The sequence below is a fragment of the Pseudocitrobacter faecalis genome, from assembly GCF_965231525.1.
Classification (GTDB): Bacteria; Pseudomonadota; Gammaproteobacteria; order Enterobacterales; family Enterobacteriaceae; genus Pseudocitrobacter; species Pseudocitrobacter faecalis.
Genome location: NZ_CBDDNJ010000002.1, coordinates 2,010,734 through 2,068,404, shown reverse-complemented (window position 1 = coordinate 2,068,404; position 57,671 = coordinate 2,010,734). Strand labels below are relative to the sequence as shown.

Annotated in this window: 54 protein-coding genes, 1 pseudogene and 1 riboswitch (1 of these 56 cut by a window edge); of the genes and pseudogenes, 28 read left to right on the top strand and 27 right to left on the bottom strand. The window is 51.4% G+C overall.

The features are described from left to right. The 3 genes from ACOXYR_RS10545 to ACOXYR_RS10535 all read left to right on the top strand — a co-directional run. A protein-coding gene (locus tag ACOXYR_RS10545; RefSeq protein WP_045295918.1) for a Rha family transcriptional regulator crosses the window boundary here: on the top strand, positions 1–623 show its 3' portion. 136 nt of this gene lie to the left of the window's left edge; the window shows 623 of its 759 coding nt (coding positions 137–759); the start codon falls outside the window, past its left edge; its stop codon occupies positions 621–623. A 329-nt stretch (positions 624–952) separates the two neighbouring features. Beyond that, positions 953–1,444 carry a hypothetical protein gene (locus tag ACOXYR_RS10540; protein WP_016239248.1) on the top strand — a complete coding sequence of 164 codons (492 nt, stop codon included), beginning with the start codon at positions 953–955 and terminating at the stop codon, positions 1,442–1,444. Positions 1,445–1,513: 69 nt separating this feature from the next. Next, the gene (locus ACOXYR_RS10535) at positions 1,514–2,503 is read left to right on the top strand and encodes a hypothetical protein (RefSeq protein ID WP_016239247.1); all 990 of its coding nucleotides are present in this window, start codon (positions 1,514–1,516) and stop codon (positions 2,501–2,503) included. A gap of 658 nt (positions 2,504–3,161) precedes the next feature. Here ACOXYR_RS10535 and ACOXYR_RS10530 read toward each other — a convergent pair. Next, positions 3,162–4,556 (bottom strand): annotated as a pseudogene (locus ACOXYR_RS10530) (molybdopterin-dependent oxidoreductase); the annotation flags it as partial. 170 nt (positions 4,557–4,726) lie between these two features. Beyond that, positions 4,727–4,996 carry a DUF1161 domain-containing protein gene (locus ACOXYR_RS10525; RefSeq protein ID WP_113856857.1) on the bottom strand — a complete coding sequence of 90 codons (270 nt, stop codon included), beginning with the start codon at positions 4,994–4,996 and terminating at the stop codon, positions 4,727–4,729. A 101-nt stretch (positions 4,997–5,097) separates the two neighbouring features. Here ACOXYR_RS10525 and ACOXYR_RS10520 point away from each other — a divergent pair, with 101 nt between their 5' ends. Further along, positions 5,098–5,808 (top strand): YnfC family lipoprotein, encoded by a 711-nt coding sequence (locus ACOXYR_RS10520; RefSeq protein ID WP_108474222.1) that lies wholly within the window; start codon positions 5,098–5,100, stop codon positions 5,806–5,808. On the opposite strand, the gene speG is transcribed toward ACOXYR_RS10520, so the two are convergent. Further along, entirely contained in the window at positions 5,802–6,362 is a 561-nt protein-coding gene (gene speG, locus ACOXYR_RS10515; protein ID WP_108474223.1) for a spermidine N1-acetyltransferase, read from the bottom strand. The two genes, ACOXYR_RS10520 and speG, sit on opposite strands and share 7 nt — an antisense overlap. Before the next feature lie 77 nt (positions 6,363–6,439). Beyond that, a complete protein-coding gene (locus ACOXYR_RS10510) occupies positions 6,440–6,781 on the bottom strand; it encodes a DUF1283 family protein (RefSeq protein ID WP_108474224.1) in 342 nt (113 codons plus the stop codon). Between the two features lie 139 nt (positions 6,782–6,920). Here ACOXYR_RS10510 and ACOXYR_RS10505 point away from each other — a divergent pair, with 139 nt between their 5' ends. The 5 genes from ACOXYR_RS10505 to ACOXYR_RS10485 all read left to right on the top strand — a co-directional run bounded on the left by ACOXYR_RS10505 (position 6,921) and on the right by ACOXYR_RS10485 (position 12,754). Further along, positions 6,921–7,247: a YnfA family protein gene (locus tag ACOXYR_RS10505; protein ID WP_113856858.1), complete on the top strand. Its 327-nt coding sequence runs from the start codon at positions 6,921–6,923 to the stop codon at positions 7,245–7,247. Positions 7,248–7,440: 193 nt separating this feature from the next. Further along, the gene (gene rspA / locus ACOXYR_RS10500; protein WP_421356165.1) at positions 7,441–8,655 is read left to right on the top strand and encodes a starvation-sensing protein RspA; all 1,215 of its coding nucleotides are present in this window, start codon (positions 7,441–7,443) and stop codon (positions 8,653–8,655) included. A gap of 14 nt (positions 8,656–8,669) precedes the next feature. Next, entirely contained in the window at positions 8,670–9,689 is a 1,020-nt protein-coding gene (locus ACOXYR_RS10495; protein WP_421356164.1) for a Zn-dependent oxidoreductase, read from the top strand. A 55-nt stretch (positions 9,690–9,744) separates the two neighbouring features. Then, complete coding sequence (locus tag ACOXYR_RS10490) at positions 9,745–11,121, top strand: MFS transporter (RefSeq protein ID WP_421356163.1); 1,377 nt, start codon at positions 9,745–9,747, stop codon at positions 11,119–11,121. Positions 11,122–11,293: 172 nt separating this feature from the next. Then, entirely contained in the window at positions 11,294–12,754 is a 1,461-nt protein-coding gene (locus tag ACOXYR_RS10485; RefSeq protein WP_350436301.1) for a mannitol dehydrogenase family protein, read from the top strand. Positions 12,755–12,940: 186 nt separating this feature from the next. Here ACOXYR_RS10485 and ydfZ read toward each other — a convergent pair whose 3' ends face one another. After that, a complete protein-coding gene (gene ydfZ / locus ACOXYR_RS10480) occupies positions 12,941–13,144 on the bottom strand; it encodes a putative selenium delivery protein YdfZ (protein ID WP_108474230.1) in 204 nt (67 codons plus the stop codon). A gap of 295 nt (positions 13,145–13,439) precedes the next feature. Here ydfZ and ACOXYR_RS10475 point away from each other — a divergent pair, with 295 nt between their 5' ends. Then, positions 13,440–13,874, top strand: a complete 435-nt coding sequence (locus ACOXYR_RS10475) for a universal stress protein (RefSeq protein WP_108474231.1) — start codon at positions 13,440–13,442, stop codon at positions 13,872–13,874. A gap of 39 nt (positions 13,875–13,913) precedes the next feature. On the opposite strand, the gene ACOXYR_RS10470 is transcribed toward ACOXYR_RS10475, so the two are convergent. Then, positions 13,914–14,600 carry a GntR family transcriptional regulator gene (locus tag ACOXYR_RS10470; protein ID WP_108474232.1) on the bottom strand — a complete coding sequence of 229 codons (687 nt, stop codon included), beginning with the start codon at positions 14,598–14,600 and terminating at the stop codon, positions 13,914–13,916. Between the two features lie 93 nt (positions 14,601–14,693). Next, positions 14,694–15,443 carry a bifunctional NADP-dependent 3-hydroxy acid dehydrogenase/3-hydroxypropionate dehydrogenase YdfG gene (gene ydfG, locus ACOXYR_RS10465; RefSeq protein ID WP_421356162.1) on the bottom strand — a complete coding sequence of 250 codons (750 nt, stop codon included), beginning with the start codon at positions 15,441–15,443 and terminating at the stop codon, positions 14,694–14,696. A 123-nt stretch (positions 15,444–15,566) separates the two neighbouring features. On the opposite strand from ydfG, the gene dcp reads away from it, so the two are divergent. Then, positions 15,567–17,612 (top strand): peptidyl-dipeptidase Dcp, encoded by a 2,046-nt coding sequence (dcp, locus tag ACOXYR_RS10460; RefSeq protein WP_113856864.1) that lies wholly within the window; start codon positions 15,567–15,569, stop codon positions 17,610–17,612. A 121-nt stretch (positions 17,613–17,733) separates the two neighbouring features. Here dcp and nqrE read toward each other — a convergent pair whose 3' ends face one another. Continuing rightward, on the bottom strand, positions 17,734–18,333 hold the full coding sequence (gene nqrE, locus ACOXYR_RS10455; RefSeq protein ID WP_421356161.1) for an NADH:ubiquinone reductase (Na(+)-transporting) subunit E: 600 nt from the start codon (positions 18,331–18,333) through the stop codon (positions 17,734–17,736). A 395-nt stretch (positions 18,334–18,728) separates the two neighbouring features. On the opposite strand from nqrE, the gene ACOXYR_RS10450 reads away from it, so the two are divergent. Next, positions 18,729–18,899 (top strand): hypothetical protein, encoded by a 171-nt coding sequence (locus ACOXYR_RS10450; protein ID WP_167405849.1) that lies wholly within the window; start codon positions 18,729–18,731, stop codon positions 18,897–18,899. A 154-nt stretch (positions 18,900–19,053) separates the two neighbouring features. On the opposite strand, the gene ftrA is transcribed toward ACOXYR_RS10450, so the two are convergent. Then, entirely contained in the window at positions 19,054–20,025 is a 972-nt protein-coding gene (gene ftrA, locus ACOXYR_RS10445) for a transcriptional regulator FtrA (RefSeq protein ID WP_229837643.1), read from the bottom strand. Between the two features lie 124 nt (positions 20,026–20,149). Here ftrA and ACOXYR_RS10440 point away from each other — a divergent pair, with 124 nt between their 5' ends. After that, entirely contained in the window at positions 20,150–20,569 is a 420-nt protein-coding gene (locus ACOXYR_RS10440) for a rhodanese-like domain-containing protein (RefSeq protein WP_415727930.1), read from the top strand. 9 nt (positions 20,570–20,578) lie between these two features. Here the strand turns inward: ACOXYR_RS10440 and ydeE are convergent, their stop codons facing one another. Then, positions 20,579–21,769 carry an efflux MFS transporter YdeE gene (ydeE, locus tag ACOXYR_RS10435; protein WP_421356160.1) on the bottom strand — a complete coding sequence of 397 codons (1,191 nt, stop codon included), beginning with the start codon at positions 21,767–21,769 and terminating at the stop codon, positions 20,579–20,581. A 196-nt stretch (positions 21,770–21,965) separates the two neighbouring features. On the opposite strand from ydeE, the gene eamA reads away from it, so the two are divergent. After that, positions 21,966–22,865, top strand: a complete 900-nt coding sequence (eamA, locus tag ACOXYR_RS10430) for an O-acetylserine/cysteine exporter (RefSeq protein ID WP_421356159.1) — start codon at positions 21,966–21,968, stop codon at positions 22,863–22,865. A gap of 33 nt (positions 22,866–22,898) precedes the next feature. Here the strand turns inward: eamA and marB are convergent, their stop codons facing one another. From marB to marR, 3 genes are read right to left on the bottom strand one after another with little or no spacing between them, the layout of a single operon-like run. Next, positions 22,899–23,117, bottom strand: a complete 219-nt coding sequence (gene marB / locus ACOXYR_RS10425) for a multiple antibiotic resistance protein MarB (protein WP_108474240.1) — start codon at positions 23,115–23,117, stop codon at positions 22,899–22,901. A 30-nt stretch (positions 23,118–23,147) separates the two neighbouring features. Then, complete coding sequence (marA, locus tag ACOXYR_RS10420) at positions 23,148–23,531, bottom strand: MDR efflux pump AcrAB transcriptional activator MarA (protein WP_108474241.1); 384 nt, start codon at positions 23,529–23,531, stop codon at positions 23,148–23,150. An 18-nt stretch (positions 23,532–23,549) separates the two neighbouring features. Beyond that, the gene (marR, locus tag ACOXYR_RS10415) at positions 23,550–23,984 is read right to left on the bottom strand and encodes a multiple antibiotic resistance transcriptional regulator MarR (RefSeq protein ID WP_108474242.1); all 435 of its coding nucleotides are present in this window, start codon (positions 23,982–23,984) and stop codon (positions 23,550–23,552) included. A gap of 240 nt (positions 23,985–24,224) precedes the next feature. Here marR and ACOXYR_RS10410 point away from each other — a divergent pair, with 240 nt between their 5' ends. Then, the gene (locus tag ACOXYR_RS10410; protein ID WP_108474243.1) at positions 24,225–24,896 is read left to right on the top strand and encodes a MarC family NAAT transporter; all 672 of its coding nucleotides are present in this window, start codon (positions 24,225–24,227) and stop codon (positions 24,894–24,896) included. A gap of 38 nt (positions 24,897–24,934) precedes the next feature. Here the strand turns inward: ACOXYR_RS10410 and ACOXYR_RS10405 are convergent, their stop codons facing one another. After that, complete coding sequence (locus tag ACOXYR_RS10405; RefSeq protein ID WP_113856870.1) at positions 24,935–26,134, bottom strand: sugar transporter; 1,200 nt, start codon at positions 26,132–26,134, stop codon at positions 24,935–24,937. 197 nt (positions 26,135–26,331) lie between these two features. Between ACOXYR_RS10405 and ACOXYR_RS10400 the strand changes: the two genes are divergently transcribed. Then, positions 26,332–27,132 carry a PhzF family phenazine biosynthesis protein gene (locus ACOXYR_RS10400; RefSeq protein ID WP_350436307.1) on the top strand — a complete coding sequence of 267 codons (801 nt, stop codon included), beginning with the start codon at positions 26,332–26,334 and terminating at the stop codon, positions 27,130–27,132. Here the strand turns inward: ACOXYR_RS10400 and ptrR are convergent. Continuing rightward, a complete protein-coding gene (gene ptrR / locus ACOXYR_RS10395; RefSeq protein WP_421356158.1) occupies positions 27,122–27,994 on the bottom strand; it encodes a putrescine utilization regulator PtrR in 873 nt (290 codons plus the stop codon). The genes ACOXYR_RS10400 and ptrR overlap by 11 nt on opposite strands. Before the next feature lie 104 nt (positions 27,995–28,098). Here ptrR and sad point away from each other — a divergent pair, with 104 nt between their 5' ends. From sad to mqo, 8 genes are all read left to right on the top strand, one after another. Further along, entirely contained in the window at positions 28,099–29,484 is a 1,386-nt protein-coding gene (gene sad / locus ACOXYR_RS10390; RefSeq protein ID WP_421356157.1) for a succinate-semialdehyde dehydrogenase, read from the top strand. A gap of 208 nt (positions 29,485–29,692) precedes the next feature. Beyond that, the gene (locus ACOXYR_RS10385) at positions 29,693–29,845 is read left to right on the top strand and encodes a Hok/Gef family protein (protein WP_146745430.1); all 153 of its coding nucleotides are present in this window, start codon (positions 29,693–29,695) and stop codon (positions 29,843–29,845) included. 162 nt (positions 29,846–30,007) lie between these two features. Beyond that, positions 30,008–30,934, top strand: coding sequence for a glutaminase B (gene glsB / locus ACOXYR_RS10380; RefSeq protein ID WP_108474249.1), 927 nt, complete (start codon positions 30,008–30,010; stop codon positions 30,932–30,934). Next, complete coding sequence (locus ACOXYR_RS10375; protein WP_189623153.1) at positions 30,934–31,299, top strand: DUF4186 domain-containing protein; 366 nt, start codon at positions 30,934–30,936, stop codon at positions 31,297–31,299. Before glsB ends, ACOXYR_RS10375 begins: the two co-directional genes overlap by 1 nt. 78 nt (positions 31,300–31,377) lie before the next feature. Then, positions 31,378–31,905 (top strand): GNAT family N-acetyltransferase, encoded by a 528-nt coding sequence (locus ACOXYR_RS10370; RefSeq protein ID WP_421356172.1) that lies wholly within the window; start codon positions 31,378–31,380, stop codon positions 31,903–31,905. Between the two features lie 113 nt (positions 31,906–32,018). Continuing rightward, positions 32,019–33,470 (top strand): tagaturonate reductase, encoded by a 1,452-nt coding sequence (locus ACOXYR_RS10365; RefSeq protein WP_108474252.1) that lies wholly within the window; start codon positions 32,019–32,021, stop codon positions 33,468–33,470. A gap of 220 nt (positions 33,471–33,690) precedes the next feature. Next, positions 33,691–34,605, top strand: a complete 915-nt coding sequence (locus ACOXYR_RS10360) for a bestrophin family protein (RefSeq protein ID WP_189623152.1) — start codon at positions 33,691–33,693, stop codon at positions 34,603–34,605. 455 nt (positions 34,606–35,060) lie between these two features. After that, on the top strand, positions 35,061–36,737 hold the full coding sequence (gene mqo, locus ACOXYR_RS10355) for a malate dehydrogenase (quinone) (protein WP_421356156.1): 1,677 nt from the start codon (positions 35,061–35,063) through the stop codon (positions 36,735–36,737). Positions 36,738–36,867: 130 nt separating this feature from the next. On the opposite strand, the gene ACOXYR_RS10350 is transcribed toward mqo, so the two are convergent. The 8 genes from ACOXYR_RS10350 to lysC all read right to left on the bottom strand — a co-directional run bounded on the left by ACOXYR_RS10350 (position 36,868) and on the right by lysC (position 43,902). Next, on the bottom strand, positions 36,868–37,815 hold the full coding sequence (locus ACOXYR_RS10350) for an ABC transporter substrate-binding protein (protein WP_421356155.1): 948 nt from the start codon (positions 37,813–37,815) through the stop codon (positions 36,868–36,870). A gap of 10 nt (positions 37,816–37,825) precedes the next feature. After that, entirely contained in the window at positions 37,826–38,527 is a 702-nt protein-coding gene (locus ACOXYR_RS10345) for an ABC transporter permease (RefSeq protein WP_421356171.1), read from the bottom strand. 47 nt (positions 38,528–38,574) lie between these two features. Next, on the bottom strand, positions 38,575–39,315 hold the full coding sequence (locus ACOXYR_RS10340; RefSeq protein ID WP_421356154.1) for an ABC transporter ATP-binding protein: 741 nt from the start codon (positions 39,313–39,315) through the stop codon (positions 38,575–38,577). Beyond that, on the bottom strand, positions 39,312–39,995 hold the full coding sequence (gene tenA / locus ACOXYR_RS10335) for a thiaminase II (protein WP_421356153.1): 684 nt from the start codon (positions 39,993–39,995) through the stop codon (positions 39,312–39,314). Before tenA ends, ACOXYR_RS10340 begins: the two co-directional genes overlap by 4 nt. A gap of 63 nt (positions 39,996–40,058) precedes the next feature. Further along, a riboswitch (TPP riboswitch) is annotated at positions 40,059–40,161 on the bottom strand. A gap of 78 nt (positions 40,162–40,239) precedes the next feature. Further along, positions 40,240–40,683 (bottom strand): peptidoglycan-binding protein LysM, encoded by a 444-nt coding sequence (lysM, locus tag ACOXYR_RS10330; protein WP_108474258.1) that lies wholly within the window; start codon positions 40,681–40,683, stop codon positions 40,240–40,242. An 85-nt stretch (positions 40,684–40,768) separates the two neighbouring features. Then, complete coding sequence (locus ACOXYR_RS10325) at positions 40,769–42,097, bottom strand: glycoside hydrolase family 10-like protein (RefSeq protein ID WP_421356152.1); 1,329 nt, start codon at positions 42,095–42,097, stop codon at positions 40,769–40,771. A gap of 65 nt (positions 42,098–42,162) precedes the next feature. Continuing rightward, positions 42,163–42,441 carry a VF530 family protein gene (locus ACOXYR_RS10320; protein WP_113856884.1) on the bottom strand — a complete coding sequence of 93 codons (279 nt, stop codon included), beginning with the start codon at positions 42,439–42,441 and terminating at the stop codon, positions 42,163–42,165. 99 nt (positions 42,442–42,540) lie between these two features. Continuing rightward, a complete protein-coding gene (gene lysC / locus ACOXYR_RS10315; protein WP_421356151.1) occupies positions 42,541–43,902 on the bottom strand; it encodes a lysine-sensitive aspartokinase 3 in 1,362 nt (453 codons plus the stop codon). A 616-nt stretch (positions 43,903–44,518) separates the two neighbouring features. On the opposite strand from lysC, the gene ACOXYR_RS10310 reads away from it, so the two are divergent. From ACOXYR_RS10310 to ACOXYR_RS10295, 4 genes are all read left to right on the top strand, one after another. Beyond that, positions 44,519–45,904 carry a diaminobutyrate--2-oxoglutarate transaminase gene (locus tag ACOXYR_RS10310; RefSeq protein ID WP_421356150.1) on the top strand — a complete coding sequence of 462 codons (1,386 nt, stop codon included), beginning with the start codon at positions 44,519–44,521 and terminating at the stop codon, positions 45,902–45,904. A 15-nt stretch (positions 45,905–45,919) separates the two neighbouring features. Beyond that, on the top strand, positions 45,920–47,383 hold the full coding sequence (locus ACOXYR_RS10305) for a pyridoxal phosphate-dependent decarboxylase family protein (RefSeq protein ID WP_113857307.1): 1,464 nt from the start codon (positions 45,920–45,922) through the stop codon (positions 47,381–47,383). Positions 47,384–47,639: 256 nt separating this feature from the next. After that, positions 47,640–48,629, top strand: a complete 990-nt coding sequence (locus ACOXYR_RS10300) for a hypothetical protein (protein ID WP_421356149.1) — start codon at positions 47,640–47,642, stop codon at positions 48,627–48,629. Between the two features lie 92 nt (positions 48,630–48,721). Further along, positions 48,722–49,513: an MBL fold metallo-hydrolase gene (locus tag ACOXYR_RS10295; RefSeq protein WP_421356170.1), complete on the top strand. Its 792-nt coding sequence runs from the start codon at positions 48,722–48,724 to the stop codon at positions 49,511–49,513. 256 nt (positions 49,514–49,769) lie between these two features. On the opposite strand, the gene ACOXYR_RS10290 is transcribed toward ACOXYR_RS10295, so the two are convergent. The 4 genes from ACOXYR_RS10290 to ACOXYR_RS10275 all read right to left on the bottom strand — a co-directional run bounded on the left by ACOXYR_RS10290 (position 49,770) and on the right by ACOXYR_RS10275 (position 57,316). Beyond that, positions 49,770–51,089 (bottom strand): type II toxin-antitoxin system HipA family toxin, encoded by a 1,320-nt coding sequence (locus ACOXYR_RS10290; protein ID WP_421356148.1) that lies wholly within the window; start codon positions 51,087–51,089, stop codon positions 49,770–49,772. Continuing rightward, positions 51,089–51,352 (bottom strand): type II toxin-antitoxin system antitoxin HipB, encoded by a 264-nt coding sequence (gene hipB / locus ACOXYR_RS10285; protein ID WP_421356169.1) that lies wholly within the window; start codon positions 51,350–51,352, stop codon positions 51,089–51,091. The genes ACOXYR_RS10290 and hipB overlap by 1 nt, the downstream gene beginning before the upstream one ends. Positions 51,353–51,535: 183 nt before the next feature. After that, positions 51,536–51,694 carry a YqaE/Pmp3 family membrane protein gene (locus tag ACOXYR_RS10280; RefSeq protein ID WP_113856888.1) on the bottom strand — a complete coding sequence of 53 codons (159 nt, stop codon included), beginning with the start codon at positions 51,692–51,694 and terminating at the stop codon, positions 51,536–51,538. 201 nt (positions 51,695–51,895) lie between these two features. Beyond that, a complete protein-coding gene (locus ACOXYR_RS10275; protein ID WP_421356147.1) occupies positions 51,896–57,316 on the bottom strand; it encodes an ECSE_1600 family autotransporter in 5,421 nt (1,806 codons plus the stop codon). Positions 57,317–57,671 lie beyond the last annotated feature (355 nt).

Here is a 57,671-nt window from a genome sequence, read left to right as displayed (position 1 = left end):
GGTCCAAAACTGAGCAGCGAGATTCTGGCAGCTCAACTTTGAGCAGCGAGCTTAACGGGTCCAAATTTGGGCGCGTTGGCGAGGAAGTATACAAGGACGCGAAAGGTGAGAGCCGAACAATGTATCGTCTCGACCGTAAGCATACTTTTATTCTGGTCGCTGGCTATTCCGTTCACCTCCGCGCCAAGTGTTACGACCATATTCAGACGTTAGAGCGTCGAGTCCTTCAACTGGAAGAGCAGAAGACCCGAGCCGCCGCTCAGTCCGCTAACCGTCGAGGCGTGACTTGGGGTGACTACTGCAAAACCTATGGTCTACCCGCTCAGAAGCTAATGACCGCACTTCTTCAGCATCGTGGTCTCTTTCGTAAGAACCCAATCAGCAACGAGTGGTCTGTAAATCCGAAGTATTCCGACTGCTTTCGTATCATTAAGCCGTCAGACCAGAAGTTCTCAGCAGGTGGTTATAACTTCCGGTTCAATGCTAAGGGGCTGGAGGTCTTCGGTAAGCCTGCGACAGTCGATAGGCTGAGAGGCATCCTTATTGCCTTCACTGGCACCGACCAGCAGAAGCAAGAGCACCTCCTGAAGCAGGCCCAATCCGGCAAGCTGGAGGGACTCTAAGATGATTGACCCTCGCACACCTATCGGCAAAGCGACCCTCCGTTACCGTGGTCTTCCTACACGTCATCTGCTGTCTCTGCTGAGACTTGGTGTCGAAGACCCCGAGCGCCCTTACTACAGTCGAGACGAGCTGATATCCATGCTGGTGGACCGTGATTTGAATAATCAGTTACGCCGAGCCTTTGCGAAACTGGAGTCTTGACCGCTCCGGAAATCTCCGGACCGTAAACCTTAATTTAAACCTTTTGAGATGACCGATGCGGGGAGACCCGTAGGCGCTACTGCGTCTGCGATACCGATAGTCTCAACTCTCAAGAGGAGAATTACCTATGATGTTCAACAACAACAACTGGAAGCTGTCAGTCACCGACATCAACCTTTATGAAAACACTGTGAGTCTGGACGGTCAGCCCTATCCGCTGTCATTCGCTATTAAGACCCTGATTCCGGGCTATCTGTCAGGACTGCCGTCCACCAGCCGCGAGGCAATGGAAATGCTGGAAGCGCTGGCTGAAGCTGGCGTGACCATCGGCAACTTCTTCAGTAATGAACTGATGACAGCCTACCAGCGTCGCCAGCTTAACAAACGAGCTGAGGCCGAGCGTATCGCCAAAGAGCAGAGACTTCAGGCAGACCGTATGCGTGAAGAGAACATGACAGACGCAGAGTGGCAGAAAGAGCTACAGCGCCGCGAACAGGTCAAAGCTGAGCGTCGTGCTTATGGAGAGAACCTCCGCAACGCTACCCATTCTGCTGGTCGTTCCCGTGCTGCTGTCATCGCTGATATTGATTCCGGTAGCAACTGGATGGACTCCATCTAAGAACACACACACACCTTCTGTCCCTGACCTGTGGCTGGGGACATCAAGATTTCATTAAGGAGAGAGATTATGAACATGATTAAAGACGCGTATCAGTTTGGTATTGAGCCAGTACGCATCACCGACACTGACAACATTCAGATTAATGAAGGTCTGCCGACTAACGCTGACCCGCAGGTCTATGCCTTTGAGCTGGCTAAGCTGGTTAAGACCATGCTGAATGGTGTTCTTAAGTCCGCTCAGGAGAACATCCCGTTCCCTGTAGAAGTCCTGCCTACCCGCAATAGCCTGCCTACCCCAATCATTGCTCACACTCTGGCTGACCGCTCTGTGGTCGTTCCTGTCCGTGGTGGTAAGCGACCTGAAGTCGTGACCGTTCCGTCTGGTCAGGAGATTGTCGTCGAGCCTATCGAACAAGCTATCCTCATCTCGGAGCAGACTAAACTGTGGGACGCGAAGGCATCCACCGGTTTCACTCAGGGCACACTCCAGCAGGACGCTATGAACATCTGTGAGAATGTGGTCCGTACCATCAACGCTCGCATGGTTGACGTTCTGGAGTCCTCCAAGCTGCTGAAGACCGTAGAGCTGCCAGTCCTGACTGGTAGCCTGACCGCTAAGGCAGACACTATCATGGACGCTCTGTACGAGAGCACCGAGTCATCCTTTGGCGCTGAAGTGTCTGATTACGGCATCATCGCCCATGAGTCCCAACTGAAAGCACTGTCACGTCTGGCTGCTAAACAGGGCTTCTCTGGTGAAGACGCTATCGTTGATATGCTGGGTACCGACATCGCGTATTACAACGGTGAAGACAAAGGCGTGTTCATGCTGGCTAAGCGCTTCACGGCCTTGAGCTTCGGCTGCTTCCGTCACGACGGTGAAAATATTACGGTCGTCCTATCTCGTGATGGTGACACCCAGTCTCACTCTCTGGAAATCCTCGGTAAGGTCTTCGTTGTCGCTGAAGCTGCTACGACAGTTAAGCTGGACACTGGCGCTGCAACCGCAGTCCTGCCTGTAGTCAAACGCCTGAAGTTCACCAAGACCGAAGCGTAACAGCAATGGGTAAGAGCATTAGTAAAGGCCTCCGGTCCATCGCTAAGGGCTTCTCCGCTGGTGGTGGTACATCCGTATCACCTCCGGTCCCTGCGCCTGCTGTGGAGCTTCCTGTAGAGCCTGATGCGGCACCAGTGGTGGAGACACAGAACGACACCCCGGTTAAGACTCCTAGCATGGGTAAGGCTGGACTGAATGTTGGCAGGACTTCAGGTGGTGGATTATCAATGTGATTAATTAACTATGGTCTGGGCCTTCGGTCTGGACTTTATTTTGTACTAGTTATCTAGTGCAGTGGTGCAATAGACACAGGAGGACGCATGGACCTGCATAAAGTCTATCTTGTCGTCTTCCTGCTGAAGCTGGTGCTGGTGGTCGTGCTTACAGTTCGGGTTCGGCTGTGAGCTGGCGAGCAGCTAACGATGAGTTTTGGACCAAAAGTTAGAGACCTCATTCAATACAATTAAGACACCAATGTTCCCCGGTGCCACCCTGAGTCCTGACAAAGAGGCCACCGGGGGTCCTGACCAGCCGTCTAGACATCCCGTCTAATGACACAAGTCTGGCACAAAGAATGACACAAGGTCTTGACTCAATGCAGGACCTCAGGCCTACTAAGGTCTCTCGTGACTCTAACGAGTAACCGCTTCAAGTCCTTGTAGTTCCAGATGAACTTAATCGGCACATCGAGCTTCTCTTTTCCGCGCACGCCATCCCGCAGGGCGGTCATTTCCGGGCCGTGGTCAATGGCATCCGTCCAGCTAAAGCAGGAGATCTGCGTTTTCACCGGATTTTCTGGTAAAGGCATACGTTCGATAGTGATAGTGTAGGTCGATTCACGCGCGCCGCTGTTGCCACCGTTAATCCCTACGTTACCGGTGAGGATAGGCAGCATGGCGATTGCCCGGGCAGTCAGTTCACCGTTCGCCTGACGCTGTGGCCCCCAGCCCTGGCAAATATAAGCGGGTTTGGCGGTGCCAATTTCGCGGGCGAGCTTAATGATGCGATCCGCCGGAATGCCGGTAATATGCGAGGCCCACTGCGGGGTTTTGGCGATGCCATCCTCGCCCTGGCCGAGAATATACGCCTTGTAATGCCCGTTAGCGGGGGCTCCTTCCGGCAGGGTTTTCTCATCGTAGCCGACGCAATATTGATCAAGGAAAGGCTGATCAACCAGGTTTTCGTTAATCAACACCCAGGCGATACCCGCCACCAGCGCAGCGTCCGTGCCGGGGCGGATGGGGATCCACTCATCCTCACGCCCTGCTGCGGTATCCGTATAGCGAGGATCGATAACGATCATGCGCGCATTTGAGCGTTCACGCGCTTGCTCAAGGAAATAGGTAATCCCTCCGCCGCTCATCCGCGTTTCCGCAGGATTATTGCCGAACATCACCACCAGTTTGGTGTTTTCGATATCGGAGGTACTGTTGCCTTCGTTTGACCCGTAGGTATACGGCATCGCGGCGGCGATTTGCGCGGTACTGTAGGTACCATAGTGGCTGAGAAAACCGCCGTAGCAGTTCATCAAACGGGCGACTAAAGAGGCGTAGGGTGAAGAGCGGGTGATATTACCGCCGACGATCCCGGAGGTGTAGTTAATATACACCGCTTCGTTACCGTATTCCTGCACCACTTTTTTCAGGCTGTTGCTGATGGTATCGAGCGCTTCATCCCAACTGATGCGTTCAAACTTGCCTTCGCCGCGTTTACCTACACGCTTCATGGGGTAATTGAGGCGATCCGGATGGTTTATCCGGCGGCGAATCGAGCGCCCACGCAGGCAGGCGCGGACCTGGTGATCGCCGTAGATATCGTCACCGGTGTTATCGGTTTCAACCCAAGTCACTTCGTCATCGTGCACGTGCAGACGTAACGCGCAGCGGCTGCCGCAGTTGACGGAGCAGGCACCCCAGACGACTTTGTCCTCGGGTGAGTTAGCGGATGACACCGCCGCGGCGGCAGGGCGTAGGGCAAAAGGAAGAGATAATCCCCCAGCAACCAGGGCCAGTGAGCCTGCTGCTGAGGATTTGATAAGCGTCCGTCGGCTTATCCCGGCGGGAGATTACGTTGTTGACATCGCTCACTCCATTATTATTTTGACTAATTAATTTCAATGCGAAATTAAATACCGGCTAATGGTGAGCGGATCATACATATTAAGAGGTAGGAAATAATTATCCCTGGTCAAACCAGGGATAATATTTGATGAAGAATACGACGTTACTGTGCGTCGCTGGAAGGGGCGTTATCGCTGCGGGTATAGATTATTTTAAAGGTGTCATTGGCGCAGTGGCCAACAACCTGAGCGCCTGACTGATCGGCCTGATCGTTAGGCACGATATCCAGTGAAAACGCGCTTTCGGCAACGCCGTTGTTGATGATTTTTTGTTGAATTTCACTCCTGACACGTTCACATGAGTCAGGGGCTGCCAGCGCGGGCGCTGCGGCTCCGGCCAACAGTAACGCGAGTAACCAGCGTGAAGATCTCATGGCAATCTCCTTTTTGAAATGTAAATCAAGTATAGCAAAGCTAGTGTAAATAACTGTATTTGCTAATATGATTGAGAAAATTCCCCAAAAAGGATCCCGGCGTGAAGAGACTTCTGTTGCTGACCCCATTGATAGCGCTACTTGCAGCCTGCGATAAAAATGACTCACCTGAGGCGTTTTCCCCTGAAATGGCGAGCTTTTCTAATGAGTTCGATTTCGATCCGCTGCGTGGGCCTGTTAAAGACTTTAGCCAAACCCTCATGAATGAGAAGGGCGAGGTGGCAAAGCGGGTGAGCGGACAGATGTCTGAAGAGGGCTGTTTCGACGTGCTGGAGTTTCACGATCTGGAAAACAACACCGGCGCGACGCTGGTGCTGGATGCCAACTACTACGTCGATGGCATGACTCAGGAAAAACGCGTGCGGTTGCAGGGAAAATGTCAGCTGGCGGAATTGCCGTCCGCAGGCGTTGCGTGGGAAACAAACGACGACGGCTTTGTGGTGAAATCACTCAGCAAAGAGCGTGAAGTAAATTATCAATATGACAGCGAGGGGTATCCGCTGGGTAAAACGTCGCTGACGAAAGGAAATACGCTGGCGATATTATCTACACCGTCAGACGATCCGCGTAAAAAGCTCGATTACACCTCGGTCAGCTTGCTGAATAAACAGCCGGTTGGCAACGTAAAACAGAGTTGTGATTATGACCGACATGATAACCCGGTTAGCTGTGACCTTGAAGTCATCGATATGAGCGTGAACCCGGCGGTCACGCTCCGTTATACGATTAAAAATGTGATTGAGTATTACTGAGCCGTCGGTTTCAGCAACCCGGGAGCCGGTGTTTTGTGCATGGTCATATATTGATGCTGGAACAGACACATACGGATGGTATTACGGTACTCGCCGTTGATAAAGAATTCGTGGATGAGTTCGCCTTCCACCATAAAACCGAGTTTGCGGTAGATGTGAATCGCTTTTTCGTTTTCTTTATCGACAATCAGGTAAAGCTTATAGAGGTTAAGCACCGTAAAGCCGTAGTCCATTGCCAGTTTTGCGGCTTTCGAGGCTAACCCTTTACCCTGATGTTCTGGCGAAATAATGATCTGAAATTCCGCACGACGGTGTACGTGATTAATTTCGACTAATTCGACCAGGCCCGCTTTCTCACCGTTGCACTCCACCACAAAACGACGTTCGCTTTGATCGTGAATATGCTTGTCATAAAGATCGGAGAGTTCAACAAACGCCTCATAGGGCTCTTCAAACCAGTAGCGCATGACGCTGGCGTTGTTATCGAGCTGGTGGACAAAGCGGAGGTCTTCGCGTTCGAGCGGGCGAAGTCTGACGTTACAGGCGTCACTCATGTGAAATCCTTTCAGGCTGACAATGGGATAAAAAGGGGAAAAGGGCGCAAACGCGCCCAACAACTCCAGGTTAACAACTAGGGGTTAACGACGCGGCCCGTGCGACGGTCAAGGCAGCGGAGGGTATTCGGTTCCCAGTATACGTTTACGTTAGCGCTTTGCTGGCACTTATCACGTGCATCGAAAGCGGCATCTTCTTTATCCCACTCTTTCTCGACGCGGTTATTGACCTTGTTACGCAGCGAACGCGTATCGTTCCACTGCTCTTTATCCATCGCGGCATCCTGACGCGTCTGGGCATTATCACCCGATTCAATAATCAGTTTGCTGGTATTAGCAGAAGAGGACGCGGTATACATAACGGCGCTCAGTGCCAGCATCGCCGTCAGGCACAGGCGTTTGCCAGATGTCATATTCATTGCAGGTTCCTTTGGCGTAACGAAAACTGATAACAGTTTACTACAACTCGTTTCGGCGGCATACCCACGGGAAATATAGGGTCGCCTACAGCGGATTATCCCGTATCATCGTTCAACTCATCTTAACGCTGCGACAATAATGTTAAAAACATCCTTACTTTTCTTTTCGACGGCACTGTGTGAAATCCTTGGCTGCTATCTGCCCTGGTTATGGCTAAAACGTGGTGCGACGCCGTTGCTGCTTATTCCTGCCGCACTGGCACTGGCGATGTTTGTCTGGTTGTTGACCCTGCATCCTGCCGCCAGCGGGCGAGTCTATGCGGCGTATGGTGGTGTGTATATTCTTACTGCACTGATCTGGCTGCGGGTGGTGGATGGCGTCAAACTCTCAATGTATGACTGGGCAGGCGCAGGCGTGGCGTTTTGCGGCATGCTGATTATTGTGGCGGGATGGGGCCGGGGATGATTCCTGAACCGGAGGCCGGATAAGGCGTAATGCCGCATCCGGCATGAAGTTCTGCCCTTTGCCAACAAACCCAACCGTACCGGGTACTAATTTTTTGTGATCGTGATAGTCATTTTTTGATCATTATACTTGTATGGTAGTAGCTCAGTTGTGTAACTTAGCGTCATTAACCGATGAGATGTAAGGATTAGAGATGAAGATCACAGGAGCTGAAGTTTTTGTTACCTGCCCGGGGCGAAATTTTGTCACGTTGAAAATCACCACGTCTGAGGGGCTTGTGGGTTACGGCGATGCCACGCTGAACGGACGAGAACTTTCCGTTGCCTCATATTTGAAAGATCACCTGTGCCCACAGTTGATTGGCCGCGATGCACACCGCATCGAAGACATCTGGCAGTTCTTTTATAAAGGCGCTTACTGGCGTCGTGGCCCGGTGACCATGTCGGCGATTTCCGCTGTGGATATGGCGCTATGGGATATCAAAGCAAAAGCCGCAAATATGCCGCTTTATCAGTTGCTCGGTGGCGCGTCGCGTGAAGGCGTGATGGTTTATTGCCATACCACGGGCCACACGATTGATGACGTGCTGGAAGATTACGCACGCCACAAAGAGATGGGCTTTAAAGCTATCCGCGTACAGTGCGGCGTGCCGGGCATGAAAACGACCTACGGTATGTCAAAAGGAAAAGGGCTGGCATACGAACCAGCAACCAAAGGGCAATGGCCGGAAGAGCAGCTATGGTCGACCGAAAAATATCTCGATTTCACGCCGAAGCTGTTCGATGCCGTGCGCAGCAAGTTCGGTTTTGACGAACACCTGCTGCATGACATGCATCATCGCCTGACGCCTATAGAAGCCGCGCGTTTCGGTAAAAACGTGGAAGACTACCGACTGTTCTGGATGGAAGATCCGACTCCGGCGGAGAATCAGGAATGTTTCCGCCTGATTCGTCAGCATACGGTAACGCCTATTGCAGTTGGCGAAGTTTTCAACAGCATCTGGGATTGTAAGCAACTGATTGAAGAGCAGTTAATCGATTATATCCGCACCACAATCACCCACGCTGGCGGTATCACGGGGATGCGTCGTATCGCTGATTTTGCGTCACTTTATCAGGTACGCACGGGCTCTCATGGGCCATCCGACCTGTCGCCTGTCTGCATGGCTGCGGCACTACATTTCGACCTGTGGGTGCCTAACTTTGGCGTGCAGGAATATATGGGTTATTCCGAGCAAATGCTGGAAGTCTTCCCGCATAACTGGACTTTTGATAACGGCTACATGCATCCGGGTGAGAAGCCAGGACTGGGTATTGAGTTCGATGAAAAGCTGGCGGCGAAATACCCGTATGACCCGGCGTATTTGCCGGTAGCACGTCTGGAAGATGGCACGTTGTGGAATTGGTGAGTAAGGAATAAAAAATGAAAAGTATTGTTGTCCAGCGACCCAATGAACTTGTGATTGAAGAACGTCCACTGCCTGTTCCTGGTGTGGGGGAAGTGCGTGTCAAAATAAGTCTGGCAGGTATTTGCGGTTCAGATAGCCATATTTACCGTGGGCATAATCCTTTCGCGAAATACCCACGCGTCATTGGCCATGAGTTTTTTGGGGTCATTGATGCTATAGGTGAAGGGGTAACGGATAAATCTCACGGGCAACGTGTATGTGTCGATCCGGTTATCAGTTGTGGTCATTGTTATCCCTGCTCAGTGGGCAAGCCTAATGTCTGTACATCACTGGTTGTTCTCGGCGTGCATCGTGATGGTGGATTCAGTGAATATGCTGTCGTGCCAGCGAAAAATGCCTGGGCTGTTGCCCCGACGATTGCCGATCACCATGCGGTTATGGTCGAGCCATTCACTATTGCGGCGAATGTCACCGGCCAGGTGGAACCCCGTAAAGAGGATATCGCGCTCATTTATGGCGCTGGCCCGATGGGGTTGACGACCTTGCAGGCGTTAAAAAATGTCTACCAGGTCAAGCAGGTTATTGTGGTTGATCGCATTGATGAACGATTAGTTATGGCGGAAAAGAATGGTGCGGACTGGGTAATTAATAACAGTACGCTGTCATTGCCGTCGTTACTTGAGGAAAAGGGGATCAAGCCGACATTGATCGTTGATGCTGCCTGCCATCCATCAATATTACAGGAGGCCATTACGCTGGCATCACCCGCAGCACGGGTCGTATTGATGGGATTTTCCAGCGAGCCATCAACCGTAGTTCAGCAGGGCATGACCGGGAAGGAGATCTCTATTTATACCTCAAGACTTAATGCTAATAAATTTCCTGTGGTATTGAATTGGTTGGAAAATGGACTTATTGACCCTGATAAATTAATCACTCATCGCTTTAATTACACCCACGTCATTGAGGCCATAGAGTTATTCGAGAAAGATCAAAAATCGTGCTGCAAGGTTCTTTTAACCTTCAATAAATAAAAATAATTAACATGCGATTAAGTTGTACGCATCCTAACGTTTAGAGATGAACGCTATGACTCAAATAAAACATGAAAGAACAACCTCTGACCTCGTAAGAGCTGCTCTGTCCGGTTGGCTCGGAACTGCCCTGGAGTTTATGGATTTCCAGCTTTACTCATTGGGTGCGGCACTCGTATTTCATGAGATCTTTTTCCCGGAACAATCGGCGGCAATGGCGTTGATTCTGGCAATGGGTACCTATGGTGCAGGATATATCGCACGCATAGCGGGTGCTTTTATCTTTGGGAAAATGGGTGACAGAGTAGGCAGAAAGAAAGTTCTGTTTATTACTATCACCATGATGGGCATCTGTACGACGCTTATTGGCGTGCTGCCGACTTACGCGCAAATTGGTATTTTTGCACCCGTCTTATTGGTCACACTGCGTATTATTCAGGGGCTGGGAGCGGGAGCCGAGATTTCTGGCGCAGGAACGATGCTTGCCGAATATGCGCCAAAAGGCAGACGTGGCATTATCTCGTCGCTGGTGGCGATGGGGACAAACTGTGGCACCTTAAGCGCGACGGCAATTTGGGCGTTTATGTTCTTTGTCCTGGATCGTGAAGAATTGGTGGCATGGGGCTGGCGTATTCCGTTCCTCGCTAGTGTGGTTGTCATGATCTTTGCTATCTGGCTGAGGCTCAATCTTAAAGAAAGCCCGGTATTCGAAAAGGTTAATGATGCAGAACTCGCACCCAATAAAGCCGTTACGACTGAAAATTCCGTGGGGGCAATGTTCCGCAGTAAATCATTTTGGCTGGCGACAGGGCTGCGTTTCGGTCAAGCGGGAAATTCAGGTCTGATTCAGACCTTCCTTGCAGGATATCTTGTACAAACTCTGTTATTTGATAAAGCCATTCCTACCGATGCGTTAATGATAAGTTCGATTCTGGGCTTTTTGACAATACCATTGTTAGGCTGGTTATCGGATAAATATGGTCGACGGATCCCATATATGCTCTTGAGTTTCTCCGCGATGATTCTGGCTTATCCTATGCTGGCAATCATTGTCGATAAAAGCTATAGCGTGAGTATGATTATGGCCTCCATCATCATTATTCATAATTTTGCCGTGTTGGGATTATTCGCACTTGAAAACATCACGATGGCAGAGATGTTCGGTTCGAAGAACCGGTTTACGAGAATGGCGATTTCAAAAGAGTTAGGAGGGCTGGTTGCTGTTGGATTCGGCCCACTTCTGGCAGGGATTTTCTGTAATATGACAGGATCATGGATGCCGATTGTGGTTATGATTATTTGCTATTCACTCATCGGTTTTATCTCCGCGCTACTCATGCCAGAAGTTCGCGACCGTGATTTGAGCCTGCTACATGATGCTGCGGATGTCACTCTAAACAAGAAGCAGAGAGCCGCTGGGCAAATGATCTGACAACAAAAGCACGCTGCTCACGCGGCGTGCTTATCTCAAAACTATAATCCTGTCACACAACTTAAAAATCATGTCATACCAATCGCCAATAAGTTAACTCAAATCAAAAACACACCCATTGAACTCGTTAATCTAGTATGGCAATCAACGTTCTCTACAGTGAGTCAAAAAGATGCAAAATAAGCTATTAACCGCTAAGGCAACACTCCCGACTTTTGATCGCAGCAAACTGGTGCCGCGCATTGTTCATCTTGGCTTTGGCGCTTTTCACCGCGCTCATCAGGCTATCTATGCAGATATCCTTGCCACGGAGCACGGCAGTGATTGGGGTTACACCGAAGTTAACCTGATTGGCGGCGAGCAGCAGATTGCCGATCTGAAGAACCAGGACAATTTATACACCGTGGCAGAGATGTCTGCCGACGCATGGACTGCGCGCGTAGTTGGCGTGGTCAAAGAAGCCTTGCACGCGCAGGTCGATGGTCTGGAAACCGTGCTTGCGAAAATGTGTGAGCCGCAGGTGGCGATTGTTTCCCTGACAATCACCGAAAAAGGCTACTGCCACTCTCCGGCGACCGGGCAACTGATGCTCGATCATCCATTTATCGCTGCAGATATCGAAAACCCCCATCAGCCGAAATCTGCGCCGGGTGTGATTGTTGAAGCACTGGCACGCCGCAAAGCGGCAGGGCTGCCGGCATTCAGCGTCATGTCCTGCGACAACATGCCGGAAAACGGTCACGTGATGCGTAATGTTGTTACTGCTTACGCGCGCGCAGTGGACGCAGATCTGGCGGCGTGGATTGAACAGAACGTGACGTTCCCGTCTACCATGGTTGACCGAATTGTTCCGGCGGTCACTGCCGATACGCTGGATAAAATTGAACAATTGACCGGCGTGCGCGATCCGGCAGGCGTGGCTTGCGAACCGTTCCGCCAGTGGGTAATTGAAGATAACTTCGTTGCTGGCCGCCCCGAGTGGGAAAAAGCGGGGGCGGAACTGGTTTGCGACGTGATTCCGTTTGAAGAGATGAAGTTGCGTATGCTTAACGGCAGCCACTCATTCCTTGCCTATCTCGGCTACCTTGCAGGCTATCAGCATATTAATGACTGCATGGGTGACGAGAACTATCGCCGTGCCGCGCACGACCTGATGCTGAAAGAGCAGGCGCCAACGCTGAAAGTACAGGGCGTGGATCTCTCCCGTTATGCCGATCTGCTGATCGAGCGTTACACTAACCCCGCGCTGCGTCACCGTACCTGGCAAATTGCGATGGACGGTAGCCAGAAGTTACCGCAGCGTATGCTGGATTCCGTTCGCTGGCACCTGGTTCATAACAGCAGTTTCAATCTGTTGGCGCTGGGTGTTGCGGGCTGGATGCGCTACGTTGGCGGCGTGGACGAGCAGGGCGAAGCGATCGAAGTGTGCGACCCGCTGCTGTCGGTGATTCAGACGACCGTTGCGCAAAGCGCAGAGGGAGAAGCCCGCGTGAAAGCTCTGCTGGGGATTGAAGCTATTTTCGGTAAAGAACTGCCGCATGAAGCGAAATTTGTTCAGCAGGTGACGAAGGCTTATCTGTCGCTACTGGCGAAAGGTGCGAAGGCGACGGTTGCAGAATTTGCCAACGCCTGATGCGATAGGTTGCCCGGTGGCGCGTTGCTTACCGGGCCTACGGATACGCACTTTCTTCGTAGGCCGGATAAGCGTAGCGCCATCCGGCAAAATGCAGGCACAACATTTACATCGGGGAATAGAACGCAGACTGGAAAATTATTTTCGGGCGACCCTGGAATAAGGCCACCCGAATGACACCACTAATTAGTGCATGCCGAGACGAATAAGCTCAATCGGCTCGAATTGTCCGTCACAACCTTCAATCTCAACTGTTTTGCTGCGGCGCACCTGGTCAGGTGTCATGCCGTCTGCTTTAATCGCCTTGATAGTGCCGGTTTTCCCGGTACCATTAATCATTACACGGCTGCCAGTAGTAATTGCATTGCGGTTACGATCGTAAGTCATCATGGTGTTCTCCTTTCTTTCACATCGAAGCCGGTTACAAAATAGGATGTGGCAACGACGGGGTATATAAATACGCCTATCCCTAAAAAATTAAATTGTTTTTGATCAATTACACGATTTTTTTAAGCGAGTGAGGGCGTATACATAACTACACGCTAGATAAGAGTAGTTGAAATAATGGACGAACCTTTGCAAAGGTAAATTATTTAGCGTTGTGATTATTGTTGTTTTGTTTAGTTTGATTATGGCATTGTTACCTTGCTGCAATACAGTTCCTCTGGAATAAGGAGATCGGGCCATGTACAAAAAAATATTGATGCCTGTAGATGTATTTGAAATGGATTTAAGTGACAAAGCATTGCGCCACGCAGCCTGGTTGGCGGGTGACGAGGGGGAAATCACGTTGGTTAATGTACTGCCCAACAGCAGTCGTTCGTTATTACGCGGTTTTGCCTCCGACATCAAAAAGTTCAATTCGTTTATGTCGAACGAGTCGGAAATTAAAATGAAGCGGCTGATGAAGATGCTGGATATTCCCGCCTCGCGGCTGCGCACCGAAGTGCGGTTTGGCAACATCCGCGATGAGATAATCGCGATGAGTAAAACAGAGGGTTACGATGCCATTGTTATCGGCTCTCGCAGCCCCGGTCGCACAACGCATTTGCTGGGTTCTAATGCCGAGTCGATTCTGCGTCACGCCGCAATACCAACCATGGTTGTCAGAGGATCCTGAAAAACGTAAAAGCCTTCACTCGTGAGTGAAGGCTTTTTGTTACTCTTCGCTAAACCAGTCGCGTTTTTCCTGGCGAATTAACTGCACAGATTCGCTAATTTCCTGTAAATGCAGCGTCATCGCTTTTTCCACTAAATCAGGATCGCGTTTTTCCAGCGCATGGAATATATCGTGATGCTGAGCCAGCAGCATATCCGGGGAAGATACATGGTCAAGGCTCATATATCGTACCCGGTCGATCGCCGCTTTAATATTCTCGATGGTATCCCATGCCAGCTGACAATCGGCAATCAGGGATAACAACTGATGAAATTCATCATCAAGCTGAAAAAAATCATTGTGCTGGAGACGATCGATGGCAATACGCTGCTGGTGAAGATTTTGTTCCAGCTGATAAAGCTGTTTATCGGTGATCATAGTCGCCGCCCGGCGCGCCACCGCACACTCAATCGCCTGACGCACAAAACAGCCGTTGCGTACCTGAGACAACGATATTTTGTTCACATAGCTGCCACGTTGAGGACGAATCTGGATCAGACCATTTTCCGCCAGTTTAATAAACGCCTCGCGAACCGGCTGACGTGAAACCTCAAAGCGCATCGACACCTCTTTCTCGGAAAGTGGCGTTCCAGGGGGAATCAAACAATGCACGATATCGCGGCGCAGAATGCGATAAATTTGCTGGTTGACGGGTTGTGTCGGATTCAGTTGTGTTTCGGCGGCCATTGACTCATTCTTATTCGCTGATTTTGGCCTCTATTTTACGCTTTTTTTACTGCTGAGCCCATACCCGACGGGCGTCGGGCAGGGCTAAAAGCATCATTTTTGGCGGTGAACGCTCAGGCCTCCGTAAGTCTGGCTAACCGGCATCATTTCAACGGTGTTGATGTTGACATGTTTCGGCAGGGTCGCCACCCACCAGACGGCTTCAGTCACGTCTTCCGGGGTCAGTGCGTTGGTGTTTTCATAGGTTTTATCTGCTTTAGCATCATCACCTTTAAAACGCACATTCGAGAACTCGGTACCGCCGACCAAACCCGGCTCAATATCGGTTACGCGAACGGCGGTACCGTGCAGGTCGGTACGTAAATTCAGGCTGAACTGACGCACAAATGCCTTGGTTGCACCATAAACGTTACCACCTGCATATGGCCAGCTACCTGCGGTGGAGCCTATGTTGATAATATGCCCGCGGTTACGCTCAACCATTCCAGGCAGCACGGCGCGGGTCATGTATACCAGGCCTTTGTTGTTGGTGTCGATCATGTTTTCCCAGTCTTCTACGCTGGCTTTGTGCGCCGGTTCCATGCCCAGCGCCAGCCCGGCGTTGTTTACCAGGATATCAATCGCCTGCCCCTCAGAAGGTAACTGGCTCAGCGCTTCTTCAATTGCGGCACGGTTGCGCACATCCAACTGCACAGTCAGCACGCTGTCGCCGAGTTCTTCTTTTAACGCCTGCAGGCGCTCCTGGCGGCGTCCTGTGGCAATCACTTTGTGTCCATTGGCGACAAAACGACGCGTAATGCTTTCACCAAAACCTGCCGTTGCCCCGGTAACCAGTATGATCATCTCTCTGTTCCTCAACGCTTTTTGTGTGTTATTACGATAGCATGCTCCTTTCCATCGCGGGAAGTGATTGCGGTCTTTCCAGGGGTTGCCTACTCTAAGGGAAAGCATCTCAAGGAGTTGAACATGTTGACCACCAATCCATTCTTAGCTGCCAGTACGCTGCCGTATCAGGCGCCCCCATTTAATTTGATAAGCGACAGCGATTATCGCCCGGCGTTTAATGAAGGTGTTAAACGTAAACGCGAGGAAATTAGCCTTATCGCACATAACCCGGAGCCAGCGAGCTTTGAGAATACGTTCATTGCGCTGGAGAAAAGCGGCGAATTGCTGACCCGCGTGACCAGCGTTTTCTTTGCGATGGCTGCGGCACACACAAATGATGAGATTCAGCGTCTTGACGAACAGTTTTCGGCTGAGCTGGCCGATCTTGCAAACGATATCTATCTTGATGATGCATTGTTTAATCGTGTAGAGGCGGTCTGGACGTCACGTGATGAATTGTCTCTGGATTCGGAGTCACGTCGTCTTGTGGAGGTCATTTATCAGCGCTTCATTTTGGCCGGAGCCACCCTGGGCGCGGATGAAAAAGCGCAATTAAAAGCGCTGAATACGCAGTCTGCTACCCTCAGCAGCCAGTTTCATCAGCGCCTGCTGGCAGCCACAAAAGCCGGTGGACTGGTCATTGAGGAACCTATTCAGCTTGATGGCCTGAATGCGGAGGAGTTAGCCGCGGCGTCGGTCGCCGCACAGGAGCGCGGGCTGCATAACAGCTGGTTGCTTCCGTTGTTGAATACGACTCAGCAGCCGTTGCTGGCGTCTTTGCGCGACAGGCAAACGCGTGAAAAGCTGTTTAACGCGGCATGGTCACGCACAGAAAAGGGTGATGAAAACGACACTCGCGAGCTGGTGTTGAAGCTGGTTGATATTCGCGCGAAACAGGCGGCCCTGTTAGGTTTTGCAGATTACGCCAGCTGGAGTATGGCCGATCAGATGGCGAAAACGCCGGACGCAGCGCTGCATTTTATGCGTGAAATCGCTCCCGCCGCCCGGGCACGCGCCGAGCGAGAACTGGCGGATATTCAGCAGATTATTGATTCTCAGCCCGCGCCGTTTGCGGCGCAGGCCTGGGACTGGCTCTATTACGCTGAGCAGGTTCGTCGCGAGAAATACGCGATTGATGAAGCGCAAATCAAACCCTATTTCGCACTCGACCGTGTACTGATTGATGGCGTGTTCTGGGCGGCCAGCCAACTGTTTGGCATTCGTTTTGTCGAGCGCTTTGATATTCCGGTTTATCATCCCGACGTGCGCGTTTGGGAGATTTTCGCCGAAAATGGTGAAGGAATGGCGCTCTTTTACGGTGATTTCTTTGCGCGTGACAGTAAAAGCGGCGGGGCGTGGATGGATAACTTCGTTCAGCAATCCACGCTGCTTAATACGCGTCCGGTGATTTATAACGTCTGTAACTACTCTAAACCGGCCGCTGGCAACAGTGCGCTCATCTCCTGGGATGACGTCATTACGCTGTTCCACGAATTTGGTCACGCGCTACATGGCCTGTTTGCCAGTCAGCGCTATGCCACACTTTCCGGCACCAGTACACCGCGTGATTTTGTCGAGTTTCCGTCACAAATCAACGAACACTGGGCCAGCCATCCTGAGGTATTTGCCCATTATGCCCGCCATCACCAAACGGGCGAGCCGATGCCGGAAGCCTTGCGCGACAAGCTATTCCGCGCCGCGAAGTTCAATAAAGGCTATGACATGACGGAACTGCTGAGCGCGGCGTTGCTGGATATGAACTGGCATACGGTGACAACGAAGTCTATTCCAGAGAGCGTGGCGCAGTTTGAAGCGCAGGCCTTACAGCAGGAAAATCTGGCTCTCGCCGCGGTTCCTCCACGTTACCGAAGCAGCTATTTTGCCCATATTTTTGGCGGGGGCTACGCAGCAGGCTATTACGCTTATTTATGGACGCAAATGCTGGCCGATGACGGCTATCTTTGGTTTGAGGAGCAGGGGGGGTTAACCCGTGAAAACGGTGAACGTTTCCGCAAGGCCATATTGTCGCGCGGCAATAGCAGCGATTTAGAAGCGTTGTACCGTGACTGGCGCGGACACGATCCACTGATTGAACCGATGCTCAAGAATCGTGGGTTGAGTGAGTAGTATGGCCCCTCACCCCGGCCCTCTCCCACAGGGAGAGGGAGAAAACCGCACTTACCCTGAAGATTGGCACTATCGGTCCCCTCTCCCTGGGGGAGAGGGTTAGGGTGAGGGGGCAGTTTGCCTAAAGTGATATCCCCGAAAACGACATAAACCCCAGCGACATCAGCCCGGCAGTAATAAACACGCTGCCCAGCCCGCGCAGGCCTTTTGGCATATTGGCGTATTTCAGCTTCTCGCGAATACCTGCCAGAGCCACCAGTGCCAGCATCCAGCCGAGGCCGCATCCGGCACCGTAAGTGACGGACTCCCCGAACGTATACTCACGCTGAACCATAAAAATAGTCGCGCCAAAGATGGCACAGTGAATGGTCAGTAATGGCAGGAACGCCCCCAGAGTGTGATGCAAAGCAGGCAGAAAGCGATCCAGCACCATTTCCAGAATTTGTACCAGCGCAGCCAGAACGCCAATGAAGGTGATGAAATCGAGAAAGCTCAGATCCACACCCTCAATCAGCCCGTTTTCTCGCAGTAGATGGGTATAAATCAGATTGTTGATAGGCGTCGCCACGGTAAGTAGCGCCGTCACCGTAAGTCCCAGGCGAAAGGCGATGTCGATCTTTTTAGAAATTGCCAGAAATGTGCACATCCCTAAAAAGAAATTGAGCGCCATGTTTTCGACAAACACCGCTTTGATAAAAATATTTAAATGTGATTCAAACACGACAACCTCCCTGTAGTGTTATTCATCCGAATTATAATTTATCTGTCTGTGTATCAAATGTTTTTTATTTTTGTTGTCCGTTTTTGTGATAAAGGCATAAAAAAAGCCCGCACAGGGGAAGGCGGGCTAAATCTGACAATGAATTATGCATTCTCATTATCAACCCTGAAGGAAGATAACGCTGGCTATCTTACGCAAGATGAATTTCACGACAACCCGACATAATCGGTAGGTGTCTGAAGTTGATATCTATGTCTTTAGTATTCGTGCATTTCCTCACACCGTCTTTACAAATAAGCGCATTTATTGAAGTAACTCGCCATTCAGGCTGCTACTATTGACTCGTAACTTGTTGAGTTAACGGATTAAATTTCGACAATCTACCGGAGGGTAGTATGAAAAAAAGTATGCGTAAAATTCGCCGTGGTGTGACCTGGTCAAACACACCTGAAAATCAAAATTTACAGGAATCACGGTCTGGCAGAATGTGGGCGGATCGCACTGCCTGCTGCAAAAGCAAAAAAGGCTGGAAAACAAATACGCTGAATGACGTATTTGTCGTTTAGCTTTCATTGAGGAAGTCAGTGATAGGATGATTTTTAGCAACAGCCGTCGTGACCAGGGATGTCTACGAATGGTTGTACTAACCAAAACACAGATCTATCCATGCAAGCATTTTACCGTCAGTTATCTGACGGTTTTTTTTTGCCAGAAATACGATTATTCACCGCTACCCGTGAATTTTTTCCGCCACGCGAGCGGGCTGCTTGCCAGATGCTGCTGAAAATGACGACGCAGGGTCTTACCGTTTCCAAAGCCCACGCGTTCAGCCACGCTTTCCATACTGAGTCGTGTTGTCAGCAGATAGTGCTGGGCCCGGCTAAGACGTTCGTCTAACAGCCAGCGGGCCGGTGTTTTTCCTGTTGCGTCCTGAAATCGGCGTAAAAAAGTACGTTCACTCATCCCTGCATGCTGTGCCAGCGAGGCCACCGTATGGCTTTCAGCAATGTTTTGGTGCAGATAATCAAACAGCGAGCCCATCCGTAGACTTTCGCGGTCACGCGCGACCGGGCGCGCAACCTGCTGCTGTTGCGCGCCGTCACGATGTGGCTGAACCACTAAACGACGCGCAACAACATTTGCGGCCTCAAGGCCGAAATCGAGCCGTACGACGTGCAAACAGAGATCAATCCCCGCCGCGCTGCCTGCCGATGTCATGACATTATCCTCTTCCAGATAAAGCACATCCTCAACCACATTAATGGCGGGGTAATGCTGCTGAAGCCTTTCGGTATAACGCCAGTGGGTGGTGGCCTTTTTACCGTCCAGTAAGCCCGCCGCCGCCAGCACAAAGACGCCGGAGCAAATGGATATCATCCGGCAACCACGGCCATGAGCCTTACGCAAGGCGTCACTCAGCGCATCGGGCACCGGGGTTTCCACGCCACGCCAGCCCGGCACAACAATCGTGTCAGCGTCCTGCAGGAGTTCCAGGTTGCCATCCGTCACCAGACGAATACCTCCAAGCGCGCGCATTTCACCCTCATCAACGGCGGCGACGGCGAAGCGATACCAGCCATCACCCATCTCGGGGCGGGGAAGACCGAAAATTTCAACCGCAACGCCAAATTCAAATGTACATAGCCCGTCATAGGCCAGCACGACCACCAGGGGGGCGTGAGTGATTGTCATATTCTGGTCTTTTTTTGTCAGAAATGCTGGCGGCTCTGAAGGTAATACCATGTTTATACTCGCGATAGTGGAACCCGCAGACGCGGGGACTACATAGTGTTAACACAGATCAGGAGATGTGCCTATGAGTTATGTGAGTGAATTTGCAGTGGCCTCTGCCGAAGACGCGGTGCGTCATTTCCGCCAGCGCTTAAGTATGGAAACAGACTGTGCCGATGTGCACGCCGCCATGCGTAATCAGGATGTGGATTTTGTGCTTCTGCATGCAGTCGGCAGCCCGGAAATGTTTGCCGCTCGGCATATTCCCGGTGCGCGTCATTTACCTCATCGCGAGATGACGGCGGAGCGGATGGCAGAGTGGCCGCAGGAGACACTGTTTGTGGTCTATTGCGCGGGGCCACACTGTAATGGCGCTGACCAGGCGGCGCTGAAGCTGGCATTGCTGGGGCGTCCGGTGAAAGTGATGATCGGCGGGATGACTGGCTGGCAGGATGAAGGATATGAATTTGCCGGTACACCTCAGCGCGCAACACTTACGCGCTGAGGATGAGGGTTACTGCGCGGTGAGCGCTTTCCGCCCGCCGCTGGCATTCATGCCTTTCAGCACCAAAGCCCAGGCGATGACGATCGCGGTAATTAAAATCAGGAACAGCGAGGCGGGTGGCATGTGCGTAAGAATTTGCCCCGTGAGCATGGGGTTCAGCGCGGCGCCCATCCAGCCCAGCGCCTGGGCGGAAAAGTAGCTGGCTTTCATGCCCGGCGGGGCGATGTTATCAATCAACATATATTCGCCGGGCGCATAGATAACCTCGCCAAGGGTAAACACCGCCGCCGCGAGTCCCCAGTAAATCAAATTGTTTCCGGAATACATAAATCCGACCAGGCCCAGCACAAAGCAAACGGTGCCTAGCGTCATGAGCGGGCGCAGATTCCTGGCGCTGAGCCGGCGACCCACCGCATACTGAAGTGTGACGACAATGATGGCATTCACCGGCAGAATCACCGCGACCACTTTCTCTGCAAAAACACTGTCTGCAACTGCCAGCACATATTGTGAGAGGCATGAAGCAAACGCCCCACCTACAAAAGAGGCGAGCAGACCCGATAGCGTAAACCATAACAACGCTTTGTCATGGAGTAATACCGACGGATCCCACGCCGCCGGCGTTTGTTCACTTTCGCTGATGAGTATGTGCTGGACGTAACGTTGAATCAGCACCAACGGTAAGGCAGCACAGACAGCGGCCAGCAGGAAGGGTAAATTGATACTGTACATTACCAGTAGCGTGCCGAGCGGAGGCCCGACCGTCCAGCCGATATTCAAAATGGTGTAGTTCAGGGAGAAGATCCGCGCTTTTTCCGTGGATGACAGGGCGTCAGAGAACCAGGCTTTCAGGACGGTTGCGAATACGGAATATGAGCAGTTGATCAGTGCAAAGAACAGCACCACTAAAGTGACGCTATTGATCAGTGGAATCGCGATAAATCCGGCGATAAACGCAACAATCGCCAGCAGCATGTAGCGTTTCTTATCGAACTTATCCGCGAGAATGCCGAATCCAAGGCTAAAAATAACGCCAATGGTCAGCGCAATAGTCATGGCATAGCCGATGGAATCGACCGTCATTGCGTATTTGCGCGTGAGGTAGATGGTCATAAAAGGAAGCGTCGCGCCGCGTCCGATGGTCAACAGGAGCGACGACGCCAGCAGCGCTCCTGTGGAGCGGCGTAGAGTTGAGTTCATTGTTCTGCCTGACGGATGGTTATGTCCTGGTTGTGATGTGCCTTTCAGAAATATCATGCCAGTGCGTGCTTGTATACACGATGCAAAAAGGTGCCCTCGCATTTACCCCTGCTAAAAATAATGATCTGTTCGATCTTGCTATTTTTAGTTATGTTGAATCTGTTCACATAATTTTAATAAATAATTGAGGCAGGGTATGACGCGTAAAGATGGGCTACTGGCATTGCTGGTGGTGGTGGCGTGGGGCATCAACTTTGTGGTGATCAAAGTGGGACTGCACAATATGCCACCACTGTTGTTAGCAGGATTGCGTTTTTTGCTGGTGGCGTTTCCGGCCATCTTTTTTGTGGCAAGGCCAAAAATTCCTCTTCACCTGCTGTTGGGTTATGGCCTGACCATCAGCTTTGGTCAGTTTGCCTTTCTGTTTTGTGCGATTAAATTTGGTATGCCAGCCGGGCTGGCCTCGCTGGTGCTTCAGGCGCAGGCATTCTTTACCATCATTCTTGGCGCGTTTGTGTTTGGCGAACGATTACAGGGTAAGCAGGTGGCCGGGATTTCTCTTGCGGTATTTGGCGTACTGGTGCTGATTGAGGGGAGCCTGAACGGCCAGCATGTCGGCTTGTTAGGGTTTATGCTCACCCTGGCGGCGGCATTAAGCTGGGCCTGCGGCAATATCTTTAATAAACGCATCATGCAGCATGAATCAAAGCCGGCGGTGATGTCGCTGGTGGTGTGGAGTGCACTGTTCCCGATTATTCCGTTTATGCTCAGCTCGCTTATTTTCGATGGCTCGTCTCTGATGGTGCAAAGCCTGCTGACTATCGATCTCACCACTATTTTGTCGCTGGTCTATCTGGCGTTTGTAGCGACGATTATCGGCTATGGCATCTGGGGAACGTTACTCGGGCGCTATGAAACCTGGCGCGTGGCACCGTTGTCGCTGCTGGTTCCGGTTGTGGGGTTGGCAAGCGCGGCGTTATTGCTCGATGAAACCTTATCGGCATTACAGCTTTTGGGGGCGGTGCTGATTATGGCGGGCTTGTTTATTAACGTCTTCGGATTGCGTCTTCCCGGCATGCGGGCGGCGAGGGGATAAAGCAACGCCCCGCATGTGCGGGGCGGACACAAATCAGAAACCACGCTGGTTGTAGTAAGGTACACCCAGTTCGTCTGATTTGTCGCTACCGGCATCCATATGATTAAAATCGAACGGCGACTGTTGGTTAGCCGACGGCATAATCATGGTGTCTCGGGCGTTGTGTTGCGTCGGTGTCAGGGTTTGCTCCGCATAACTCTGGCTGGAAACCAACGCCATAATAGCGAAGGCAGCGGAGGCGAACAGTTTCATGGTATTCCTCGATACGTCTTGTGCAGGCGATTAATAAGTACAGTGATTAAGCGGGAAGAGATAACGAGACTCTCCGTGCATATTGGTGACGCGATACTTGTGCGGCGGCACATCGAAATAGTTTTTAAAGGTTCGCGTCAACGTCTGCTGTGATTCAAAACCGTAGCGTTCAGCCAGGTAGAGAATCGGCTCATTGCTCTCTTTTAACTTCTGGGCAATCTCGGTCAATTTACGGGTGCGAATGTACTGACCTAAAGAGTGTCCCGTTTCCTTTTTAAACATCCGTTGCAGGTGCCATTTGGAGTAACCTGAACGCTCTGACACTTTTTCCAGCGACAGGGGCGACTCAAGGTTATCTTCGATCCAGTCCAAAATGCTATGAATGGTGATAGCGTCAGTGTTGCGTCTGGACATCGTCTTACCTCTTTCTGTTTACGGCAAAATCTTTTTTAACAGAAGCTCAAGCGTTTCAACTTCGTTTGCCGTTAAGTTTTTTGTTAATTCCTGATGCAGGTCCTGCCCAACAAGCTGATGACATTTCTCACAAATTTCAGCGCCTTCTGGCGTTAACTGGATTAGCACGCCGCGTTTGTCATGAGGATTCGGCAAACGGGCAATCCAGCCCCGGCAAAGCAATCGGTCAAGCATTCTGGTAAGCGCGCCCAGATCGACCGACAGGATTTTCTTCAGCTCTACCGGTGTAATGCTGCCTTTACAGCGAATAGAGCAGAGCACCCTGAACTGTGAGGAAGTAATGTCTTCAGGCGATAGATGCTCGTTGAGTAAGCGATCTTTTTTTTGATTAACCATGTGAATCAAATGCCCAAGCGGGATTATTTCATCAAAGAGGTCGCTTGTGATGTTCACAATGGTTGCCCTGGCAAGTACTTTAGTTGCGGAGGATATTATTTCTCGTGCAATCATAAGTCAACTGAATGGATTGAGGGATGCCACGATTTGCTAAAACGCTGAACAGAGAGTATCCAACTACAATAAAGAGGACATTCTGTACAAAGGGCCCACATAGCAAGAGATGCTGCGAAAACGCTATACTGCATCGCGTAGACTGCGAACTTATTCGTAAAACAGAGAAGGCTAGTATCTCATATGATTGAACTTTTTCAGGCAATCGGGCTTGGTCTGGTGGTGCTTTTACCGCTGGCAAACCCGCTCACCACCGTGGCGCTTTTTCTCGGATTAGCGGGAAATATGAATGCGGCAGAACGTAACCATCAGGCGCGCATGGCCTCTATTTATGTCTTCGTCATTATGATGGTTGCCTACTATGCCGGTCAGTTGGTGATGAATACATTCGGTATTTCAATACCTGGTCTGCGTATCGCCGGCGGCTTGATCGTCGCGTTTATCGGTTTCCGCATGCTTTTCCCGCAGCAGAAAGCCCACGAATCACCGGAAGCGTCCAGCAAATCAGAAGAGCTGGAAGATGAGCCGACCGCCAATATTGCGTTTGTGCCGCTGGCCATGCCGAGCACGGCGGGGCCGGGTACTATCGCCATGATTATCAGCTCGGCGTCTACTATTAAACACGGCGTGAGTTTCCCGGAATGGGTAGTGCTTGTCTCGCCGCCCATTATATTCGCGCTGGTGGGGATTATCCTGTGGGGTAGCCTGCGCAGTTCCGGGGCGATCATGCGCTGGGTAGGGAAAGGTGGCATCGAAGCCATTTCGCGCCTGATGGGATTCTTGCTGGTGTGTATGGGCGTGCAGTTTATTATTAACGGCGTGGTGGAAATCATTAACACCTGGCCGGGCGCGTAATGCAGGGAGCCGGGGATGTCAGCCCGGCTCCCGAATCCTCACGAGCGGTGCGCCTGCTCTTCTAATGACGCTGTGGGCCAGCGGCGGAAGATAATCACCGACCAGATCAACGCGGCAATCGCCGGAACCGCCCCGACGTAACCGATTGAGGCCATTGAGAAGTGGCTACTTATCTGGCTTCCCAGCAGCGCGCCCGCGCCAATACCAATATTAAAGATCCCGGAAAACAGCGACATCGCCACGTCTGTTGCATCTGGTGCCAGCGACAGCACTTTCACCTGCATGCCCAGGCCGATAATCATAATCGCAATACCCCAGAAGACGCTCAGCACCGCAAGATGGCTGGCCTGATGGGACGCCGGCAATAGCAGCAGCAGGCAAATCAACAGCAGGCCGATTGCGCTGGTGATGAGACCAGAAGCGTGCAGGTTACCCAGTTTCCCGAACAGAATACTGCCGATGATGCCCGCACCGCCAAGAATCAACAGCAGCACGGTGGCAAAATTTCCGCTCAGCCCAGCGACGTTCTGCACAAAAGGTTCGATGTAGCTATACGCGGTGTAATGAGCGGTCACCACAACCACGGTCAGCAGATAAATGCTGACCAGTGCCGGGCGACGAAACAGCACAGGCAGGCTTTTCAGGGAACCCGAATGTTCACTCGGCAGTTTGGGCAGCAGTTTAATCAGCGCCACCATGGTCAGCAGCGCGCCAATACCGATAGCAAGGAAGGTGGTTCGCCAGCCAAAATATTGCCCTACGATGCGGCCAATCGGAATGCCAAACACCATCGCCAGCGCGGTACCGGTGGCAATCAGACTTAGCGCTTGCGCGCGTTTTCCGGCAGGCGCCATGCGGATGGCCAGGGACGCGGTAATCGACCAAAACACGGCATGGGCAAAGGCGATGCCGATACGGCTGGCAACCAGCACGCTAAAGTTCCAGGCGAAGAAAGAGAGTATATGGCTGGCAATAAACAGCGCAAACAAGCCAATTAACAACTTGCGGCGCTCCATCTGGCTGGTCAGCAGCATAAACGGCAGCGACATCAGCGCGACGACCCATGCATAGATTGTCAGCATGATACCGACCTGCGCCGTGGTCATGGCAAAACTGTCGGCAATATCAGAAAGCAGGCCCACCGGCACAAACTCGGTGGTATTAAAGATGAAGGCTGCGATGGCGAGCGTCACCACCCTAAGCCATGCGATGTGGCGCGAGACTGTGTTGGTTGTCATAGGATTTTCTGGGGTAGTTTGATCGGGATGAGACGTGCGATCTTAAAGCCAATGTTGGCTGAATGACAATCATTTTGTGACTTGGATCTCATTTTGTAGTTATTAGCTCAATGGCGTTGCCAACGATTTTCCTCACCGTCTGCCGCGACCCGCAGATTTGTGTCATTTTAACGATTGAATAGCGACAGGAGATCAGAATGCGGGAAATTGATATTTATCTGGTGGATGCGTTTAGTGAGCGTCCGTTTGAGGGGAATGCGGCGGCGGTATGTGTGCTGGAGAACTGGTTACCCGATACATTATTACTAAAAATGGCCCAGCAGCATAATCAGTCAGAAACCGCATTTGTGGTACAGCAGCCGAGTGGCTTTGCGTTGCGCTGGTTTACCACCCGCCAGGAAGTCAATTTATGCGGGCACGCGACGCTTGCCACGGCGCACGTTATTTTTCAGCAACTGCATTATCCGGAACGCACAATTCGCTTCGAAACCGCATCAGGACAACTGACGGTCACGCGCGATGGCGAATGGCTGACGCTTGATTTTCCGATGGGCGAGACGCAACCCGCGACGCCGCCTTCCGACATGCTTGCCGCGCTGGGGATTACGGATTATCTGCATGCACGTAAAGGCCGCGCCTGGGTTATTGAGCTGGAAAACAGACAGCAGGTGGAAGCCGTGACGCCGAATATTAGCGCTATGATCCCCGGAGAACATAAAGTGGCGATTACTGCACGCGGCGACGGTGCGTATGATTTTGTCAGCCGATTTTTCTCGCCGGGCGAAGCGGTGTGGGAAGATCCGGTGACTGGCTCGTCGCATACTATGCTCATTCCCTACTGGGGCGACAAGCTTGGGAAAACGCACATGCTGGCGCGTCAGGTTTCCGCACGCGGTGGCGATGTACGCTGCGAATGGCAGGGGGATAGGGTATTGATGGGCGGGAAAGCGTCCCTCTATTTGAAAGGAACGCTTTTTTTGCCTGAGGCTAGTCTTTAAGTTTTTGAGGCTCATCCAGCAATTCAATAAACGCCTCTAACTGGCGGCTTTTCGCGCCACGTCGCCAGACCAGCCTGGTCGTCAGCCAGCGCCATTTTTCCGCCAGCGGCCAGGCTTCGACCTGGTGGTGTCCGGGCATGCTTTCCAGCATACTCCGCGGCATCAAGGCCAATCCCGCCCCGGCAATCACGCAGGCCAGCATCCCGTGATAGGATTCCATCTCGTGAATTCTGCCGGGCGTGGCGTGATCCGCCTGAAACCAGCTCTCGAAATGGCGACGATAAGAGCAATTGGCCCGAAAAGCGTAAATGCTCGTGCCGTTGACGTCGCTGGCGCGAGTAATTTTAGGGTGCCCATTCGCCGCAACGATCATCATCTCTTCCTGATATACCGGCATGCCTTCCAGACCGGGATGCATCACCGGGCCGTCAACAAAGGCCGCACTCAGCGAGCCTTCTAAAACGCCGTCGATCATGGTGCCGGAAGGGCCAGTCGCCAGATCAAACTGAATCTTCGGGTAACGCTGGTTATAACGCGCCAGTGTTTCCGGAATGCGAACGGCGGCGGTGCTTTCCAGCGCGCCGAGGGAAAATAAACCCTGCGGTTCATCTCCGGCGACCACCATACGGGCTTCATCGACCAGCGCGAGGATCTGCTGGCTGTAGCGCAGAAAACTGTGCCCGGCGGGGGAAAGGCGCAGACGTTGGCTTTCGCGGATAAACAGTTCAACACCCAGATCCGCCTCCAGTTGGCGAATACGGGTGGTGAGATTCGAGGGTACGCGGTGCACAACCTGCGCGGCCTGGGTAATGCTGCCGGTTTGTGCGACGGCGTTGAACATCTCAAGCTGCGTCAGGTCCATGGTGTTCTCAATTCGTGAATGGTGAGCTTAATATTATTCAGTTTTCATAAAGACGACAAGCGTCCAGAATGACAACATCACATCACCGGATAAGAGAGAAGAGAATGACTTCACCTGCAACTCACGCGATTTCCATCAACCCGGCTAATGGCGAAACTCTGTCGGCATTGCCGTGGGCGACAACCGCACAGGTCGATGAATCTATCGCCCTTGCCGATGCTGGCTATCGCCAGTGGCGTAATACCTCCGTCACGGCGCGCGCAGCGGCATTACGTGCTGTTGGCCGCGTACTGCGTCAACGTGGCGAAGAGATGGCACAAATGATGTCCCTCGAAATGGGCAAACCGATTGCTCAGGCGCGCGGGGAAGTCACGAAATCCGCCAGCCTTTGCGACTGGTACGCCGAGCATGGCCCGGCGATGCTGAATACCGAATCCACGCTGGTGGAGGATAACAACGCTGTTATTGAATATCGTCCACTGGGGCCGATTCTGGCAGTTATGCCGTGGAACTTCCCGTTGTGGCAGGTGCTGCGCGGCGCGGTGCCAATTCTGCTGGCCGGGAATAGTTATCTGTTAAAACATGCGCCTAATGTGATGGGCAGTGCGCAACTGATCGGTAAGATCTTCCTCGAAGCGGGCGTTCCTGCGGGCGTTTTCGGCTGGGTGAATGCGACCAATGAGGGGGTTACGCAGGCGATTAACGACGCGCGTATCGCCGCTGTCACGGTAACGGGAAGCGTGCGTGCTGGCCGCGCGATTGGCGCTCAGGCCGGTGCCGCGCTGAAAAAATGCGTGCTTGAGCTGGGCGGTTCCGATCCCTTTATTGTGCTGAACGATGCGGATCTTGATACCGCGGTGCAGGCGGCAGTTATCGGGCGTTATCAGAATACCGGGCAAGTTTGCGCTGCGGCGAAGCGCTTTATTGTTGAAGCCGGGATCGCGGATGCTTTTACACGCCGATTTGTTGCGGCAACCGAGCAACTGAAAATGGGCGATCCGCTGGACGAGCAAAACTATTTAGGCCCGATGGCGCGCTTTGACCTGCGTGATGAACTGCATCAACAGGTTCAGGCAACGCTTGCCGAAGGCGCGACTCTGCTGTTAGGTGGCGAAAAAATGGCCGGAAACGGTAATTATTACGCGCCGACCGTGCTGGGGAATGTCACGTCAGAGATGACTGCGTTTCGTCAGGAAATGTTTGGCCCGGTCGCGGCAATTACCATTGCGCGCGATGCCGATCATGCTCTCGAACTGGCAAACGACAGTGAGTTTGGTCTTTCAGCGACGGTTTTCACTGCCGATGACGCACAGGCTCAACGCTTTGCCGCACAGCTCGAATGCGGCGGAGTATTTATCAACGGTTACAGCGCCAGTGACGCGCGCGTGGCTTTCGGTGGCGTGAAGAAAAGCGGATTTGGTCGAGAGCTGTCGCATTTTGGTTTGCATGAATTCTGCAACGTACAAACGGTGTGGAAAGACCGTCGATAATCTCGAAAAAAGAGTGTTTATCAAAGCGTAAACAGGGATGGCGCGGCGTAAGATGGTTGTGGGTGCTTGAGGCTATCTGTCTCAGGCATTTGCAGGATGGCAGATAGAGAAAAGCCCCGAGTGATTTTTCAATCAACCCGAGGCCCCCTATATGCTAGTCACATGTAGAGTGCCTCTTACAGACCGTAAGGTCAAGGAAAAGAGCGCGATGAAACAGTACAAAGGGATGCTACTTGCCCTGGTCATTATCTGTGTTTCCGCCGATGTGGCGGTGCTGGTAATGAGAAAAGATCTCTGTGAGGTCCACATCCGAACTGGCCAAACGGAGGTTGCTGTTTTCACAGCGTGCCGATCCGTGTAAGAGCAACGGCGGGGAGCGATCCCCGCCACTCTTTGTGTGTCAGGCATATCCACAACGCACCCATTTTTTCTCAGCCCGCTTCGTGCGGGCTTTCTTATGTTTCATCCATCATGCTCTGTTATACTTGCAGGCCGGAAATAGCCTGCGGGCAAGGAGTAGTAAGTGACTACGGTCATCGATAATGACATGCTGGCGTCGATTTTAGCCGACGTCAGGCCGTTGATTGGGCAAGGTAAGGTAGCGGATTATATTCCGGCGCTGGCCCAGGTAAGCGGCAACAAACTGGCGATTGCCATCAGCACGGTGGATGGTCAGCACTTCTCGGCGGGCGATGCCGACGAACGTTTCTCCATTCAGTCCATCTCCAAAGTACTCAGTCTGGTGGTGGCGATGAACCACTATTCAGAAGACGAAATCTGGCAACGGGTAGGGAAAGATCCCTCTGGTCAGCCCTTTAACTCGCTGTTGCAGCTGGAAATCGAGCAGGGTATTCCGCGTAACCCGTTTATTAATGCGGGCGCGCTGGTTGTATGCGATATGCTGCAGGGACGATTGAGCGCACCGCGTATGCGCATGCTGGAGATTATTCGCACGTTGTGCGGCGTCCCGGATATTACCTACGATTCTGTGGTTGCACGCTCCGAGTTTGAGCACTCCGCGCGTAATGCGGCGATCGCCTGGTTAATGAAATCCTTTGGTAATTTCCATAACGATGTGGCGACGGTACTGCAAAACTATTTTCACTATTGCGCGTTGAAAATGAGCTGCAACGAACTGGCGCGGGCATTTTTGTTCCTGGCGAATCAGGGGCGGGCACCGCATATTCACCACCCGATTATTTCACCGATGCAGGCGCGGCAGGTTAATGCTCTCATGGCGACCAGCGGCATGTATCAGAATGCCGGTGAGTTCGCCTGGCGCGTCGGGCTGCCGGCGAAATCCGGCGTTGGCGGCGGTGTGGTTGCGATCGTGCCGCATGAGATGGCGATTGCCGTATGGAGCCCGGAACTGGACGAAGCCGGTAACTCGCTGGCGGGCGTCGCGGTTCTGGAAAAATTAACGCATAAGATTGGACGTTCAGTGTACTAATGGTTCCTCTCGATAATTTGTTTACACGCCTGGCGCGCTCGCCGTTTCGCAGCCGTTTTAAACTTGGCGCAAAAGAGCGGCAGTATTGCTATGACAAGGGCCCCGAGGTTATCGACAGTCACGCGGCCGATTTCATCGCATCCCGACTCGCCCCGGCACAGCCGAAAAATGATGGCAAGCAAACACCCATGCGCGGGCACCCTGTGTTTATCGCCCAGCACGCGACGGCAACCTGCTGTCGCGGCTGCCTGGAAAAATGGCATAACATTCCTGCGGGAACGGCGCTTGATGACGCCCAGCAACACTATATTGTCGGCGTCATTCACCACTGGCTGGTGATTCAGATGAATAAACCACAACCATAAGTAAATGCGATGACGGCACCTCTTGTGCTGTTACGCGCCGCCAGCGATAGTGACATGAAATTCACTCAGGAGAGTTTCATGACCCCGTCCTTTACCGTGCGCACGCTATCCCATGATGAAATTCTGTTGCATCTCCATGATCTGACCGACATTCTGATCAACTGCGTTGAAGGCGGCGCGTCGGTCAGTTTTATGCTGCCTTTTAGCCGCGAAAAAGCGCTGGCATTCTGGCAACGTACCGCGGTGAGCGTGGTGGCGAATGAACGTATCTTACTTGTGGCAGTAGACGCGCAGCAGCGGATTGTCGGCACCGTCCAGCTTATTATCGATCAACCCGAGAACCAGCCGCATCGCGCGGATGTGGCTAAACTGCTGGTGCATGAGGATGCCAGACGTTTTGGTATAGCAAGTCAGTTGATGTCGCATCTGGAAACGATAGCGCGTGATGCAGGCAAAAACGTGCTTGTGCTTGATACCGCAACGGGAAGCGGGGCGGAGACGTTCTACCAGCGCGCTGGCTGGCATAAAGTGGGCGAAATCCCGCGTTATGCGCTGATGCCTGCGGGGGAATTAACCGCCACCAGTGTGTTCTATAAATTCCTCTGAATTATGAATTAGTCCTCACATTTTGATCAAAACAGGGTTTCATTGTCTAAAAATCTGGTAAGTTATTACACCAATTCGACCAGGTTGTATGACTAATTAAAAAGGAAACGATTGTGAAGACTCTGAACCGCCAGGACTTCCCCGGTGCGCAGTACCCTGAACGTATCATTCAGTTTGGCGAAGGTAACTTCCTGCGCGCATTCGTTGACTGGCAGATCGACCTGCTGAACGAACACACCGATCTGAATGCCGGTGTAGTGATTGTTCGCCCGATTGCCAGCGATTTCCCGCCGTCACTCAGCACGCAGGATGGCCTGTACACGACCATCATTCGTGGCCTGAATGAGCAGGGCGATGCCGTGAGCGATGCGCGTTTAATTCGTTCCGTTAACCGCGAAATCAGCGCTTATACCGATTACGACGCTTTCCTGAAACTGGCACACAACCCGGACATGCGCTTTGTCTTCTCGAACACCACGGAAGCGGGCATCAGCTACCATGCCGGCGATAAATTTGATGATGCACCGGCCGTAAGCTATCCGGCTAAACTGACTCGTCTGCTGTTTGAACGCTACACGCATTTTAACGGCGCAGCGGATAAAGGCTGGATTATCATTCCTTGCGAACTGATAGACTATAACGGTGACGCGCTGCATGAACTGGTGCTGCGTTACGCGCAGGAGTGGGCGCTGCCGGTGGAATTTGTGACCTGGCTGAATGAATCCAACACATTCTGTTCCACCCTGGTCGACCGAATTGTTACCGGTTATCCGCGTGATGAAGCGGCGTCCATTGAAGCGGAACTGGGTTACAAAGACGGTTTCCTTGATACCGCTGAGCACTTCTACCTGTTTGTTATTCAGGGGCCGAAATCGCTCGCCAGCGAACTGCGTCTCGACAAACTCTCCCTCAACGTGCTGATTGTGGATGACATCAAACCGTATAAAGAGCGTAAAGTGGCGATTCTGAACGGGGCGCACACGGCTCTGGTGCCGGTAGCCTACCAGGCAGGGCTCGATACGGTCGGCGAGGCGATGAATGACGCGGAAATCTGTGCTTTCGTTGAAAAAGCCATTTACGACGAGATTATCCCGGTGCTCGATTTGCCGCGTGATGAGCTGGAATCTTTCGCCAGCGCGGTAACCGGGCGTTTCCGCAATCCGTATATCAAGCATCAGTTGCTTTCTATCGCGCTGAACGGGATGACGAAATTCCGTACCCGTATTCTGCCGCAACTGCTGGCAGGGCAGAAGGCAACCGGCAAACTGCCTGCACGTTTAACTTTCGCGCTGGCGGCACTGATTGCGTTTTATCGCGCAGAGCGTAACGGTGAAACGTATCCGGTACAGGATGATGCGCACTGGATTGAACGTTATCAGCAACTGTGGGCGCAGCATCGTGATCAGTTGATTAGTACCAGCGAGCTGGTGAAAACGGTGCTTTCTGTGAGTGAGCATTGGGAGCAGGACCTGACTCAGGTTGTCGGCCTTGTCGAGCAGGTGTCTCTGGATCTTGACGCGATTCTGCTGCAGGGAATGCGTAAAGCCGTTCAGCCGCTGTGCTAAGAGCATGAACCAGACCCGGCAAATGCCGGGTTTTTTATTTAGCACCATTAGTTACAACATACATATTTCATCTCTTTGTAATCCACACTTAAACATCGTGCGTCGTCATTTTTGGCAGGAATGAAAGGGGATTGATTATACGCGACAGCCAAGCAAACCGCTTGAATATGTGACCGCAATCACGTTTAATAAACAAGTTATTAACTTAATCGATAAATATATGATTGCGCGTCCTCATCAACACTGGCTGCCTCGCATTCTTGTCTGGCATGGTTCGGTGCTTCCCAAGATCTACTCTCGCTTGCTACTCAATTTCCTGCTCTCAATTGTGGTTATCGCAATTTTACCGTGGTACACCTCACTGGGTATCAAGCTTACCGTGGCGCCATTCAGTATTCTTGGTGTCGCCATTGCTATCTTCCTGGGCTTCAGAAATAACGCCTGCTACGCACGTTATGTGGAAGCGCGCTTGCTGTGGGGGCAACTGATGATTGCTTCACGCTCCTTGCTGCGGGAAGTGAAAAATACGCTTCACGACGAACCCAATATTGCGGAGTTTACCAGGCTGCAAATCGCGTTTGCCCACAGCCTGCGCTTGTCATTACGCCGCCAGCCTGCGAAAGCGGTGCTGGCAAACTATCTTGATGACAAACAGCTGGCTCAGGTTCTGGCCGTTCAAACGCCTGCAAACCGTATTCTCCTGATGATGGGGGAGTGGCTGGCCGTGCGTCGTCGCGAAGGAAAACTGTCGGACATTCTGTTTCATAGCCTGAATAACCGGCTTAATGATATGTCGGGCGTACTGGCCGGGTGCGAGCGTATTGCCAATACACCCGTGCCTTTTGCCTATTCGCTGATCCTGCACCGCACCGTTTATCTGTTTTGCATCATGCTGCCGTTCGCGCTGGTTGTTGATTTGCACTACATGACGCCGTTTGTGTCGGTGCTTATCTCGTACACGTTTATCGCGCTTGATACCCTTGCCGAAGAACTGGAAGAGCCGTTTGGCATGGAAGATAACGATCTGCCGCTGGATGCTATCTGCAACGCGATTGAGATAGAGCTGCTGCAAATGAACGATGAAACCGTGATCCCGGCAAAACTGACGGCAGATAAGCACTATCAGCTCACTTAGTGCGCAAAAGTAAAAGAGGGGGACGCAGCCGGTTTTTATTGGCATACTCGTATTCATAACCTGCTGCGTTCGCCTTATGATGGTCGTGCAGCATTAAGAAATCATTAAGGTTTTCCGTGTTAGATCGTCATAACCGGCATAAGGAGAATCAAAATGGAAAAAAGAATAGAAACCGCAGTGAACCTGATCATCTTCATTTCACTGTTTGCCACTGCCTGGGACTTATCACTGGTCCAGGATTTCTCCTGGTAAAGCCTTTCATTTTACTCCCTCGTTCCATAAGAACGAGGGAAGCGCATGCGTTCCTACATAACGAAAATACCCAACAAAGAGTGTTGATGATTTATTTAATTAAATAACTAAATAAATATGTAATTATATAATAGTGCGAAAAATGTTGTAGATATTTTAAATTATCGTAAAAATGCTTTACTATATTTATTCATGTTTCATCAATGCTATGTGATATTACTATTATGCCTGCAATTAAAAAGACAATTATCTCACTCACCTCTGTGGCGCTGTTTGTCAGTTCGGCAACCTGGGCTAATTCTGAAACCTCACAAAAAACCGATTTCCTTCTGATTGGCGGCGGTATTATGAGTGCCTCTCTCGGCACGTGGCTCCAGGAGCTGCAGCCAGACTGGAAGCAGGTCATGGTCGAAAAACTCGACGGCGTGGCGCTGGAATCCTCTAATGGCTGGAATAACGCCGGTACGGGGCACTCGGCGAATATGGAGCTGAACTATACGCCGGAACGTCCGGACGGTTCGATTGATGTCAGCAAAGCGCTGGATATTAATGAGCAGTTTATGATCTCGCGTCAATTCTGGACGGCGCAGGTGAAACGCGGCATTTTACGTGAACCGCACTCCTTTATTAATTCCACCCCGCATATGAGTTTTGTCTGGGGCGACACCAACGTTAATTATTTGCAAAAGCGTTATGATGCGCTGCAAAAAACGACGTTGTTCCAGGGCATGAAATTCTCTACCGATCACCAGCAAATTCAGCAATGGGCTCCGCTGGTAATGCAAGGGCGCGATCCGCAGCAGAAAGTGGCTGCAACCTGGACGCCAGCCGGTACCGATGTGAACTACGGTGAAATTACCCGCCAGTTGATCGGCAGCCTGAAAAAAAGCCCGAATTTCTCTTTGCAAACCTCGTCTGAAGTGACTGAGTTTAAACGCAATGGCGATAACTCCTGGCACGTGACAATCAAGGATGTGAATAACGGTAAAGAGCATGCGATTGATGCCAAATATGTATTTATCGGTGCTGGCGGTGGGGCACTGAAATTACTGCAAAAAACGGGCATTCCTGAAGCCGATAATTATGCAGGGTTCCCGGTTGGCGGTTCTTTCCTGATGACGGAAAACCCGGCGATCACTAAAGAGCACCTACAGAAAGTCTATGGCCAGGCCTCCGTTGGTGCGCCGCCGATGTCCGTACCGCACATTGATGCACGTTTCATCGACGGTAAACGCGTGGTGCTGTTTGGGCCGTTCGCAACGTTCTCCACCAAATTCCTTAAAAATGGCTCGTTCTTCGATTTGCTGAGCACCACCACAACCAGCAACGTGATGCCGATGACGCATGTGGGGCTGGATAACTTTGATCTCGTCAAATACCTGATTAGTCAGGTTATGTTGAGCGATGATGACCGTTTTGCCGCGCTGAAAGAGTACTATCCTCAGGCGCGTAAAGAAGACTGGAAACTGATTCAGGCAGGTCAGCGTGTGCAGATTATCAAGAAAGATGAAGACAAAGGTGGCGTACTGAAACTGGGTACGGAAGTGGTTGTTGACCAACAGCGCACGATTTCCGCATTGCTGGGTGCTTCTCCGGGCGCATCGACCGCTGCGCCCATCACCCTGAACGTGATTAAGAAGATGTTCCCGGAACAATTCAGTTCTGAGCAATGGCAGAGCAAAATCCGCGCGATTGTGCCGAGCTACGGTCAGCAACTGAACGGTAACAGCGCGCTGACGCAGCAGGTTTGGGACGATACCGCAGCCACGTTGCAGCTGGTTAAGCCTCCGGTAATCAAAATGAATGCTGATGCAAGTGACAACGTCACGCAGAAAGCATCACAGCCTGAAGCGTCACCTCAGCACGACATGGCGCTGTAAAATTGCCTGATGCGCTGCGCTTATCAGGCCTACATTAGATTGAATTCACGAAATTTTGTAGGCCGGATAAGGCGTTTACGCCACATCCGGCAATAACAAAGCGCACTTCGTTCGCAATCTGATGTATGGCTTACATAACCCCGGTAGCGTACTGCTCTACCGGGGTTATTTTTTTGATAAGTTTGTTATCAAACAAAAACTGCTCGTAATGCGCATAGCGGGCTTTATCCAGTTTTGCCGGATCTTGCGCAAAGAGCGGCAGCGTTTTCATCCATGCCTGCTTATTCAATTCGGTATTAAGCTCAGGATGCAGACTGGCGAACGTTTTCCAGCTCTCCTGCGGATGCGCGTGCAGGTAGTCGCTGCCTTTTTTCAAAGCCGCGAGGAATTTTTTAATTTTCGCTTCTCCAGCCATCTCTTTATTCGCCACCAGAATCAGCTCATCGTACGCAGGCACGCCATAATCCTCGACATTAAACACCACCGGTTCTTTTCCCTGAAGCTGGATCTCCAGGGCTTCGATGTTTCGATAGCCGCCAATCACCGCGTCCACTTTGCCGGTCAATAGAGCACTGGTTAGCTGAAAGTTAACGTTGATAAGCTTCACCGCATCCGCTGGCGTATTGCTATGTTTCAGCATGGTATCGAGCGTCGCCTGCTCGATGCCACTGACGGAATAGCCCACGCTTTTACCTTTTAAATCAGCAGGCGATTTAATATTTTTATCCAGCGCAATCACCGTATTCAGCGGCGTATTGATAAGTGTGCCCACACGCATCAGCGGTAAGCCCTGATCGGCAAAAAAGTGCAGTTGCGGTTGATAGGTGATCGCCAGATCGGCCTGTTTTGCTGCCACCAGGCGCGGAGGAAGCGCCGGATCGGAAGGTGGGACAATTGTGACGTCCAGGCCTTCCTCTTTAAATGCGCCGATTTGCTGTGCAACCATCACGGGGGCGTGGTCTGGGTTGATGTACCAGTCCAGTACCAGCGTCACTTTCTCCAGCGCCCAGGCGTCTGGCGAAAGTGTACCGGCGATAAGCAGAGCAGCGAGCGCAGGTTTCAGTATTTTTGTTGTCATCGTAGTTTTCTCAATGGTTATCCGGAACCCAATAAATCAGGCGATGTAACAGGGCATCGATGATCATCCACAGGGAGATGGTCATCAAAACGAGTATCAGAAGGGCGGCGAAGCAGATGTCACTCTGCATGCGTGCGTTGGCGTTGAGCATCACATAACCCAAACCTTCCGCCGAGCCGACCCATTCGCCAATGATGGCGCCGATGGGCGCAACGGCTGCCGCCATGCGCAGGCCAGAGCCAAACGCAGGCAGGGCGGCCATCAACTGGACATGGCGGAGTAGTGCCCAGCGTGATCCTCCCATGGTGCGGGCCAGGTCGAGATAATCACCGCTTACCCGGCGCAGACCGTCAAACAGAGCCGACGTCACCGGAAAGAAAATAATCAGCACCGCCATGGTGACCTTGGCGCTCATGCCAAAACCAAACCACAGCACCAACAGCGGAGCGAGTGCGAAGACAGGAATCGCCTGGCTGGTTAATACCACTGGCATCACCCAGCGCTGAAGACGGGGTGAGAAGACCATGCACAGCGCCAGAATCGCCCCGAGCAGTACACCAATCACCAGCCCACTGGCGATTTCCGATAGCGTAATCAATGTGTGCCAGCCGAGGTAACGACCATTATCGTGCAGGGCTTGAACCACCGCCGTGGGCGAGGGCAGCAGGAATGCCGGGATAGAGCCGAGCGTCGCCAGCCACCATAAGCCCATTAAGCCTGCAAACAGCGTCACTCCGCGCCAGATACGTGATAAGAAAATCACTGTGCCCCCCGAATCAGTTGTTGCATAAGCTCGCGTTGGCTCTGGATAACCTGAGGATCGTCCAGGTCACGTGGCGGGATGCCAGCCATAATGTGGGCGTCATCAATACCGCCAGGATATTTCGCCAGAACGAGAATGCGATGGCTCAAACGGCAGGCCTCAGCGGGATCGTGGGTAATCAGCAACACGGTACGATCGGCCAGTAATTCCGCCGCCAGCGTTTGAATCGTGGCGCGGGTAATCGCATCCAGCGCGGAAAATGGCTCATCCATCAACACAATTGGCTGCTGTTCGTAGAGGGTACGGGCGATGGCGGCGCGCTGACGCATCCCGCCGGATAACGTCTGCGGAAGGGCATGGCCGTAACCACTTAAGCCAACGCGATAGAGCAACTCTTGTGCCCACTCACGATCGGCTTGGTCACCGCGCAAACGCGCACCCAAGCAAACATTTTGTTCGATGGTTAACCACGGATAGAGCAGATCGCGCTGACCCATCCAGCTGATACGGCCTTCCAGCGGATGACCGTGTTCATCCGTCACCGAGCCAGCCGTTGGCGCGGCCAGCCCGGCAACGATACGCAGCAGGCTGGTTTTCCCCGCACCGCTGGCACCGAGCAACGAAACGAAATGACCCGCGGGGATCTCGACGTTGAGATTTTCAAATATCGTCTTATCGCCGTAGCGAAGTGTAAGGTCTGTCACCCTGATGGCCGGGGATGCATTCACGCACTTCATGATTTTGCGTTCAATCCCATCTGCCAGAACGCGCTTTCCAGTCGAGTGGCGGTGGTGAAGATAGATGAAAGCTCACCGATACGGCTTTCACCTCCACGCGCAGCGGCCAGATTTTCAAATAGTGTCAGTGAGGCTTGTACGCCTGCCAGATAGTCCTTGTCACCATAGTTACGGATCCACGGCGCGTAGGGGTTCCCCTCAAAGACAGTCGCCGGATCGTTGAGCAGGCGCAGGCCGATTTCCGCATAGCCTGCTACACAGGGCATCAATGCGGTAAGCAAATCAAGCACATCGCCTGAGTGTCCCACATCCAGCACGTAACGGGTGTAGTTCACCGTTTCAGCGGCTTCTTCCACCTGCGTAACGTCGGACTCCGTTAACCCCCATTGCTGGCAGTAGCTGATATGTAGCGGCAATTCGTTAAGAATCGCATTCAGTGATGCTGTCGCGGCGCGCATCTCCGGCAGGTTTTGCAGTTTGCTGACCAGCAGCGCGTAGGCGCGGGCGAAATGAACTAAAAACAGATAATCCTGGGTGAGATATCGGCGGAAAGCGGGTTCAGGCAGGGTGCCTGCGCCTAACTGCTGAACAAATTCATGCGCGACGTAATCATACCAGTGGTGACCGGCAAGCGAGCGCAGACGCGCGTAAAGACCAGTTTCAAAAAGGGGTAAAGACATGGGACCTCCAGTAATCGGTGGAGATCCGGGCGCAATAAGGGAAGAACAGGAATTGGCTGTATAAATAGATGGCTAACCCGTCCCTTCGCTGGCATGACCCAGATCAGGTTCTAAGGGTTCGGCTTGCGCCATCTCAGCCCATTACTGGACACCCCTCGGACAGGAGGTTTTATACGATATTTTGCCTGTGAATACAACGAGGGGTAAACGCTTACCGGAATGACTTCCGGCAAGCGTACGGCTATCAGGCTTTAGGAATACGTAATGTCTGACCGGGATAAATTTTATCCGGGTGAGAAAGCATCGGACGGTTGGCTTCAAAAATTTTGTTATACAGATTGGCATTGCCATAAACGGTTTTAGAAATCGCGCTCAGCGTATCACCGGACTTCACGGTGTAATAGGTGGCTTCATCCGCGCTATCAGCAGCCGTGATGTTATTCTCCACTTCACTGACCCCGGCAACGTTACCCACCGCAACCTGAATTTTTTCTTTCTCTTCCTGGGTTAGTCCATCACCGGTGACGCTGGCTTTCCCATCAACAACCGTCACCTGGACTTTATCCGCACCGGGAATATTGAGTTTCTTCAAATGCTCGGTGACTTTTTCGCCCTGGTCCTGATGCGAATCCGTCAGTTTATCCCACAGTTTTTCACCTGCTTCTTTCACGAAGTTAAACAATCCCATATCCGTTCTCCAGTAAAGAATGTCAGGGTAAGCATAGCAGATGAGGCGCGCTACGCCGGATTTGCGTAGCGCACAAAAGGGAGGATTAATGGCCCCAGCGGGTTTTCAGATAATTCACCGCCTGGCGAGTTTGCGGTTGATTGAGATTATCTTCGCGGAACAGGATCGTCCCGTTAATTTCAGGGATGGATTCGTTGAGATCTAGCTGTTTGCTCAGCTCCGGCACGCCGCCATTCACCGCCCAGTCAGGTTCTTTATTTGACGGTTCGCCCACTTTATACAACGCCACGCCAATGTACAGACGCGTTTTGGTTGGTTTCACCACATCCGCCCACCATTTTGCCAGCACATCATAACGCGCTGCATCACGCGCGAACGGCCAGTAAAGTTGCGGGGCAATGTAATCCAGCAAGCCCTGTTGTACCCAAAGGCGAGTATCAGCATAAGATTCGTCGTAGGCGGCCGCACCGCGCGTATCCGACCCTAACGGATCGTGCGAACGGTTACGCCAGACGCCCGCCGGGCTTACGCCAAACTCGACGTCGGGTTTCAGCTGTTTGATGGTGCGGGACACTTGCTCGATAAGCAGTTGTGTATTATGACGTCGCCAGTCAGCTTTTGATGCGTACTGTTGGCCGTATTGGCGCCAGGTCTGGTTATCGTTAAGCGTCGAGCCAGGGGTTTCGGTATAGAAATAGTCATCAAACTGAACGCCATCGACTGGATATTTCGCCACCACTTCCGCCACAATACTGGTAATCCAGTCGCGCGCTTCCGGAATGCCGGGATCAAGCACAAAGCGATCGCTTGATGTGCGGATCCAGTCGCGATGCAGGACAAAAATGCTGGCAGGCTGCTGCGAGAGCGTACGATTCAGCTCGGCCACCGTTGAAGGTTTGGTGTTGGTCGTTACCCGGTACGGGTTGAACCAGGCATGAACTTTCATGCCGCGTTTGTGGGCTTCATCCAGCATAAACTGCAACGGATCGTACCCAGGGTTTTCGCCAATCTTGCCGGTTAAAGTATCAGACCACGGCAAAATTTTAGAATCCCAGAGCGCGGTGCCATCGGGTTTTACCTGGAAAAACACGGTATTAATACCCAACTGCTTCAGGTTATCGAGCTTCGCCGTTAACGCTTCTTTCTGTTTATTGATGCGAATAGCAGGGCTGCTGATATTGACCGAATTTACTGGCGGCCAGTCGAGCCGTGAAACCGTTGCCAGCCAAATCCCGCGCATCGGCTCGTTATGTTTCTGTGTTTTACCGACAGGCTTCGTCGTATTACCCGATGGCGTAACAAGTGAACTCGGTGGCTTAGACGAACAACTGACAACAAGTAATGCCACGGCAACCAGTGTGCCTAGTTTTTTAACCTGAGTGACCGGGGAGACGCCCCGCAAAGAGATGATCATAATCGCCCATTTTCTACTAGTTCCTTGAGAGGCGATATTCTCTTACGATTTGCAGGGGAAGGGAATCAGATCTTATCGTTACGCCCCTGAAGCCATGGGTTAAATGCGCCATCCTGAGGTTCATCGTCGTCGAGGGAATCAAGATAGAGTGCTTCAACTTCCGCCCGCGCCCAGGGCGTGCGGCGCAAAAACTTGAGGCTGGATTTCACACTAGGATCATTTTTAAAACAGTTAATGTTCACCAGCTTGCCCAGTTTTTCCCAACCGTAGCGAGCCACCAGGGCATTAACCTGCATTTCCAGCGTAACGCCGTGCAAAGGATCTTTCGAATGTTGAGCGGTCATGAGTGTCCGAAAAAGTGTGCGTAAATAAGCGGGGAAGGTTACAAGAAAGCGGTAACGGGGGCAATGAATTGAAAAGGGGCGCGAACGCCCCTGAAAACCTTACTCGAACAGCCTGCGATGTAATGCAACGACGGCGCTATCGGCAGCGTCGCCCGGCAGCAGGAAGCTGAGATTATTATTGGATGCGCCGTGACAAATCATACGTACCGCATGCGCGTCCAGTTCAGCGAAGGCATCCCGACATACGCCCGTAGCGTGATGGAGCTGATTTCCAATCAGCGTCACCAGCGCCAGCCCCGTTTCAATCTCAACCCGGCAGTGGGAAGAGAGCGCCGTCAGCAGTGAGGTGGTTAAGGTGTGATCTTCCCCGGATGTCGCGCAGGAGGGATCGAGCGCCAACGCAATGCTGCTTTCGGACGTGGTCACCAGATCAATATCCACCTGATGCTGTGCCAGGATGGCAAACATATCAGCAAAAAAAGCGTAGGCAGGCTGCGCGTGCAGGCTGTGCAGTCGTAACAGCGTTTGCTTGCGACGAACGGCAATCGCACGATACAGCGGTGGATTCTCGGTTTCACGACGGACCAGCGTACCGCCAGCAGCGGTATTTTTACTGCAACCGACAAATACCGGAATGTTTTTGCGCATCGCTGGCAGTAATGTTGCCGGATGTAAGACTTTCGCCCCAAACGCAGCCATATCGCTGGCTTCGGCGAATGAAATATGGTCGATGCGTTGGGCCTGCGGTACAACGCGAGGATCGGTGGTATAGATCCCGGCGACATCCGTCCAAATATCGACACGCATTGCCTGTAACGCTTCGCCTATCAGGGATGCGGTATAGTCGCTGCCGCCGCGCCCAAGCGTAGTGGTATGCCCGGCGTCATCGCTACCGATAAAGCCCTGAGTGATAACAATGGCCTGTTCAATGCGTGGGCGCAGGTGCATTTCAGCCTGTTCAGCGATCTGGCTAAGATTCGGTTCCGCACAACCGTATACGTCGTTAGTGCGTATCACTTTGCGTGCGTCAAACCATTCTGCCTGGGCTTCACGTTCACGCAGCACTTCGGCAAACAGCAGGCTCGACATCAGCTCGCCGTGGCTCACCAGTTCATCGCTTAATGCTGCCGATGGCATTGCCTGCGCGGTTTCAGCAAGCCGGGCAATATTTTCAAGCAGTTGGTCTATTTCTTTGCTGATAACCGTTGGCTGTTTCAGGCGGGAAATAATGTTGTACTGGATGGTGCGAAGGGTATCGATTTTATCCATACGATCGCTGCTTTCCAGTCCTTCAGAAAGCTCGACTAACAGATTAGTGACACCGGCGGAGGCAGATAATACGACCAGGCGAACCTGTTCATCTGCAAGAACAATACTGGCACTGCGATTCATCGCGTCAAAGTCAGCAACGCTGGTACCGCCAAATTTGGCAACGACGAATTGTGGATAAATGCGTGTCATAACAATCTCATATCAGGGCGCCATATAAAGATGGCTAGAAAATTTTCATTCTCGGCATAAGGGAAGTGACTTCGCCTTACGAAATGTCCGCCCGCGAACATTTCTGGTGACAACCCAGGATAAACATCCCGTTGTCGATAACGTGTATGCCTCTTACGCGTTACCGGTGTGATGCGCATTAGTTCTTTTATTTACATGTAGTGCAAATAAGCGCGCCATAGTAAGTGATTTATCTTTTAGGGTCGACGTTTTTATTATATTTATCGATAAACTAGTTAAAAAGAATGTCTTATCGGCAATTCATGGGCGTTAATAAAGGTAAATGTGTGTAAAGAAAGCATAAAACCATGACATTCTGATGGTTTACATGACGTTGTACGCATTTTGGCCTTCAGTTACATTTTGCCTGAAATGGTAACGATCTTTAAAGTATGTAAACGACAGAACCCCATGTTACCCCTTGATTCAGAAAGGAAAAATCCTAATGAAAACCGCGCTAAAATAAATGATTGAGTCCTACGCTAAAACCACTTATATTAGCCGCGTTTTTTTACAGGCAGCCCCTTTAACCTTAATTCAACCCGGCGTTATTAATACCCGAGGTTGTGGGAGTGATATGATGACGGATAAAGTCCGTATTGATACTTTAAGTGCTAATTCATTACCACAAAGCAATGATACCTTTTTAGCAAGACAAGCTGAGTTTGAATCCAACGTACGAAGTTATCCACGTAAACTGCCGCTGGCGATTGCCAAAGCGCAGGGCGTTTGGATCACTGACGTTGAAAATAATCAATATCTTGATTGTCTGGCAGGCGCTGGCACCCTGGCGCTGGGTCATAATCATCCTGACGTGCTTCAAAGCATTCAAAGTGTCATCAGCAGCGGCTTACCGTTACATACGCTTGACCTTACCACACCTTTAAAAGATGAATTTTCATCTTATTTACTCTCTTTATTGCCGGGTCAGGGCAAAGAGTATTGCCTGCAATTTACCGGCCCGTCCGGCGCTGACGCAGTAGAAGCTGCGCTCAAGCTGGCGAAAAAAGTGACCGGTCGTTCCAGCATTATCAGCTTCTCTGGTGGTTATCACGGGATGACGCATGGCGCGCTTTCCGTCACCGGTAACCTGTCGCCAAAAGAAGCCGTTTCCAACATGATGCCGGAAGTGCAGTTCATGCCGTATCCGCATCAGTACCGTTGCCCGCTGGGTATTGGCGGCGACGCTGGCGTTAAAGCGTTGACGTATTACTTCGAAAACCTGATCAATGACGTGGAAAGCGGCGTTCGTAAACCCGCCGCGGTTATCCTCGAAGCAGTACAGGGCGAGGGCGGTGTTAACCCGGCTCCGGTCGAGTGGCTGCAGCGCATCCGCAAAGTGACTCAGGAACACGGCATTCTGCTGATCATTGATGAAGTGCAGGCGGGCTTTGCACGTACCGGTAAACTGTTCGCCTTTGAACATGCGGGTATTGAGCCGGACATCATTGTGATGTCTAAAGCTGTCGGTGGCGGTCTGCCGCTGGCCGTACTGGGTATCAAGAAACAGTTCGACGCCTGGGCGCCGGGCCACCACACGGGTACCTTCCGTGGTAACCAGCTGGCCATGGCTACAGGCCTGACCACGCTGAAAATCCTGAAAGATGACAACATTGCTGACAAAGTTGCCGCCCAGGGTGAGTGGCTGAAAGGCAAACTGGCAGAACTGCAAAAACGTTACCCGGTCATTGGTCACATTCGCGGTCTCGGCCTGATGATCGGCCTGGAAATCGTGAAACCGAATGAAGCGAAGGATCACATGGGTTGCTACCCGGCGGATGGCGAACTCTCTGCGCTGCTGCAGAAAAAATGCTTCGAATCCGGTCTGATTCTGGAACGTGGCGGTCGTAACGGTTGCGTACTGCGTCTGCTGCCGTCTCTGCTGATCACCAATGCTGAGCTGGAAATTTTCCTCGATAAATTCGAAAACGCCTTGCTGGGCGCTGGCGTGAAGCCGGTTTAATCGGAGTTAATGAACGTGTCAGATAATAACCCGATTCTGTCCGGTTCGGCGCAAAGCATCGCGGCCTACCAGGATGCCATCGAGCAAAGCAGCAAAGCGGTTGTCGAATGGTTGCAACAGCCTGAGATGTATCAGGGTAAAACCGTCGACGAGCTGCGCGAGCGTATTCATCTGAACTTCACCGCAGAGGGCCTGGGTAACCAGGCCACTATTGCGCGTGCAGTTGAGTACTTCCTCAAAGATAGCCTTTCTGTGCACCACGCGCAGTGTGTGGCGCATCTGCACTGCCCGAGTCTGGTGATTAGCCAGGCCGCAGAAGTGCTGATCAACGCCACCAACCAGAGCATGGACTCCTGGGATCAAAGCCCATCAGCCACCATCATCGAGATGAAGCTGATCGAATGGCTGCGTGAACAGGTAGGTTATCCGGCTGGCGATGCTGGCGTCTTCACCAGCGGCGGTACCCAGAGCAATCTGATGGGGTTGATGCTGGCGCGCGATGCTTTCTTTGCTCGCCAGGGACACTCCATTCAGCAGAATGGTTTGACCGGCGATCTCAGCAAAATCAAAGTGTTCTGCTCTGAAAGCGCACACTTCTCCGTGCAGAAGAATATGGCGCTGATGGGCCTGGGCTATCGCTCTGTGACTCAGGTAAAAACCGACGCATTCTCTCGCATGGATATGACCGACCTGAAGGCCAAACTGGCGCAGGCAAAGGCTAACGGCGAGCAGGTGATGGCGATTGTCGCTACGGCGGGAACCACCGACGCCGGTGCTATCGATCCGCTGGTCGAGATCACAGAACTGGCTGCGGCTGAGAATATCTGGGTTCACGTGGATGCCGCGTGGGGCGGGGCGCTGCTGCTCTCTGAGAAGTATCGTCACTACCTGAACGGCCTGGAATCCGCAGACTCCGTGACGCTCGATTTCCATAAGCAGTTCTTCCAGACCATCAGCTGTGGCGCATTCTTGCTGAAAGATGCACGTCATTATGAACTGATGCGTTATCAGGCGGCGTATCTGAATTCTGACTTTGATGAAGAGCATGGCGTGCCAAACCTGGTGTCGAAATCACTGCAAACCACCCGTCGTTTCGATGCGCTGAAACTGTGGATGGGCCTTGAAGCGTTGGGTAAAAAGCAATATGCCGAAATCATTGATAACGGTGTAACCCTGGCACAGCAGGTAGCAGAGTTTGTTTCCACTCAGCCGCACCTGGAGCTGGTTATGCAGCCCCAGCTGGCAAGCGTACTGTTCCGTTTCCGTCCGGAAACCGGAGATACAGCATTTATCGCGCTGTTAAATCAGCGTATCGGCGACGTACTGCTTGCTTCCGGTGCTGCCAACGTCGGTGTGACGGAAGCTGACGGCGTGACTTGCCTGAAGCTGACGCTGCTGAACCCGACCGTATGCCTGGAGGATGTAAAAGTTCTGCTGGCGAGCGTGAAAGAGACGGCAGAGACACTGTTAAGTCGTTAATCTTCGAAAGAAAATATAAAGCCTCTGTTTACCCAGAGGCTTTTTTTTGACTCTTTTAAAATTAAGTACAAATAACCACACGATCATTACTATTACGGTTGAAAATTCCTATTTAAAGACATGAACTGGTCGATGCCATCCGGTTTGGTTCAAATATGCATTCAATTATTTCAATTAATACTACGCTTAAATAGAACGTTGGTTTTATAAGTCATGAACTGATTGTATCTATGTTAACAAAATAGTGGAGATTGAAATGGCTAATTATCAACATATTGACGAGAGGCAATATGATCCTCTTTATCCGACGGTGAATACACCTGCTTTCAAGAAAATCTCCTGGAGTGCCGTGTTCGCCGGTGTTGTTATCTCCATTGTGATTTATTTACTTCTTATTATTTTAGGTTCGGCGATTGGCGCCACCACGGTTGACCCGCTTCAGGAAGAGAATCCAATGAATGGGTTGGCTACCGGAGCCGCGATATGGACGGGAATTAGCATGATAATTTCCGCAGCAGTGGGCGGTTTTGTCGGTGGTTGGCTCGCTTATCGTCACGGCTCACTGCATGGCGTGCTCGTGTTTGGCGTCAATACGTTAATTTGTACAACGTTCTTGCTGATGTTAGCGAATAGCGCGACAACCGGTGCGCTGAATATTGTTGGCTCAGGAATGCAGGCCGTGGGCAGCGGTATTAAATCCGTTGCACCTTCAGTGGTAAGGGAGGCGAAAGAAAAATTGGATGAGAATAATATCAACCTTGACGATTTTCAAAATCAACTGGAACTGACATTAAGACAGACGGGTAAACCGGAATTACAACCTGAAGCTCTCGAACAAAATGCACGTAATGAGGGGCAAATGGCGCAGCATCAGGTTAATCAGGGTGGAGATATTACCCAATTCATCAAAGGTCTTGCCGACAGAAACAGTGCAACGTTTGAAGCAGCAGACCGTCAGGCACTGAAAAATATCATTATGGCGCGTACCGGTAAAAGTGATGCCGAGGCTGAACAAATGGTCAATCAGGCAGAACAAAACTACCAGGCCGCTCGTCAAAAATATCAAGAGTTGAAAAAAGAAACTGAACAAAAAGCGCGTGAAGCGGCTGATAAAGCGGCTGCCGCTGCGGCGAAAGCGAGTTGGTACAGTTTCTTTATGCTTATTGTTATGGGCGTTGTTGCTGGCGCAATGGGGGCCGTGGGCTATCGCCGCCAACCCCGAGTCGTCACAACATCACCGCTTTAAGTATCGCCTTATTAGCAAAACCGGCCTGAGGGTCGGTTTTTGCTTTTAAAATTTTATGCGTCTCGCGCAGCATTAACAGGAGGATATTGGTGGTGAATATTATATGCAAAGCCTGCGGCACGTCCTATTCAGTCATGCATGCTCATCCTGCGCAATGCGCCATTTGTGAAGATGAAAGACAATTTGTGCCGGTTTCCGGCCAGGAGTGGATTTCTCCCCAATCGTTACACGCAAACCATAGCAATAAATGGCGGCAGCTTTCGCCCACATTATTGACGCTGGAAACCGTACCTGCATTTGCCATTGGCCAGCGCGCATTCCTTTTAATGACGCCTGCGGGGAATATCTTATGGGATTGCATTGCTAACCTTGATGACGCCACCCGAACGCTTATCACTGGGCTTGGTGGAATCAAAGCGATCGCGATTTCACATCCGCATTACTACAGCACCATGCAAGACTGGGCAGAGGCGTTTAACGCGCCGATTTATTTACATGCTGCCGACAAGCAGTGGATAGTCAGAGACAGCCCACACATAACATTATGGCAAGGCGACACACATCAACTTGATGACGAAACCCAACTCATCCGTTTGGGTGGGCATTTTGCCGGGGGAACCGTGCTGCACCATGCTAAAGGGAAGGGTGTGCTGTTGTCTGGCGATATTATACAGGTCGCGCCAGGTGGACGATCCGTTTCTTTTATGTGGAGCTACCCAAACATGTTGCCGTTATCGGCCACAACGGTAAATGAGATCGCGCAACAATTACTGCCTATTGCATTCGACGTCATCCACGGTGCGTTTGACGGCAAAGATGTTTATGGTGATGGCGCAATGATAGTCCAGCAGTCAGCCAGAAAATATGTAGAGTGTTTGAGATAAGTGTTGAGCATGCGCTACGTAAAATCTGACGTATGGTTACCCGTGTGAAAAGTCAGAATGTGCATAGCGCACGCAGAGGCAGGGGCGAAATGATATCGGACAGGAGGCGGGATAATCGAACTCACTCAATAATAAGACGGCAAATGCAATTTAACATAATATACATTATGCGCACCAACACAGAACCAGACCAAATCCAGCGCGTTGCGGTCATGACTGTGCTGGTCGCGAATATCCCACCCAAACCCGTTTCTGTTCATTCCTCTGCTTCCCGAGTTAACCGTGCATGCAGCCTCAGTACATTCAACCTGATCGCCATCGCCACGTTGTTCGGAAAATCTGTCGGCAATGCAGCCGTCACGACGTCAAGTGCTGCGGGTATCTGCTCTGCGTAATCACGCAGAATTTCCTGCATTTGCTCCTGCGGAAATTTCAGCGCTTTTGCTGTTGCCATAAAATGACGAGGAAAAATTTTATCAATAGCCGTTTTCCTGCCTTTAGATGCGTTAAGCCCCATGGCCAGTTTTAAATCACTGATGTGGATTCCCGTACCGCCAAGAACCGGAAATGCCGAAATAATGTCGTAAAATGGCGTTAGCCGATAACTCCCGCCAGCCTGAATAAAAACGGAGAAGTTTTTGGCATGGCCATCCGTTGCGCCAATCAACCACTGGAATACCTGAAACTTCATAAAATCATAGCGATCTTTTAGCGCCTCGCTGGACCCCATCAAAAAAGCCATGATTTGTGCGATGCCCGGGCCTCCGTCAGATTCGTATTTGACTGATGACGGTAAACCGAAAGTCTGGCACATATCTTCCTGCGGCAAGCGAAGTAAAACTGACCGTTCAGCATTCCAGCGTCTGTCAAAACGCTCAACCGCTAACGCACGCACCCTTCCCGCTTTGATAATTCCGGCATCGGGGACGTTCAGTCCGAGTTGTTTCGCCAGCCGTAGGCAAAAATATTCATTATCAACGCTTTGGCTTAGATCGAGCGTTGCGTTGGGCTGTCTGATTTCGCCTATAGGCAGCTTAACAATGTGCGTGGTCGGCGTTATTCCTTTTGGGATACACCAGTCATCGCCCATTTTCAGCAGCGCGGTTTTCTCCTGCGCGCCGGCAACGGAGATGCGAAAGTCATTTTCTTCATTTATCATGCCCAGCGGGATATCTGATTTATAAGCCGACAATACCTCTTCAAGCTTTGCCTCGCTTAACTTTTCCCACGTCATCACCGGATTTGCTACGCCTTCATCTTCCGGTAATAACGTCACGGCACCCACGCTATCTCGACCCACCTCTGCAAGTAAATCAAAAGGTTGCTTTGATTTCGCGCGATAACGTTTAACGATTCTGTCCCGCACGATCGGGCTATCAGGCAACAGGTTATCGAAGAAATTAAAAACCGCATCAGAGGTGATATTCCCCACCTGCAATGGTAGCGAAAGCGACAACGGCCTGGCATAGCGGTTGACTAACCACTCCGGCGCGTATTTAAACGTATGCGCGCCATTAGTGAGTTTTGTTAACTCGCCGACTCGCTGATTGTTCATCCATGTGACAAGTTTTGGCATTACCACTCCAGATGCTGTTGGTCAGTGGATTCTGGCGCTGTATCCGTTGTTTCGCATAGCGTCATTGACAGTTCAAGTGACTGTAAAATATTAAAAAAAGTCGTCAACGTAGTATTGTCAGGATTATTTTCAAAGTTGGAAATAGTCGCCTGCTTTATGCCGATTTTTTTTGCCAGTTCGCTCTGCGTCCAGCCATTTTTCTGCCGAACCAGTTTCATTGCATTCGCTAATTGCGTTGGGCTGTAGATCATCGGGAAGCTCATCGTGTCGTTCGTCCACATGAAGGATATCCTCTTAGAGGGATATTAATGGTTTTATCCCTTTAAGAGGATAATGTCAAACTATAAAGTGATTTTATCCGCGATACGGGATAATCGGTGAGATATCCGCGATCGCGGATAGGAGAACGAAATTAAAAAACGGCGCCGATGCGCCGTCGTTTGAGGTCAATCTTTAGTTTGAACCCAAAATGCGTGAATTAACCCCGGAATATACCCAAGAAGCGTAAGGACAATGTTTAATATAAATGCCCAACCGAAGCCTTTACCAATTAACACGCCCAACGGCGGCAAAATGATCGTAATAACGACTCTCCAGAATCCCATATTAACTCCCTATTATCATCTTCATAGCACAACACTAAGCATAGCTGACTGTACCGGGAATGCACTCTAAATCATCCAGTTACGCTGCGATGGGAGGACAATTCAGAGTTTTCTACCTGCTGCACTGGGAAGAATATAGGGAAATACTTAACAGAATATTAAAGCCGCATGCCATTCCGGCACGCGGCTTATATTTATGGGTTACCAGCTGTATTTCACACCCAGCATGCCCTGAGTATCGCTATAACCTTTATCACCGATTTGCACGCCGACATTTCCCCACAGGCTCAGGCTATTATTCATTTTCGCCTCAACCCCGGTGCGTACTTCGCCCAGGTTACGCGCCCCATCGCGACTCACGGTTTGTCCATCCATTTTCACACTGTAAGCTTTACTGTTATGGATCCAGTTCGCTTCAATGTAAGGCTGGAACTCACGCTGTTTGCCATCGTCACGCTGATGATGGCTGTTCAGGTAGGTTTTTATCCCAAGACGCGTTTGTAGGTTCCCGTCACCTTCCGTTTCAATGCGTGTACCATCTTTGCGAGTATGATCAGAATCTTTCACCCCCATCCAGGTAATTTGCGCCTGTGGCTGAACATACCAGGTATTTCGCGTCCCCTCACTTCCGCTAAATGTGCCTGCCTCAAAGGTATATCCCCCTTCAACAGAAGCCGTCAAACCACGAGAATCGTAGTCATCGTCAGAACGATTATCAGAACTGACGCTGTTATCGAACCAGTTATACAGGGCCCAACTGTCTACATAGGCACCCGTCTTATCCGCAGCGTTCTGATACCAGGTGGCGTAGAGCCCCGCGCTGTAACCGCTGATCCGCCCATCCGATTTATAACCTACGCGGTGGCTTTGTGTATGACTGTGCTGATTGGCATAACCTGCCATTACGCCAAGATGCCAGCGATCCTGTGCGTTACTGCTCCACTGCGCCAACTCACCACCTAACTGCAACACATAGCGATTGGCCTGGGTTTTTAACTGACCATCACCGGCAGACGACCGTTCATGCCCCCCGACATGACGCATCCACAGACTGGTTGCCGCCCCCTGGGAACGCAGGGAATCCGTATATTGTGGCTCGCCCAGACGATCGTGTAACCGATGACTAAACAGCGAGTTAGCTGCGGCAATATTGCTGATATAGCTTCCGGCCTCCGGGCGATACACTGAGGGGCCTTCCGGATCCACGACAGGTGGATTATCGATGGGATCGGGCGTATCCGGTGGCGTCACGCCGTCCCATTTACTGGTCAGATACCAGTTTTTCGCTTCATCCCCCTTCCCTTTAGCCAGCGTATAAACATAAGCCCCCGCCTCTACAGTACCAGTGGTCAACGCGAAGTTACCCGCCGAATTACCGCCAACCTCGACGAGTTCAATACCATTGACCGTTTGTGCACCTACGCCGCCAATGTTATCAACGCGAACGCGTGTACTTCCTTGTGTATCGCCTTTCACGCGCATCTTATCCGTGGGCGAATTATCGCCGCCCAGCGTCGTGTTGAACGTCATCAGGCCGTTGTTTCCGGTATAGTTGCCATTAACCGTCAGTACATTACCCGGTTTTCCTCCTTCGTTGTTCATCTGTACCGTGCCGCCATTATCCAGATTGCCGCCGACAGTGGTTTTGGCGACGTGAAGCGTCCCCCCGGGTATGATGTTTACATGGCCTGCAGTGGTGACATTTCCCGACATCACACCACTGTTATGGATAGTGATGTGCTGGCTTGCCATATTAACGGCAGCGTCATTACCGAAAGCAATTTCACCACTCACAATATCCGTTATGCCCTGATACGCAGCGGATTCATTATTTAAGGTCAAGATCCCAGTGCCCAGTTTCGTCACATCGCCACTACCGGTGATACTGTGGGTCATCACCCAGCCACGTTCGGTGGCGACCGTGAGAAGACCGTTGTCAATTACGGAAGCGTCACCCAGATTTTTCTGCTCGTTGACGCTCAGCGCACTACCTGCATCGATGTTGAGTTGCCCCGCAAAGCGACTATTGTCACCACCCAGTTCAACATCAGTTTCGGCGGTCGCGCTCACGACGCCCTTGCCACTCATACTGTTGCGCAGTTCACCAGTCACATTTTTCAGCGTTAACAGCCCATCATTGGCAATATTTCCACTCCCCAACCCCTGCGCATTATCGAGGCTAACTTCAGCATCCGGACTCATGCGGGTTAATGCACTGTAGCGTGCGTTAACCCCCTCGATTGCCAACGTGCCCCCTGTAACATTCAGGTTTCCGCCACCAGCAAGTTCTCCCTGGCTCATCCCGCCGTTGCTGACCGTCAGCGAGCCGTCTTTAAATAATACGGTCGAGCCCATCTGCCCGGTGAAGGTTCCCACCGTTTGCGCCGATCCATTAAGATCGACGATGGCCGCGTTGCTGATGTTCAGTTCGCGCGTATTGCCCAGCGCGCCATCCGCGTCGGTACGCAGTGTTCCCATCTGAACGAGGGTGGCGCCCTGATAGTCGTTCTGACCGTTAGAAAGTGACACTTGTCGAACCGTATTGATTGCCAGATCCCCTTCACCGCCGATTTTTGCCGACATATCAGCCATTGCGCCATAGGCACCACCATGTTCAGCTAACGTCAGCACCTGCCCGCCGTAGATATTCAGCGCCCTAAGTCCATAGTTCACGTATAAGCCATCACCAGGCGCGGTCGTGAGACGGAAACCATATTCACCATCGGCAACCACCGTGCCGTTTTGCGCAATGCGTAACGTTTTATCCGCTGCAACCTCCGCACCCTGCAAATCACGTAGCGTTAACGAGCCTCCCGATCCAATAATCGTCTGCGCCTTAACCAGTTGAACGCCGACACGGCTATCATCCTGTTCCAGCAAATTGAGGGTTGTCAGTGGATTGTTAGCCATCGGATCGTTCCAGGGATTAGGTACGTCGATAAGCACATCGCCCGTTCCATTAACCTGATAGGTACGATCTTTCCAGCGATACTCACCCGCGCCTGCCACCAGCGTATCGGCGCTGATGTAGCCCTCCGCAAGCGTCGCGGCAGGCATTTCCGTAGTGAAAATCAGCGTGCCGCCATTCATGGCCAACCCACCGATGGATTGCTCTCCCGCTTTTACCGAGGTGATATTTTTGCTATCAGACTGCAACAGCGCATGGGTAAGCGCCGCCGTGTTGTCCCCCTCCAGCGCAAAAGTGCTCTCTTTCAGTTGTGTAACACCGGCGAATTCAGTCCCTGTCGAATGAGTAAAGCCGAACATGTTGTCGGAAGATGACAACTGCACTCGCATTAAACCTTCGCCTTTGAGCGCATTAGTCAGCGTGTAGTCTCCGGTACTGTTTGTAGCGGCGAGAATCTCAAGGGTTCCCGGGGTAGCTATTGTCACTTCACTGGCCCCCATCCCCGTAACACCATCAGTCGTATGTGATGTAAGGGTCAGAAGGCCGCCGTTGACCAGGGTTTTACCGCTATAAGTGTTTCCGGCAGTAAACACCGTATGGCCTGCGTCATGCATCACTTTTCCGTCTTTATCGTCACCCGTAATCAACATATCGACCTGGTAACCGGTATCGCTGTTATTTGTATGGTTAAAGACAAAAACGCCTTCGCCCAGACCAAACTCTACCTTCGTCGCATTGGCGATAAACCCGGCATCCGCCGCCGCCTCACCGTGAGCGGCACCAATATTGAGCGTCCCTACGGCAGGCTCAAAGACACCTAAATATACTTCTCCACCCAAAACACTCAGAATGCCGTTATTCGTCAGCGTTAATGTTCCTTGCCCGGTCGTCCCCACATTCATATTGAATGTTTCAAGAAGAGAATCCTGCCCCTCTACCCGCGCGCTCCCCTGACTCCTGTCATTAAGGGCTACCTGGGTATCACGTGCCTGAACCACGCCGCCGGAGGTGATATTCAGTTCACCAGTACCAAATACCCCAACCTGCAGCAATTGAGCGTTGGAATTTGGTGCCGTTAAATTCCACAGACTCCCCGTGGAAACATTGACTATCCCTTTCCCGGAGGTATTTCCACCAATAAATCCGTAGCCCGGTGAATTAAGCGTTGCACCAGAACGGATATTGACGATGCCATTCCCAGAATTACCCACATTGAGACCAACCGTATCGAAGGTTGATATATCATCCGTCAGGTTCAGCGTTCCGACACCGCTTGCTTTATCACCCAAAGTAGTAATGTTTTTCGATATAAACTTACCGCCATCGCTAATATTGAGGTTACCGATACCCTCTGATCCTATAATAGTAAAGACATTATTATTGACCTGCCACAAGCCTCCCGTGGTAATGTTGACATCCCCTGTCCCGCTTTCACCATAACCTATCGAGCTCCCTCCATTACTGACGACCAGTCCCTCATTACTGATGTTCATTTCTCCCTGACCGTCATAGCCGATATTGGTACCGAGGCTAGTCATCACGGAGTTTTTGTCTTTGACAGTAATCATCCCTTTACCGGTCTGCTTCATCCCGGCGGTAATAATACCTGAATCAACCTTACCTTCACTCGCAACATTCAGTTCACCATCGCCAGCGTCACCGACATATATATAACGGAAAGATTCGCCCGTTCCGAGGAAATTCCAATGCCCGTTATCTGTCACGTTGACGACGCCATGGGAATCATCCTGCACGCCCAACAATGAAAAATATTTATTATTAAGCAGACCACTATTAGAAATATTAACCGTGCCATTACCGTAATACCCGTTATAAAGTCTGCGAACCGTAATGACCGAATCAGGATCCTGCACATTCAGGGTTCCGACGCCGCTGGGGTTACCGCCAATAAATGTGTCTTCAGCCGTAATCTGGCCCCCGTCACGAATAGTCGCTTCCCCGGTTCCACGATTACCAATTTGGAATTCAATGGTTGCGTCCTCATTTTGTATCTGCCAGTTACCGCCCTTTTCGACGAAAACCTGGCCGTGGCTGCCTCCTTCATAGCCTACAATGGCGACAATTGAACTCGAGACGTAACCATTATCGGTAATATACAATGAGCCAGTGCCGTAGCTCCCTATTTCGAATAATTCTGTCGTTAGAACCGAATCTTCTCCCTCGACATTAACAGCCCCAACGCCTGTAGCCTGAGAACCTAACCTTAAATACCCGCCATCAACATGCCCCTTCTGCGTAATATTCAGTGTCCCGACTCCCGATTGCCCCACATTTAAAGGCCTGCCAGTATTCTCCGGATCATACAATCGCCAGATCCCACCCATTACATTAACCGTGCCCTGGGAGCCTACATTCGCGCCAACCACACTGGTGGTAATGGTGTTTAAAGAAGCATTACCCCCAGTCAAAATATTGAGTTCTCCAACGCTATTCCACCCGACCTGGTAGACGTCATAACCAACTGCGGTATCAATAGTCACACTTTGGCCATTATCAATCTCCAGCGGCGCTGCAGACGCTGTACCCGCGAGCGCCAGCAACACGCTCAGAGCCAGCGTGCTGATTTTGTTTATCACGGCTGGGGGATTACACCGATCAACAGTGGATGTTTTACTTACCCGGCGAGTCAATTCCGAGCAGACCTGAAATACCTGAAGAGTACTATTCCATATCACGAGATAAATTCTATTCATATAAACGCTCCATATACAAACAATGCAGCCACGAAAGAGATGAACAGTAAAATGTTAAAATGAAACTTATTGATTTTTGAGAGGTCTGTCTTGAGTGTTATCTGGCTGAAAAAATGTGTCAATCCGGCTTATTTTCCAGATATTAGATTAAAACTTATTAAAAACAGAATAACTCCTATTTCATTCAAAAATTAACCCTGCGCTCATTGCGCATAATAAGAAAAATAATCCCGACAGTAGGAAATTTGTCATTGCATTATTTCAGCATGGATAGCACTAATTGCTAAATTCAGAATGAAGCGCAAATTCCGCCTCGCTCGCCTGGGGTTTTAGGAATATTCCTTGTAAAAATAAG

Coding starts and splice junctions, on each gene's coding strand:
- ACOXYR_RS10470 (WP_108474232.1), bottom strand. CDS start 14,600: ATGGCCGCCGAAACACAACTGAATCCGACACAACCCGTCAACCAGCAA.
- ACOXYR_RS10400 (WP_350436307.1), top strand. CDS start 26,332: ATGCGGGAAATTGATATTTATCTGGTGGATGCGTTTAGTGAGCGTCCG.
- ACOXYR_RS10340 (WP_421356154.1), bottom strand. CDS start 39,315: ATGAAGTGCGTGAATGCATCCCCGGCCATCAGGGTGACAGACCTTACA.
- tenA (WP_421356153.1), bottom strand. CDS start 39,995: ATGTCTTTACCCCTTTTTGAAACTGGTCTTTACGCGCGTCTGCGCTCG.
- ydfG (WP_421356162.1), bottom strand. CDS start 15,443: ATGATCATACTGGTTACCGGGGCAACGGCAGGTTTTGGTGAAAGCATT.
- ACOXYR_RS10450 (WP_167405849.1), top strand. CDS start 18,729: ATGAAAAAAAGTATGCGTAAAATTCGCCGTGGTGTGACCTGGTCAAAC.
- ACOXYR_RS10535 (WP_016239247.1), top strand. CDS start 1,514: ATGAACATGATTAAAGACGCGTATCAGTTTGGTATTGAGCCAGTACGC.
- ACOXYR_RS10310 (WP_421356150.1), top strand. CDS start 44,519: ATGATGACGGATAAAGTCCGTATTGATACTTTAAGTGCTAATTCATTA.
- ACOXYR_RS10275 (WP_421356147.1), bottom strand. CDS start 57,316: ATGAATAGAATTTATCTCGTGATATGGAATAGTACTCTTCAGGTATTT.
- ACOXYR_RS10320 (WP_113856884.1), bottom strand. CDS start 42,441: ATGACCGCTCAACATTCGAAAGATCCTTTGCACGGCGTTACGCTGGAA.
- ACOXYR_RS10370 (WP_421356172.1), top strand. CDS start 31,378: ATGACCCCGTCCTTTACCGTGCGCACGCTATCCCATGATGAAATTCTG.
- ACOXYR_RS10350 (WP_421356155.1), bottom strand. CDS start 37,815: ATGACAACAAAAATACTGAAACCTGCGCTCGCTGCTCTGCTTATCGCC.
- ACOXYR_RS10505 (WP_113856858.1), top strand. CDS start 6,921: ATGTTAAAAACATCCTTACTTTTCTTTTCGACGGCACTGTGTGAAATC.
- ACOXYR_RS10280 (WP_113856888.1), bottom strand. CDS start 51,694: ATGGGATTCTGGAGAGTCGTTATTACGATCATTTTGCCGCCGTTGGGC.
- ACOXYR_RS10375 (WP_189623153.1), top strand. CDS start 30,934: ATGGTTCCTCTCGATAATTTGTTTACACGCCTGGCGCGCTCGCCGTTT.
- ACOXYR_RS10540 (WP_016239248.1), top strand. CDS start 953: ATGATGTTCAACAACAACAACTGGAAGCTGTCAGTCACCGACATCAAC.
- ACOXYR_RS10345 (WP_421356171.1), bottom strand. CDS start 38,527: ATGGGCTTATGGTGGCTGGCGACGCTCGGCTCTATCCCGGCATTCCTG.
- marB (WP_108474240.1), bottom strand. CDS start 23,117: ATGAAACTGTTCGCCTCCGCTGCCTTCGCTATTATGGCGTTGGTTTCC.
- sad (WP_421356157.1), top strand. CDS start 28,099: ATGACTTCACCTGCAACTCACGCGATTTCCATCAACCCGGCTAATGGC.
- ACOXYR_RS10510 (WP_108474224.1), bottom strand. CDS start 6,781: ATGAATATGACATCTGGCAAACGCCTGTGCCTGACGGCGATGCTGGCA.
- eamA (WP_421356159.1), top strand. CDS start 21,966: ATGACGCGTAAAGATGGGCTACTGGCATTGCTGGTGGTGGTGGCGTGG.
- ACOXYR_RS10410 (WP_108474243.1), top strand. CDS start 24,225: ATGATTGAACTTTTTCAGGCAATCGGGCTTGGTCTGGTGGTGCTTTTA.
- mqo (WP_421356156.1), top strand. CDS start 35,061: ATGCTATGTGATATTACTATTATGCCTGCAATTAAAAAGACAATTATC.
- hipB (WP_421356169.1), bottom strand. CDS start 51,352: ATGAGCTTCCCGATGATCTACAGCCCAACGCAATTAGCGAATGCAATG.
- ACOXYR_RS10485 (WP_350436301.1), top strand. CDS start 11,294: ATGCAAAATAAGCTATTAACCGCTAAGGCAACACTCCCGACTTTTGAT.
- ACOXYR_RS10490 (WP_421356163.1), top strand. CDS start 9,745: ATGACTCAAATAAAACATGAAAGAACAACCTCTGACCTCGTAAGAGCT.
- ftrA (WP_229837643.1), bottom strand. CDS start 20,025: ATGACAATCACTCACGCCCCCCTGGTGGTCGTGCTGGCCTATGACGGG.
- ACOXYR_RS10385 (WP_146745430.1), top strand. CDS start 29,693: ATGAAACAGTACAAAGGGATGCTACTTGCCCTGGTCATTATCTGTGTT.
- lysC (WP_421356151.1), bottom strand. CDS start 43,902: ATGACACGCATTTATCCACAATTCGTCGTTGCCAAATTTGGCGGTACC.
- ACOXYR_RS10405 (WP_113856870.1), bottom strand. CDS start 26,134: ATGACAACCAACACAGTCTCGCGCCACATCGCATGGCTTAGGGTGGTG.
- ACOXYR_RS10495 (WP_421356164.1), top strand. CDS start 8,670: ATGAAAAGTATTGTTGTCCAGCGACCCAATGAACTTGTGATTGAAGAA.
- speG (WP_108474223.1), bottom strand. CDS start 6,362: ATGAGTGACGCCTGTAACGTCAGACTTCGCCCGCTCGAACGCGAAGAC.
- ACOXYR_RS10290 (WP_421356148.1), bottom strand. CDS start 51,089: ATGCCAAAACTTGTCACATGGATGAACAATCAGCGAGTCGGCGAGTTA.
- rspA (WP_421356165.1), top strand. CDS start 7,441: ATGAAGATCACAGGAGCTGAAGTTTTTGTTACCTGCCCGGGGCGAAAT.
- ydeE (WP_421356160.1), bottom strand. CDS start 21,769: ATGAACTCAACTCTACGCCGCTCCACAGGAGCGCTGCTGGCGTCGTCG.
- ACOXYR_RS10475 (WP_108474231.1), top strand. CDS start 13,440: ATGTACAAAAAAATATTGATGCCTGTAGATGTATTTGAAATGGATTTA.
- ydfZ (WP_108474230.1), bottom strand. CDS start 13,144: ATGATGACTTACGATCGTAACCGCAATGCAATTACTACTGGCAGCCGT.
- ptrR (WP_421356158.1), bottom strand. CDS start 27,994: ATGGACCTGACGCAGCTTGAGATGTTCAACGCCGTCGCACAAACCGGC.
- dcp (WP_113856864.1), top strand. CDS start 15,567: ATGTTGACCACCAATCCATTCTTAGCTGCCAGTACGCTGCCGTATCAG.
- ACOXYR_RS10325 (WP_421356152.1), bottom strand. CDS start 42,097: ATGATCATCTCTTTGCGGGGCGTCTCCCCGGTCACTCAGGTTAAAAAA.
- ACOXYR_RS10300 (WP_421356149.1), top strand. CDS start 47,640: ATGGCTAATTATCAACATATTGACGAGAGGCAATATGATCCTCTTTAT.
- marA (WP_108474241.1), bottom strand. CDS start 23,531: ATGTCCAGACGCAACACTGACGCTATCACCATTCATAGCATTTTGGAC.
- ACOXYR_RS10440 (WP_415727930.1), top strand. CDS start 20,150: ATGAGTTATGTGAGTGAATTTGCAGTGGCCTCTGCCGAAGACGCGGTG.
- ACOXYR_RS10525 (WP_113856857.1), bottom strand. CDS start 4,996: ATGAGATCTTCACGCTGGTTACTCGCGTTACTGTTGGCCGGAGCCGCA.
- ACOXYR_RS10360 (WP_189623152.1), top strand. CDS start 33,691: ATGATTGCGCGTCCTCATCAACACTGGCTGCCTCGCATTCTTGTCTGG.
- lysM (WP_108474258.1), bottom strand. CDS start 40,683: ATGGGATTGTTTAACTTCGTGAAAGAAGCAGGTGAAAAACTGTGGGAT.